Source organism: Microbacterium sp. (genome assembly GCF_046295495.1).
In the GTDB taxonomy this organism is placed as follows: Bacteria; Actinomycetota; Actinomycetes; order Actinomycetales; family Microbacteriaceae; genus Microbacterium.
On the sequence record NZ_JBKBNC010000022.1, the window covers coordinates 306 to 44,727 of the forward strand.

Here is a 44,422-nt window from a genome sequence, read left to right on the forward strand (position 1 = left end):
GGGGGGGGGGGGGGCGGGGGGGGTTCGGGGGGGGGGGGGGGGGGGGCGCGGCGGGGGGGGGGGGCGCGGGGCGGGGCGCCCCCCCCCCCCCCCCTTCCGCATGCCGTGCGGGTCAGCCGGCGACGCCGAGGCCGCGCAGCACGATGTCGCGCACGGCGGCGGCGGCGACCGTCTCGGCGCCGTCGGGGAGGAGCCCCGGGTCGGAGGTGAGGAGCATCGGCGCGTCGGTGCGCGAGGTGGGTAGACGCCCGTGCGTGCCGCGCACGCACGAGGGGTCCAGGGGCACCGTGCTCATGGCGTAGCGCAGACCGAGCTTCTTCTTCACCAGGTTCGCCCCCGCCTTGGCCTTGGCCAGGCGGTCGGCGGGGTCGAAGAAGAGCTCCGCCGGGTCGTATCCGGGCTTGCGGTGGATGTCGACGCCGCGGGCGTACTCGGGCGCTTTGTCGTCGTCGAGCCAGAAGTAGTACGTGAACCACGCGCCGGGCTCGGCCACGACGACCAGTTCTCCGGAGCGCTCGTGGTCGAGGCCGTAGCGTGCCTGCGCCTCGCGGTCGAGCACCTCGTCGACGCCGTCGAGGCTCCGGAGCAGGGCGGTCACGCGCGGGAGGTCCGCGGCATCCGGGACGTAGACGTGGGCGACCTGGTGGTCCGCCACCGCGAAGGCGCGCGAGGTCCACGGATCGAGCTGCTCGCGGTCGTCCTGGACGTAGACCTCGAGCAGACCCTCGCGACGCAGGGCCCGGTTGACGTCGACGGGACGGGAGGCCTGCTCGATCCCGTACTCCGACACGGCGACGACGGTGTAGCCGCGGTCGGAGGCGTCGTCGAGGAGGGGGCCGATGGTGTCGTCGAGCTCGCGGGCCGCGCGGTCGGCCTCGGGGCCGTTCGGGCCGAAGCGCTGCAGGTCGTAGTCGAGGTGCGGGAGGTAGGCCATCGCGAGATCGGGAGCGGCGCCCCACCGTCCGGTGATCAGGCCGCGGGTGGCCTCGGCCAGCCACGCGCTGCTGCGGATGGTGGCGGTCGGTCCCCAGTACTGGAAGAGCGGGAAGGCGCCCAACGCCCCGACGAGGTGATCGTGGAGGGCGGCCGGACGCACGTAGGCGTCGGGGCTCTTCCGGCCGTCGGCGTGGTAGATCGGCCGGGGCGTCACCGTGACGTCGGTGGTGGCGCCCATCGCGAACCACCAGCCCAGGTTCGCCGTGGTGAGCTCGGGCCGCGTCCGGCGGGCGGTTTCCCAGACCTTCTCGCCCGCGACGAGACGATTGTGCTGGCGCCACAGGAGCGGGTCGCCGAGACCGCGGAAGTACCAGCCGTTGCCGACGATGCCGTGCGCGCGCGGCGCGAGACCGGTGAGCATCGTGGACTGCACGCTGCAGGTCACGGCGGGCAGGATCGTGTCGAGTCCGACCGTGGCCCCGCGGCGGCCGAGGGCGCTGAGGCGCGGCATCGCGGCGAGCGCGCGCGGGGTGAGCCCGACCAGGTCGAGCAGCAGCACCTTGCTCATGCGCGCCCTCCCCCGACGAGGACGGATGCCGGCACCCCGGCCATCGCGGTGGGCTCACCAGCGCGCCCCAGGGCGTGCGGCATCCGCTCGCGCACCCAGCGCAATTCGGCGGCGACCCCGTCGACGAGCGTCTCGGGCTGCAGCGAGGAGGGCAGCACCGACCAGGTGTAGGTCTCGACGTCGAGGTGGGCGCGGTCGCCGTGGGGAGCCGCCAGCACGGCGTCGACGGCCGCCTCGAGCACCTCGGTCGTGGCGCGCAGCGGGGGCGCGGGCCGCGCGTGCAGCGGGATGTGCACGTGCACACGCCACGCCTGATCGCTCGGCCACGCGGGCCGCGCGTCGAGCACGTCGGGGAGGTCGTCGGCCGCGTGCGTTCCGTCGGCCGAGCGCACCTGGTGCACGTACCTCTCCTCGGCGAACGGGCGGAGGGCGTCCGCGGCGCGCGGGTCGGAGGGATCGGGCACCTCGAGGGCGACGGAGGCCTGCACCTTCACCACCCGCACCCCCGCGGCGGTGGCTGCGGCGACGACCTCGCCCGGGTCGGCGAACGAGACGGCGAGGTGGCACGTGTCCAGGCACAGGCCCAGGCGGCCGTGGGCGATGAGGGCGGGGCGCGCGCCGAGCCAGGAGACCACGTCGGCGACGTCGTCGAGGATGCACCCCGGCTCGGGCTCGATGCCCACGCGCACCGTTCGGCCGGTCTCGCGCTCGATCGCGGCGAGGCCGTCGATGAGGCGCGCGAGCGCGTGCTCCGCGGCGGCGTCGGCAGCGGCATCCCACCCCTCCCGCCAGCCGAGGGGGAGCGTGGAGATGCTCCCCTCGGCGCCGTCGGGGAGCAGGGCCGCCAGCACCCGCGCGCAGGCGAGGGTGTACGCGAGGCGTTCGGGCGTGGTCCAGTCGGGCCGGTAGACGGCGAGCTTGACCACCCTGTCGTGGAACCCGCGGTACGGGAACGCGTTGACGGTGCGCAGCTCGAGGCCGTTGCGCTCCAACGCCTCGGCGAGCTGTTCCCGCGCCCCGGCGTCGGTGTCGAGCAGAGCCGCGGTATCGGCGGGCAGCCACAGGCCCACGCCCAGGCGGTCGAGTCCGGCCGACCGGCGGATGGGTCCCGCGCTCTGGTCGAGCTGGCGCACGATGCCCGCGAGGTCTTCGGCGGGGTGGACGTTGGTGCAGTACGACAGCTCCATCGTCACGCGCCCTGTCGCGAGGCGATGCCGCGCAGCACCGAGTTCCCCTCGAAGAGGTCGGGGCCCTGGCTCGCCGGGGCGAAGCCCTCGATCGGATCGGTCACGACGCGCCCGCTCTGCGCGTAGAAATCGCGGGGGTTGCGCCACAGGATCCGGTCGACGTCGTCGTCGGAGAAGCCGGCGGCGAGCATCGCCAGGCCCGTCTTGGCCGTCTTGAGCGGATCGGAACGGCCCCAGTCGGCGGCCGAGTTCACGATCACGCGGTCCAGTCCGATGCGCTGAATGATCGCGACCACGCGCGACTCGTCCATCTTCGTGTCGGGGTAGATCGAGAAGCCCATCCACGCTCCGCTGTCGGCGACCGCGTCCACGCACGTCTCGTTCAGGTGATCGACGAGCACGCGCTCCATCGCGATACCGGACTCGGCCACGACGTCGAGCGTGCGACGCGTGCCCACGGCCTTGTCGCGGTGCGGCGTGTGCACCAGCACGGGCAGGTCGAACTCGATGCCGAGCGCGAGGTGCTGGCGCAGCACCTCGTCTTCCTCGGGGGTCATCGAGTCGTACCCCGTCTCCCCCACGGCCACCACGCCGTCCTTGGCGAGATAGTGCGGCAGCTCGGACATCACCTCCCGGCAGCGCGGGTCGTTCGCCTCCTTGGGGTTGAGCGCGATCGTGCAGTGGTGGCGGATGCCGAACTGCGCGGCACGGAACCTCTCCCACCCGATCAGCGCGTCGAAGTAGTCCAGGAACGACCCGACGCTCGTGCGCGGCTGGCCCAGCCAGAACGCGGGCTCGACGAGGGCGCGCACCCCGGCGTCGTACATCGCCTCGTAGTCGTCGGTCGTGCGCGCCGACATGTGGATGTGGGGATCGAAGATGCGCATGTCAGGCCCTTTCGGCGACGGGGGTTCGGGTTCTCGACCCGCGGGACACCAGGAGGGCGAGATCGTCGGGGACGACGCGGCCGGCCGCGCTGCGCTCCTCGGCGAAACGCGCCCCCATCGCGGAGAGCTCGTCGTCGGCGCGCTCGTCGAGCCCCGCCACGACGGACAGCGGGATGCCGAGGAACACGCACTTCAGCACACCGTGCCGCCACGCGTGGGGGTCGAGGTGGGCGGCGGCGAAGGTTCCGAGCGCGGCGGCGACGAGACGGGTGTCGTTGGCGCGCAGGGCGTCGCGGACGATCTCGAGACCGGCCTCCCGCCACGCCGATGACGGGTCGGTGAGCACGTCGAGTCCGCGCAGCACGCCCCGGCGCTCGGCGTCGTCGCCGCGGCGGTACAGCGCCGTCACCACGGCCGGGTCGGCTCCGCCGGCCGCCACCGCGGCGACGATCTCGGCCCGCGCAGCGTCGTCGGCGGTGAGCGCGTACGGGGCGTCGCTCAGCGGCTCGCGGCCCACCTCGCGGCCGGCCGCGGCGAACAGGCGCGCCGCACGACCGGCATCCGCGCGCACGTCGTCGACCGCGCGGGCGGTCCACGGGTGGTCGGGAGCAGACCGCCGGTTCCCGGACGGTTCCGCGGGCGGCGCACCGTGGGCGGGGGCGCCGAGGCCGGGGGCGGAGGTGCGCGCGGCCGCGGTGAGCGCCGCCAGGCTCGAGCGGGCCAGGGCGGGTGCCGCGTGCGCGTGACGGGGCAGCTCCACGGCGACGACACCGCGGTAGTCGATCTCGCGCAGGGTGGCGAGGGCGGCATCCAGGTCGAGCTCCCCCTCGCCGAAGGGGAGATGTTCGTGGGCGTGGGAGCGCATGTCGTCGGCTTGCACGTTGCGCAGGAGACCGCCCGCCGCGCGCAGCGCCCCGACGACGCCGTCGGGCTCGACGACGACGCAGTGGCCGAGGTCGACGGTGAGACCGAGCGCGGCGGGGTGTCCGATGCGGGCGCGGACGGCGAGGGCGTCGGCGACCGTCTCGACGAGCATGCCGGGCTCGGGCTCGAGCGCGAGGTCGACGCCCGCTTCCCGGGCCACGGCGGTGAGCTCGAGCAGGCGCTCGTCGAGCAGGACGCGCGCGGCGTCGACCGCGACGTCGTCGGGCACGACCCCGCTCCACAGCGACACGCAGTCGGCGCCGAGGATCGCCGCGATCTCGATCGCCCGCCGCAGGAACAGCAGGCGGGGCCCGGCCTCGCGGTCCACGAGCGTCGGGCGGTGCTTGCGTACGGGGTCGAGGAGGTAGCGCGCCCCCGTCTCGACCACGACCCGCATCCCGCGCCGTCGCAGGTCGGCGGCGAGCTCCTCGGTCCGGGCGCGCCAGTCGGGGGCGAACGGGTCGAGGTGGGGGTGGCCGAGCGTGAGGGCGACGGCCGTGTACCCCTCGCCCTGCAGCACGTCGAGCGCCGCCGGCAGCGGGTGGTCGGTGAAGCCGTTGGTGCCGTAGCCCCAGCTCCAGTTCACGTCGTTCATGTGATGTCTCCTCCCGAGCGACGACGGGCGAGGAGCCGCCCGACGGTCTCGATGGCGAGCAGGGCGGCCGTGGCGACCAGCGCCCCCGCGCGGCCCGCGAGGGCCTGTTGCAGCGGGACGACGGCGCGGATGCCGGCGCGCGTGGCGTCGCGCGCCTGCGCCGCCGACGGGTCTCGCGCGAGGGCGAGCTGGCCGGGCAGGACCGCGGAGAGGTAACGCGCGCCCCCGAGGAGCGCCGCGACGCGAACGCCCCCACCGAGCAGACCGGATGCCGCGACCGCGACGCTCGTGACCGCGGCGGCGCGGCCGGTGGCGCGCGTCGATCCGACCACCTCGCCCCGCGAGACGGCGGTGACGGCCACGGTGTGGGCGGCCACCGCGCCGGCCGGGACGAGTGCGCGCCGCCAGCCCGGCCCGGCGGCTCCGAGCATCACGTCGAGTCCGCGGCACACGGCCATCACGGCGGGGCCCGCGGGGGTCGGCTTGAACCGGAGGTCGTAGGCCCAGAGCGAACCCGCGAGGGCGAGCGAGACCGCGCCGGACGCCCGGCCGCCGGCGAACGCGGCGCCGACGCCGAGGGCGGTGAGGGCGGCTCCCACCGCGAGGGCGCGCGATCGCGGGATCCGCCCCGAGGGGATGGGCCGCTCGGGGCGTTCGAGCGCGTCGAGATCGGCATCCGCCCAGTCGTTCAGGGCCATCCCCGCGCTGTACAGGCACACCGACGACGCCGCGAGCGCCGCCTTCCGTGCCGCGCCCGTCCCTCCCGGTCCCGAGACGCTCAGCGCGCCCACGAGGGCGTCGCCGAGCACGGTGAGCGAGGCGGGGGCGCGGACGAGGTCGAGGTAGTCCGCGACCCGTGTCACGGCGCGGCGACCCGCGCCGCGGCGACGGCGGCCGCGGTCTCGTGCACCCAGGCCACGAATCGCGACGTCTGCTCGCCGAAGCCGTGCACGTCGCTGCCCCAGGGGTCCTTGAAGAAGCAGCCGAGGGCGGGCACGACACCGGCGTGGCCCGCCCGGGTGGCCAGCGAGAGCGCCCGCACCAGGTCGATGACCAGGGGCGCGGCCAGGGCCGAGTCGTAGGCGCTCCACGTGGTCTGCAGCGTCACGCGGCTGCCCAGGAAGCCGGTGGCGCTGACGTGGTCCCACGCGGTCTTGACGTCGCCGAGGTCGGGCACGTTGTCGATGTGCAGCGGGGTGACGACGTCGTCTCCGACGAGTGCGTGCAGGCCGCGGTTCTTCGACACGAGCTTCGAGCGCACGGCCTCGGGGTCGGCGAGGGTGGCGCCGTCGCCGCCGCCCAGGAGGTTGGTCCCGGCCCACGACTGCACGCGGAACCCGCGAGCGGCGAACATCGGTGCCAGCACCGTGCGCAGCAGCGTCTCGCCGGTCTTGCCGTCCTGCCCGGCGTAGGCGATGCCCGCCCGCTCGGCGCGTTCACGGAGCACGGGGAGGTTGAGCGACGCCGAGGGGGTGAAGGCCGCGTAGGCGGCGCCGGCGGCGATCGCGGCGAGCGCCGCACGGGAGCTCGGGGGGAGCACCCGGACGCCGGGGGTGGTCAGGGCCGTCTGCAGGAGGGACTCGTTCTCGAACCCGGGGTGGTACGGCGGCAGGGGCTCGGTCGACGAGACGTCCACGACGACGACCTCGCGCAGGCCGTGGCGCTCGCGGAAGTCGACGATGTCGGCCGTGAGCAGGTCGATCTCCTCCTGCTGCGTGGTGGTCATGGTCGGGACGACGCGGAGGTTCTCCTCGGTCGCGCGCAGGCGCTCGCGCACGGCGTCGACGAGGGCGGCGGGGAACATCCCGCCGGCCGCGAGCTGCTGTGCGCGCTCCTCGAGCGGGACGGTGGAGATGTCGTGACCGCCGACGACGATGTCGGCGACGGCCGGGAACTCCGCGACGCGCACGGCGTCGGTCTCGGTCGTGAGCCCGACCGGGGCGGCTGCGCCGAGGGCCAGGGCGTGGATGCCGAGCGTCGCGGTCGTCGCGAGAGATCCGCGGGCGCCGATGAACCAGGCGCCGACGCCTGCCGTGGTCGAGGGGTCCGAAGTGTTCACGTGGGGATCCGTTCTTCATTGAGGGACGTGAAGCGCCGGGCGCGACGGCACGGCTCCCGGGTGCGGAGCCGAACGAGGGGTCGCTCCGTGGGGGATGTCGGGCGACCCGGGTGGTGAGGGGGACTCGTCGTCGAGGTGTCCTGGCCCTCCCGACAGTATCGGCGCTTTTGCAGAAAGGCAACCAAAAGGTGAGTGGCTTCCGCGCATTACGCGCGCGAGCTCCGGCACGGCCGGGGAACGGGACCGACCACGCACCCGAGCGCGGTCCGCCCGCGCCACGGGCGATGACCGCGGGTGCGGTTCAGGACCGGGCCGGCACCCTCGCGTCGAGCCAGGCGAGCAGATCGGCGCGCACCACCGCCTGGTCGCGCTCCGCGAAGATCTCGTGCCGCGCCCCCGGGTACACCAGCGTCGTGACGTCGGTCAGCCCCGACCGCGCGCGATAGGCGTCGGCCAGCAGGTGCACGCTCCGCGGGCCGCCGACGGTGTCGTCGCGACCGACCATGAGCAGCATCGGCACGTCGCGGCCGAGGTTCCGGCGCGGGCGGCCGAAGAGCTTCGCCGCCTCGATCGGGCCGAAGAGCTTCACCAGCGGCGCCGAGGTCGTCAGGGGATCGGCGACGAAGTCGCGTCCGATCTGCTCGTCGCTGGAGAGCCACTCCATCCCCGACCCCTTCAGGTGCTTCCACGGACCGTTCAAGTCGCCCGCGTTCAGCGCCCCCGGCCAGCGCAGCGCGGAGCCGCTCAGAACGACGGCGTCGTAGGCGTCCGGATGCCGGTCCACCAGCATCTGCGCGAGGAACGAGCCCCACGAGTGCCCGAGGAGCACCAGCGGCAGGTCGGGGTGGGCCTCGCGGATGCGCTGCGTGAGGGTCCACACGGCATCGCGGGCCGCCCCGAGGCCACCGGGACCGAGCCGACCCAGCTTGCGGTGGTCGCCGCCCCACTGGCGCAGGCCCGTGCGCCCGTGTCCCCGGTGGTCGTCGGCGTAGACGGTGTAGCCCGCGGCGACGAGGGCCTCTATCAGCGCCCCGTACCGTCCGGCGTGCTCGCCGACCCCGTGCAGCAGCTGCACCACGGCGCGCGGGTCGACCGCCTCGTGCACGTCGTAGACGATCGGGATGCCGTTGGCGTCGGCGAACTCGGGCATGGGGCGAGTGTAAGGCGGAGAGCGCCGCGGGCCGAGGTCGCCGGTCGGCACGGCGGGTGTCCGCGGCGCGACCGGCGAAGGCCGCGAAGCGCGGTCGCAATTCCTTTAGCAAGGCTAATGAGCTAGCCTGGGGCTCACGAACATGAACGATCGCGTCGACGAATCCCCCCTTCCCGACCAGAGTCATGAGCACAGCGCAGCGGCCTCCGAGCTGCGCATGGCCACGTTCCGCCTGGCCCGCCGCCTCCGCGCGCAGCGGGCCGTCGACACCATGAGCGACGGGCAGTTCGCCGTGCTCGCCGCCCTCACGGTGCACGGCGCGCACACGCTCGGCCAGCTGGCCGACCGCGAGCGCGTGACGGCACCGTCGATGAACCGCACGGTGTCGCTGCTCGAAGACGCGGGGTACGTCACTCGCATCCCGGATCAGGTCGATCGTCGCCGCGTGACGATCGACCTGACCGCCTTCGGACGCACGATCGTCGACGAGACGGTCCGCCGGCGCGACGCGTTCGTCGAGGAAGCCCTCGCCGAGCTCACCCCGGAGGAGCGCGAGACCCTGGCCCGCGCGGCCGTGATCATGAGGAAGGTGGCCGACCGATGAGCATGTCGATGTTCCGGTCGCTGTCGATCTTCAACTACCGCGTGTGGTTCGTCGGCGCCCTCGTGTCGAACATCGGCGCCTGGATGCAGGCGACCGCCCAGAACTGGGTGGTGCTGACGCAGCTCACCGACAACGACGCCGCCGCCATGGGCGTCACGATGGCGCTGCAGTTCGCTCCGCCGTTGCTCCTGGTGAGCGTGACCGGATGGGTCGCCGACCGTTTCGATCGGCGCAGGCTCATCATGTGCACGCAGTCGGCCCTGCTCGTGCTGGCCGTGGCCCTCGGCATCCTGCTTCTCAGCGGCGCCATGACGCTCCCGCTGATGTTCGGGTTCGCCCTCGCGCTCGGCGTCGTCACGGCGTTCGACAACCCCGCCCGCCAGGCATTCGTCTCCGACGTCGTCTCGCACGAGAACGCCTCGAACGCCGTCGCCCTGAACGCCGCCTCCTTCAACACCGCCCGACTGATCGGCCCGGCCGTCGCGGGCGTCATGATCGTCGCCATCGGCACCGGGTGGGTGTTCCTCGTCAACGCCTTCACATTCCTGGCGATGATCGCGGCGCTGCTCATCATGCGTCCGCACGAACTCGCCGCCCGCCACCGCCGGGGGGGGGGGGCCCGCCTCGCCGACGGGTTCCGCTACGTGGCCCACCGCCCGGATCTGGTCGTGATCTTCGTCATGGTGTTCCTGCTGGGCGCCTTCGGCATGAACTTCCCGATCTTCGCCTCCACGATGGCGCTGGAGTTCGGACGCGGGGCCGACGGTTTCGGTCTGCTCAGCTCGTTCGTGGCCGTCGGCTCGCTCGCCGGCGCCCTGCTGGCCGCGCGCCGCGAGCGGGCGCGGATGCGCGTGGTCGTCCTGGGCGCGGGCGGCTTCGCCGTGGCATCCACCCTCTCGGTGTTCGCCCCGAGCTACGGCGCGTACGCCGCGACGCTCGTGCTCACGGGGTTCTGCGTCGTCACCACGCTGACCACCGCGAACGGCTACGTGCAGACGACCACCGACCCCGCTCTGCGCGGCCGCGTGCTGGCGCTGTACATGGCGATCCTCCTCGGCGGCACTCCCGTGGGCGCCCCGATCGTGGGCGCCGTGGCCTCCGAGTTCGGCCCGCGCATGGCCATCGCCCTCGCCGCGGCGGTCGCCCTGATCGCCTGCGGCATCGGCGTGTCGTGGACCCTCGCCTCCGGCCGCGTGCACCGCCACGAGACCCGGCGGTTCCGCCTCACTGTCGATGAGACCCGCCCGATCACCACGATCGCGCCCGAGCCCGAGGACTTCAGCGACGAGATCGCCGGCACCACCCCGATCCCCCTCCCGCCGGGCGAGCGCGCGACACCGCGTGCCACGCCCCGTCCACGCCACGGCGCCTGACGCGGGCGACCGCGACGTCCGCACCGGCGCGCGCTCGCGGTGACGCGCCTTCGCGAGGGCGACGCCGAGCACGCGCCGGGTGCGCGCGACCGATCCGCCGGTGAGGCCGGGCCGCCCCGTCAGGCCCGCGCGTCGACCCCCGCGTCGGCGACCGGAACGAGGCGCGTCAGCTGCGTCACGTGCCGCGGCTCGAGTTCGTCGAGCGACGAGACACCCAGCAGGGTCATGGTGCGCTCGATCTCGCTACGCAGGATCGAGATGGTGCGGTCGACACCCTCGCGCCCGCCGGCCATCAGGCCGTAGAGGTACGCGCGGCCGATCAGGGTGAACTTCGCACCGAGGGCGATGGATGCCACGATGTCGGCGCCGTTCATGATGCCGGTGTCGACCATGACCGTGGCGTCCTCGCCGACCTCGCGCACGACCTTGGGCAGCAGGTGGAACGGGATCGGGGCGCGGTCGAGCTGGCGGCCGCCGTGGTTGGAGAGCACGATGCCGTCGACGCCGAGGTCGACCAGGCGGGCGGCGTCGGCGACGTTCTGCACGCCCTTGACGACGAGCTTGCCCGGCCACATGCCGCGGATGATGTCGAGGTCGTCGTAGCTGATCGTGGGGTCCATCGCCGCGTTCAGCAGCTCTCCCACGGTGCCGCCGGTGGCGCTCAGCGAGGCGAACTCCAGCTTCGGGGTGGTGAGGAAGTCGATCCACCACCAGGGGCGCGGGATCGCGTCGACGACCGTGCCGAGCGTCAGCTGCGGCGGGATCGAGAAGCCGTTGCGCTTGTCGCGCAGGCGGGCGCCCGCGATGGGGGTGTCGACGGTGAACATCAGGGTGTCGAATCCCGCGGCCGCCGCGCGTTCGACCAGCCCGAACGAGATCTCGCGCTGGTTCATCACGTACAGCTGGAACCAGTTGCGCCCCACCGGGTTCGCGGCCTTGACGCCCTCGATCGAGGTCGTGCCCAGCGTCGACAGGGTGAACGGGATGCCGGCGGCCGCCGCCGCGGACGCGCCCGCGGTCTCACCCTCCGTCTGCATCAGGCGTGTGAAGCCCGTGGGTGCGATGCCGAAGGGCAGGGCCGAAGGGCCGCCGAGGATCTCGCACGAGGTGTCGACGGTCGCCGCGGGTCGCAGGATGTCGGGGTGGAACTCGATGTCTTCGAACGCGCGACGCGCGCGGTCGAGCGACAGCTCGCCCTCGGCCGCGCCGTCGGTGTAATCGAACGCCGCCTTCGGGGTGCGGCGCTTCGCGATCGTGCGCAGATCGGCAATCGTCAGCGCGGAATCGAGGCGGCGCTTGCGCGCGTCGAACTCGGGCTTCTTGAACTGCATGAGCTCGAGGAGCTCACCGACCTTCGGCAGCTGACGCTGAACCATGGAGTCCCCGCTTTCATGTGGTCGGACCACATCCTACGCCCGACCGGCGGGGTCGGGGAGGGGCTCACGGTTCTCGACGGGGCCGCCGACGCACGGCGGCCCCGGTCGACCCTGTCGCCGGCGTCAGTGCGCCGGCATCCCCTCGACGCCCTCGACCTGCTTCGGCGTCCGCACGAAGGCCGCGAGCACGATCACCGCGAGCGACAGGCACGCCGCGACGAAGAAGGCGGAGTGGATGCCGGTGGCCGTGGCATCCACGACTCCCACGCCCTGCGCCGCCGATCCCGCCGCGCCGACCGTCATGAGCGTGATGAACACCGCCGTGCCCGCGGCTCCCGCGAGCTGCTGCACGGTCGACACGATCGCCGAGCCGTGCGGGTACAGCTCCCGCGGCAGCGAGCCGAGCGCGGAGGTCATGAGCGGGGTGAACATGAACGCCAGGCCCAGGCTCAGGACGCAGTGCAAGGCGATGACGAAGCCGATGGGCGTCGCGACCGAAAGCGTCGAGAAGCCCCACAGCGCGATGCTCGCGACGATCGCGCCGGGCAGCACCAGCGGGCGCGCGCCGAAGCGGTCGAAGAGGTTGCCCACGATGGGAGCCATGAGCCCCATCACCAGGCCACCGGGAAGCAGCATCAGGCCGGTGGGGAGGGTTCCCAGACCCAGCACGTTCTGCAGGTAGAGCGGGAGCAGGATGAGCACGCCGAAGAGCGTCGTCATCGCCACGACCACGAGGATGACCGCGATCGTGAAAGTGGAGTGACGGAAGACGGCGAGGTTCATCAGCACGCGGTCGGTGGCGCCCAGACGCAGCTGGCGCGCGACGAACGCGGCGAGCGCCACGGCGCCGACCACGAGCGGGATCCACACCGGCACGATCGCGTGACCGCCGGCGGCCTCGCCGATGCTGGAGAGCCCGAAGATGATGCCGCCGAAGGCGAGTGCCGACAGCACCACCGAGAGCACGTCGAGCGTGACGCGACGGGTGGCGGTGAGGTTCTGCACCCAGCGCGCGCCGAGGGCGATCGCGACCAGGGCGATCGGCACCATCACGATGAACATGGCCCGCCAGGGGAAGACCGAGAGGATGAGTCCCGACACCGTGGGGCCCACGGCGGGGGCCACCGAGATGACGATCGAGATGAGCCCCATCATGCGGCCGCGGCGGTTCGCGGGCACCACGTTCAAGACGGTGGTGAACAGCAGCGGGATCATGATGGCCGTGCCGGAGGCCTGCACGATGCGCCCGACCAGCAGCACGCCGAAGCCGGGGGCGACCGCGGCGATCACGGTGCCGAGCGTGAACAGCCCCATGGCGGTGAAGAAGAGGGTGCGCAGCGGGAAGCGCTGGATGAGGAAGCCGGTGGCGGGGATGACAACGGCCATCGTGAGCAGGAACGCCGTGGTGAGCCACTGGGCGGTGGCGGCCGTGATGTCGAGCTCGCGCATGAGCTCGGGCAGGGCCACGCCCATGATCGTCTCGTTGAGGATGACGACGAAGGCGGCGACCACGAGCAGGGCGATGACGGCGCCGGGGCGCACCGCGGGCTTCACGGCGTCGCCGGGCGCGGCGGTGGGGACGGTTCCGGTGGAGACCATGGACGACCAATCTGAACGGTGGGTGAGCACAAGATGACAAGCTGGCAGTTACTGCCAAGAAGACATGGACTACTCTAACGGATATGAGCACCCCGGCCGCCCCCGTCGAGGGCCTGCGCGACCGCCGACGCCGTGAGACCTCGATCGAGATCTGCGCCGCCGCCCTCGACCTGTTCGAGAAGAGCGGCGTCGCGGGAACCACCGTCGACGAGATCGCCGCGCGCGCGGGCGTCTCGCCGCGCACGTTCTTCCGCCTGGCCGGCACCAAGGAAGACGCTGTCTTCATCGACGACGAGCGCTTCATCGAGGCCCTCCAGGGCGTGGGGGCCCCGGGAGACGACATCCCCACCCTCATGGCAGCCCTGCGCGCCGTCTTCGCCCGCGAGCTGCAGAATCTGGATGCCGACCCTCGCGCGCGCGAGCGCTACCTGCGCGTGCGCCGGCTCATCGCCCACGAGCCGGGGCTGCTCGGCGCCGCCATCCGACGCGAGGTCACGTCATCCGATCGCTTCATCCCCGAGATCGCCGAGCGCATCGGACGCACCGACCTCGAGGTGCGCACCGCCGCCGGCGTGGCCGGGCTCGAGATGCGCACGACCCTCGACGAATGGGCACGTCGCGTCGACCGCGGCCAGACGAGCAGCCTCGTCGACCTCCATCGCGAGGTGCAGGCGCGGCTGACCGAGGCCGTCGGTTCCACGCCCGCGTGAGCGCGCTCGCCCGCAGGGATCAGGGGGAGGACGCGCTCACGTCTCGCGCGTGATCGTCACCTTGACCTTGAGGTTGCTCTTGCCCGGTCCGGCGTAGACGCCCCGCAGCGGCGGAACGTCGTTGTAGTCGCGGCCACGGCCGACGAGCACGTGGCGATCCCCGATCTCGATGTTGTTCGTGGGGTCGAAGCCCTGCCAGTCGCCGGCGAACCACTCCACCCAGGCGTGCGACTCCCCCGTCACCGCCTCGCCGACCTCCGCGGAGGGCTTGGGGTGCAGGTACCCGGAGACGTACCGGGCCGGGATGCCGACCTCGCGCAGCGCCCCGATCGCGACGTGCGCGATGTCCTGGCAGACGCCCTTGCGCGCCTCCCACGCATCGATGGCCGTCGAGGTCACCCCGGTGACGCCCTGCATGTACTCGATCGCGTCGCCGATCGCCTCCGCGATGGCGTGCGCGGCGGGACCGGGGCGATCGTGCTGCGCGGCGATCGAGCGTGCCAGCTCGGCCACCTCGGCGTGCGGCGCGGTGCGCCGGGTCTGCGTCAGCTGCTCGACCGTCGAGATCGAGCGCTCGGCCTCGGCGGCGAGCTGCTCCCAGGTGATGTCGGCGTGCTCGATGGGGCGCGGGCGCACCTCGATGAGGGAGCGCGCCGTGATCGTGAGGGAGGTGTGCGGCGACAGCACGTCGAACGCGGCGACGCGCGTGCCGAAGTAGTCGACGTACTGGTTCACCGACGTCGACGGCTCGATGTCGAGCGACGAGCTCAGCACGAACTGGCTGTCGGTCGAGTGCGGCAGCATGCGCGCCTCGTTGTACGAGGCGACGACGTCGCCCGGGTACACGAAACCCGTCTGGTGCTCGATGCGTAAGCGCTTCACCGCAGACCCCCCGACGTCAGCGCGATCGCCGCGGTCATGGCATCCGTCATGAGATCTCTCCGATCCACGCCGGCTCCGCCTGCGTCGGGAAGAACCGCGAGCGGATCGCCTCCGACGCCTCGCGGGTGACCGTCTGCACGCGCTGCATGTGCTCCGGCAGCTCCGAGAGGATCTCGCTGACCGGCCGGTACTCGAGGTCGTTGCGGATCTGTCCGAGTGCCCGGAGCACCGTGTTGGAGTGCCCGACGCGGTCGGCGCGCGGATCGATCGCGCTCATGCAGTCTTCGGCGCGCTGGATCGAGTAGATGATCGAGCGCGGGAACAGTCGGTCGAGCAGGAGGAACTCCGCGGCGTTACGGGCGCTCGGCATCCCGCGGTAGGTGCGCAGGTAGGCCTCGTACGCGCCGCACGAGCGGAGGATCGTCGTCCACGACGGGCCCGACACCTCGGTCAGCGACCGGGTGGCCAGCAGGCGCGCGGTCATGTCGGTGCGCTCGATGCTGCGCCCGAGCGTGAAGAACTGCCAGGCCTCGTCGCGGTTCGTGGAGGAGTCGACGATGCCGATGGCGAGAGCCGCGCGCTCGCGCACCCACTGGAAGAACTCGTGCACCTTGTCGGTCTGCAGACGCCGCGGCATCCGCGAGTTCGTGGTGTTGAGGATCTCCCACAGCTCGGTCGAGACGATCTCGCGCGCGCGGCGGGCGTTCTCACGGGCCGCGGTGATCGAGTACGCGATGCTCGACGGGTTCATGCGGTCGACGGCGAGACGGGCGAGCACGTCGTCGCGGCGCACCGTGTCGACGTCTTGCGGCCAGGCCGAGCCCATCACGCTGAGCAGCGACCGGCAGGCGGTGTCCTCGTCGATCCAGGGGTCTTCCAGCAACAGCTGCAGGTGCACGTCGAGGATGCGCGCCGTGCCGTCGCTGCGCTCGATGTACCGCCCGATCCAGAACAGGCTTTCCGCGATGCGGCTCAGCATCCGGTCTCCTCCCCCGTGCGCTCGGACGCCTGCTGCTGCTGCTCCGCCTGCGGGCCGTGCTGCACCCCGGCATCCTGCTGCTGCTGCTCCTGCTGGTCGCGGCCCGTGCGCTGGTCGCGGGGCGCGGTGGCCGGGGCGGGCTGGCCGTCGTAGATGATCGGGATGGCCTCGGTCACGGCGGCCTGGTCGGCGACGAGGCCCGAGACGCCGTTGCCCTGGCCGTACTCGACGTGCGAGGGGGCGGAGCCGCCGACGATCCAGGTGTCCTTCGACCCGCCGCCCTGGCTCGAGTTCACCACGAGCTGCCCCTCGGGCAGGGCGACGCGGGTGAGTCCGCCGGGGAGCACCCAGATGTCGTCGCCGTCGTTGACCGCGAAGGGGCGCAGGTCGGCGTGGCGCGGGCGCATCCCGTCTTCGACGAGGGTCGGGATGGTCGAGAGCATCACCACCGGCTGCGCGATCCAGCCGCGCGGGTCGGCGAGCAGGCGCTTGCGCAGGGTGTCGAGCTCGGCGGGAGAGGCGTCGGGACCCACGACGAGCCCCTTGCCGCCCGAGCCGTCGACCGGCTTCACGACGAGCTCGGGGAGGCGGTCGAGCACCTCCTCGAGCGCGCCCGGGTCTTCCAGCCGCCAGGTGTCGACGTTCTTCAGGATCGGCTCCTCGGCGAGGTAGTACCGGATCAGGTCGGGCACGTAGGTGTAGAGCAGCTTGTCGTCGGCGACGCCGTTGCCGACGGCGTTGGCGATCGTGACGTTGCCCAGGCGCGCCGCCAGCATGAGGCCCGGGGCGCCGAGCATCGAGTCGGCGCGGAACTGCAGCGGGTCGAGGAAGTCGTCGTCGACGCGGCGGTAGATCACGTCGACGCGCTGCGGCCCGCGGGTGGTGCGCATGAACACCTTGCCGCCCACGCACAGCAGGTCGCGTCCCTCGACGAGCTCGACGCCCATGAGGCGCGCGAGCAGCGTGTGTTCGAAGTACGCCGAGTTGTACACACCCGGGGTGAGCACGACGATGTTGGGGTCGTCGATCCCGGGCGGAGCCGAGGCGCGCAGGGCCGCGAGCAGCTTGTTCGGGTAGTCGCCGACGGGGCGCACGCGCATCGACACGAACAGCTCGGGCAGCGTCTGCGCCATGACGCGACGGTTCGAGATGACGTACGAGACGCCCGAGGGCACGCGCACGTTGTCTTCGAGCACGCGCATCTCGCCGTGCTCGTCGCGGATGAGGTCGATGCCCGACACCTGGATGCGCACGCCGTTGGCGCTGCGGATGCCGGCGGCCTGGCGGTAGAAGTACTGCGACGACGAGATGAGCCCCGCGGGCAGGATGCCGTCGCGCACGCAGTGCTGATTGCCGTACGCGTCGTCGAGGAAGGCCTCGAGCGCACGCACGCGCTGCTTCACGCCGGCTTCGATGCGCGACCACTCGTCGTACGCGATGACCCGGGGCACGGCATCGAGGGGGAACGGCCGTTCCTCGCCCGCGAAGTCGAACGTGACGCCCTGGGCCAGATACGAGCTCGCGAGCGACTCGGTGCGCCCGCGCAGTTCCTCCTGGGTCATCTGCGCGAGCGTCTGGTACAGCTCCCGGTACGCCTCGCGCGAGGGGGCGGAGTCTCCGGGCGCGGCCGGAACACCGAACATCTCGTCGTACGCCGGGATGCCGGATGCGGTCTTGCGCGGCGCCAGCGTGGAGCCGTAACCGTCGAACAGGTCACCCATGCCAAGACTCTACTCAGCGCCGTGTTGCGGGTACGTTTCCCCCACGGCCGACACAGGGGATGGATAGAGTGACGCCAACGTCCGCCGCAACGACCAGGGGTGCCTCCATGCGCGTGCTCGTCACCAGTTCCCGCAACACGTTCGCTCTCGACCTCATCCGCAAACTCGGCAGCGTCGGGCACACCGTGTTCGCCAGCGACACCTACGACGGCGCGGTCGGCAACCACTCGCGCTTCCTGGCCGGCCACTTCGCCACGCCCTCGCCGCGGTTCGAGACCGACGCCTTCATCGCCGCGGTGAGCGCCTACGTCGCCGAGCACGACATCGAGGTGATCATCCCCACCTTCGAGGAGGTCTTCTACCTCGCCGCGCGCGTCGCCGACCTGCCCGCGGGCGTGCGCCTGTTCGCCGGGAGCTTCGCCGACCTCGCCCGCCTGCACGACAAGGCGAGCTTCCAGCGCCTGGCCCAGGATGCCGGGGTGCCCATCCCCGAGACGGTGGTCGTGACCTCGCCCGAAGAGCTGCGCACGGCGATCGACGGCTTCCCGCGGTACTTCGCCCGCGCGGCGTTCTCGCGCGGAGGGGTGGGCCTGTTGACCAACACCGGTCCGCTCGCGGGCAAGATCCCGGTCGAGGAGTGCGTTCCCACGCCCGAGCAGCCGTGGCTCGTGCAGCCCTTCGTCGACGGGCCCATGGTCTGCACGTACAGCGTCGTCGTCGACGGCACGGTGCAGGCGCACACCACCTACAAGGCCGCCGAGCAGTGGGCGCACTCGACCGCGATCGCCTTCGTCGCCGTCGACAGCACCGACACGCTGCGGTACACGCAACAGCTCGTCGACGCCCTCGACCCGGGCTTCACCGGTCAGATCTCCTTCGACTTCGTCGACCACGGCAGCGAGGCCGCGCCCGACTACAAGATCATCGAGTGCAACCCGCGCCCCACCAACGGGGTCATCCTGCTCGACGCCGACGACGTGTCGAGCGCGATCCAGGGGCAGCTCGCCGAGCCCGTCGTCGCCGTGCCGGGAACGGAGCGTCAGATCACCCTCGCCGTGCTCGCCGACGCGTTCGCCGAGCCGCTGAAGCACCTGCCCAAGACGCTGCACGACCTCGTGCACGTGCGCGACGTGGGTGCGGGCTGGTGGGACGGTGCGGCGATGCTGTGGAGCCCGGCGACCATCGTGCACGGCGCCAAGATCTCGCACGGCGATCGCAAGGAGATCCTCGCCGCCCTCGGCGACGACATCGTCTGGAACGGGGAGCCGATCGAGGGCATGCCCGCGGCCGACGCCGAGGCCCTCGAGGCCGTGCACGCCGGTCGCGTCTGACCGGCATCCGCCCCGCCCCCCTGTCGTCACTCCCCCCGTCGAGTGTCCAGAACACGCCGTGGCGCGGTCAGCCGCACCGGCATGTCCTGGACACTCGACGAGCCAGAAGGACGCCGGGGAGGGGTCAGGCGCCGGGGCGCAGGACGACCTTGATGCAGCCGTCTTCCTTCTTCTGGAACGTCTCGTACAGGCCGGGAGCGTCTTCGAGCGGAGCGTGGTGGGTCACGAGATCCATCACGCCGAGCGGGTCGGCGGCGTCTTCCACGAGGGGCAGGAGGTCGTCGATCCAGCGCTTGACGTTGCACTGACCCATGCGGAAGTTGATCTGCTTGTCGAACATCGTCTTCATCGGCAGCACGTCGGCCTCACCGGCGTACACGCCGCTGAGCGAGACGGTGCCGCCGCGGCGCACGAGGTCGATCGAGGCGTAGACCGCGGCCAGCCGGTCCAGGCCGGCCTTGTCCATGAGCTTCTGCGCGAGCGCGTCGGGGAGGAGCCCCACCGCGTTCTGCGCCAGCTTGATGCCGCCGTTGCCGTGGGCCTCCATGCCGACGGCGTCCACGACACCGTCGACCCCGCGACCCTCGGTGAGGTCGACGAGCTCGTCGACCACCGTGTCGGTGAGGTCGTAGGTGAGCACGCCGTGGCGCTCCGCCATCGCGCGGCGGTCGGCCTCGGGCTCGATCGCGAGCACGCGGTAGCCCAGGTGCACGCCGATGCGGGCGGCGAACTGACCGACCGGGCCGAGGCCCATCACGGCGAGCGTGCCGCCCTCGGGCACGTCGGCGTACTTCACGCCCTGCCAGGCGGTGGGCACGATGTCGCTGAGGAAGAGGTAGCGGTCGTCGGGCAGGTCGTCGCCGACGCGGATGTGGTTGTAGTCGGCCAGCGGCACGCGCAGGTACTCGGCCTGCCCGCCGGGGACCTGGCCGTAGAGCTTGGTGTATCCGAACAGCGCGGCGCCACTGCCGTACTCGCGCACCTGCGTGGTCTCGCACTGCGACTGCAGACCGCGGCGGCACATGAAGCAGTGACCGCACGAGATGTTGAACGGAACGACGATGCGGTCGCCGACGGCGAGGTTCGTCACGGCCGATCCCACCTCGACGACGACGCCCATCGGCTCGTGTCCGAGCACGTCACCCTTGTCGATGAAGGGCCCGAAGAGTTCGTAGAGGTGCAGGTCGGAGCCGCAGATGGCGGTGGAGGTGATCTTCACGATCGCGTCGGTGGGCTCGAGGATCTCCGGGTCCGGGACGTTCTCGACGCTCACGTTGCGCTTGCCCTGCCAGGTCAGTGCTTTCATCGTCTTGCCTCTCGTCGGTGCCGGGGGACGACCAGTCTGCGCCGCCGCCCCCTCGATCGCGGAGGCGGTTGACGAATGGAGGCCGAGACCCATGGGCCGTGTCACGCCCCGGGTGCGGCGAGCGGCGGCGCGTCGATCGGCGGCGCGTCGATCCACGCGTGCACGCGCCGCAGGAACGCGGCGTAGCCGGCGGGGGTGCGGCCGGTGAAGCGTCCCGAGGTCTCGACCTCGTGCACGTCGCTGGCCTGCTCCCGCGCCCCGACGGCGCGGACCGCGCCGACGAGCGCGACGTCCTCGTGCTCGTCGAGGTCGGGGATGCCGCCGGCGGCGGCGTAGGTGCTCGCGCGCACCCCCAGGTTGGCACCGTGCACGTTGCCGGGCGGCCGACCCCGGTGGTGCGTGGCCCGCCAGTAGGCGGCGTGGCGGGCACTGAGGTCGGCGAAGTCGGGGCGGACCGTGCCCAGCACGAGGTCGACACCGGCATCCATCAGGTCGAGCTGATGCGTGAGCCAGTCGGGAGGGACCACCGTGTCGGCGTCGGTCATCGCGACCCAGGTGTCGGCCGGCGGCACGTCGAGGGTCGACAGCGCCCGTTCGACGCCGACCCGGCGGGCCGTGCCGACGCTGCGGGCATCGATCTCGACCGCGTCGACCGGCCAGCGGCGCACCTGCACCGCGGTGCTGTCGCGGCACGCGTCGAGCGCCACGACCACGGCCACGGCCAGGTCGGGTTCCCGCTCGCGCGCTCGCGCCGCCGCCCGCGCGACCGACGCCAGACAGCGCCCGATCAGCGCCTCCTCGTCGTGCGCCGGGATCGCGACGGCGACGCCCCTCACGGCACCAGTCCGGCGTCGGCCGCGACGGAGCGCGCCCCGGGGGGGCCGTACACCTCGAGCACGAAGTCCTCCTCCTCGTGCCGGACGAGACGCACGAGGTCGGGACGGGCGGAGAGCGCGTCGCCGACGCTGTCGCCGCTGCGCGGATATTCGGCGACCGGATGCCGCCAGTGGCACGCCACCAGGTGCCCATCGGTGCTCAGCGACGAGACGGCGGCCGTGAGTCCGCGGTCGAGATCGCCGTCCCCCCAGTAGTAGGCCACCTCCGACAGCACCACGAGGTCGAACGTCCCCTCCGGCCAGTCCTCGGGCAGCATCGCCCGGCGGAACTCGACGTCCGCACGACCGCTCAACCGCCGACGCGCACGCTCGAGCGCGGCCGGGGCGAGGTCGACGGCGAGCACCCGGTCGCAGCGCTCGGCGAGCCGCGCGGTGAGCGCCCCCGTGGAGCAGCCGGCCTCGAACGCGGCGCGATAGCGACGCCGGGGCAGCGCCGCCAGCAGCACCGAGCGCTTGCGCTCCTCGTACCAGCGCGAGTCGAACCCCCACGGGTCGTCGTGCCGGGCGTACATGTCGTCGAAGTAGTCCTGACCGACGGTGCCCGCACGGGCCGGCGTCGCCACCTCCCCCGCCGGTGGGGTCTCGGCATCCGGGGCGAAGAACACCTCGGCGTCGCGCTCGAAGTGCGCCCGCATGCGCGCGTGCACCATCGCCTCGTCGCCCGGCGCACGCGACAGCGGCTCGAGCTGGCTGGCGTGCGCGTCGAGCGCCCGGGTCTTGGCCGCGCGCGCCGCGGCGTCCAGGCTCAGGCGCTCGGCGCGCGCCCACGGCACGTCGTCGCCTCCGCCCCAGTGCCACAGCCAGATCGGGAACGCCCGCGAGCGGATGCCGCGCTGCGCGCAGACCTCCTCGGCGATCTCGCCGACCACGCGGTGATCGCGGTGCCCGTCGCCGCGCCAGGGCGAGAGCACGAGCACCCGCGCCACGGGGGCGCGGTCGAGCGTCTCGTGCAGCACCGAGGCGATGGCATCCCGGTACCCGTCGGTGCCGCCGTCGGGGAGGCCGAGGAACACCGGCGCGGAGGTGAGACCCACCCGGTCGACCGCCTCGAGCAGCTCCCGTCGACGCAGCAGTCCGAGGACGGCGGGCGTGTGGGTCGGGGATGCGGGGTGCGAGCCTTCGCCGTCGGTCACGACCAGCAGGTCGACGGGGATGCCGCGCGCCGAGGCGGTCGCGATGAGACCCGCCGCGCCGAGGCTCTCGTCGTCGGGGTGGGCGGCGATCACCACGATGCGGTCGACGTCGAGATCGAGGTCGGGCACCGGGCGGTCCAGGGCGGCCGCCCACACGCTCTCGTCGGTCCCGGGGTCGCGGTGGTCGAAGCTCACCATCCGTCGGCTCCCGTGGCCAGATCGCCGCCGATCCGCGCGAGATCGCGATCGCCGTGATGCTGCCGCACGTACACCTGCAGGTCGGCCACACGCCGCGCGTGGGCTTCGTCGGCGACGAGAGGAAGCGGCCCCAGCGCCCGGGCGGACTCGGTCAGCGTCGTCTCGACCGCGTCGGCCACGACGGCACGCGCGCGGGCGGCCCGCAGCCCCTCGGAGGCCGATCCCCCGGCCTCGAACGCCGTCGCCGTCTCGAGGAGGACCGCACGGGCCGCCCACAGGGCCGTGTCGACCCGCCCCAGGTGGACCCGGGCGAGCTGGTCGGCGCGGGCGGTCCCGGCGGCCGTCCGCAGAGCCTCGCGCAGCGGCAGGGCCCCGCCCCACCAGCATGCGGCGACCCCCACGCCGCCGTGCGCGAACCCCGGTCGGCGCAGGTACCAGCCGGGTTCGCCGACGGGCACGGCTGCGGCGCCTTCCACGTCGATCGGCGCGCTCACGACCCGCTCCAGCCCGCGCGCGTGCCAGGGACCGGTCCGCGCGGTCACCGCGGGGTCCCGCAGGTCGAGGGCGAACAGTTGCCGACGCTCCTCGTCGACCCATGCCGTGACGAGCGCGTGGGTGAGGTGCGACGCGAGGGAGCACCAGGGCTTCGTCCCGTGCAGGGTCCAGGTCCCGGCATCCTCGCGCGCCTCGAGCCGCATGCCGGGGCCCTCCGCGGCGAAGACGCCCCAGGCGCCCGCCGGGTCCACCGGCACGTCGATGCCCGCGGCGGCCGCTTCGTCGAGGATGCCGAGGGCGTCCAGGTGCGGCTCCAGCACACGGGCCGCGGCCACATCGCGCGACGCCACCGCGGCGAGCAGCTCCCAGGTGGCCGAGAGCGAGGACGGGCGCCGACGCCCCGCGTCGACGGCCCAGTCCAGGGTCGCCGCGATGTCGACGCCGAGCCCGTCGACGGCATCCGCCTGCTCGAGCACGGCGCGAACGGCCGCGAACGAGGCAGCGGTGTCGGGGATCAGCAGGGGGGAGGGGGGATGGTGGCCGTCGGTCACACACCCAGCGTGCGCCGTGGCGAGCCTCTCGCCTAGTCCTTGACACCGGCGCGTCCCGCGGGCAGCCCCGGCCACGGGCGCCGGTTCGCCTCAGCGGGGCGGCAAGCGTCGATGCAGCAGCGCGTCGACGCGGGCGAGGCGCAGCAGCACCGCGGGGAAGGCGGCCGACACCCCCTTCCGCGGGAGGCGGTCGATCCGTTCGGCGAGCTCGACCGCCCGGTGCCGCCGACCGCGCGCGAGGAGACGCGTCGCGTTCAGGAGCGCCATCGGGTGGGTGTCGAGGGCGCTGTGACCGTTGCGCAGCCGCAGCAGCACGGCATCCGGAGCCGTCGCGACCACCCGCTCGGCGATCGTCGGCGGGGTGCGCAGGTCGCGGTCGCCCGACAGCACGAGCATCGGCCAGGTGAACGCGCCCACCGCCTCGACCAGGTCGTAGGGCTCTCCCGCGAAGGCGGGATACCGCGGCGCGAGCGCGGCGTAGGTGAGGGCGGGGTCGAGCGGACCGCCGTCGGGCTCGGCCCCGTACCGCAGCTCGCGGAAGGCGATCGTGCCGACGAGGTCGAATTCGTAGACGCGCGGGATGCGCGCGATCGAGGCGTCTCGCGAGGCGTACGCGGCCAGGGCGCGCCACGCGAGACCGGGGCGGTGGCGCACGAGCGGGCGAACGAGGTCGTCGCCCGCGAGTTCGTACGCCGCGCGCACGATGTCGAGCACGGCGCGTTCGTCGACGCCGTCGGCCACGAGACGCCGCACGCCGCGGGAGACGTCGTCGCCGGCATCCCAGAAGAGTCCGCGCACGCGCTCGCGCTCGACGTCGATGTCGTCGGCGCACTGCAGCGCCGAATCCAGCAGCATCGCGGCGACCCGGTCCGGATGCCGCGCCCCGAACGCCATCGCGAGATAGCTGCCGTACGACGACCCGACCACGACGGCCCGATCGATGCCCTCGGCGTCGAGCACCGCGGCGAGGTCGTCGAGGACGGCGGCGATCCGCATCGCCTCCGGGGGGAGCGGCCGGGAATCGACGCCGGACCGGGAGCGGCCCACGCCGCGGTGCTCGACCATCACCAGGTCGAGCCCGCCCCGCGCGGCCCACCGCCGGAACCCCCGATACGGCAGCAGCGAGGCGAGCCCCGGACCGCCCGGGATGACGAGCACGGGGGTGGAGCCGCGCGGGCCCGAGCGCACGTACGACAGGTCGAACGCCGGAGCCCCGTCGGACGCGGGACGCCGAACCGACCGCACGCTCTCTCCCATGCCTCGCACGCTACCGCCCGCGGGCGGGCCCGGGGGTCACACCGGGGCGATCGAGCCCACGACCGCGAGCAGGCGCAGCTTCTCGGCGCTCTCGCTGCCGGGGACCGCGGTGTAGACCATCAGCGTGTGGGCCGTCTCGGGGTCGACGAGGGTCTGGCAGTGCAGGTCGAGCACGCCGACCGCGGGATGCACGAAGCGCTTGGTCTCGGCGGGGCGCAGGCCGATCTCGTGCAGCGCCCACAACCGCCGGAACTCCTCGCTGCGCGCCCGGAGGTCGGCGGCGAGCGCGGCGGCCCGGGACCCCGGTCCGCGACGGCCGACGATCTCGCGCAGGCCGGCGGCGAAGACCCGACTGAGGAACTCGTGGTCCTCGGCGGCGTACAGCCGCCGCGCCGCCGGATCGGTGAACCAGCGATAGCCGAGGCTGCGGGCGGAGCCGGTCCGCGCCGAGGCGTCGCCGGTGAGCGCGGCCCCCGGTCGCGTCTGGCGGAGCGTCTCGCCGAGCTCGGTCACGATCTCGGCCGGGGTGTCGTCGAGCCTGTCGAGGATGCGCATGAGGCCGGGGCTGACGTGGTCTCCCGCGCCCGCTCGCGATGTCGGCTCGTGGCCGGCGAGGTGGAAGAGGTGGTCGCGTTCGGCGCGGCTGAGGTGAAGGCCCTGCGCGATCGCGGCGAGCATCTGCGGCGACGGCTGCGGCCCCCGTTCCCGCTCGAGGCGGGAGTAGTAGTCGGCCGACATGTGGCTGAGCGCGGCCGCCTCCTCGCGGCGCAGTCCCGGGGTGCGGCGCCGTGGGCCGCGCGGCAGACCCACGTCTTCGGGCTGCAGTGCGTCACGACGGGAGCGCAGGAAGTCCGCGAGGGCCGGTCGATCGATCATGTCTCCTGTCTACGGCACGCACCGCGCGCGAGCCAGGACCCCGCGATCCCCCTCTGCGCTCGCGCGGAGCCTCGGATCGTCGGGCCCTGGTTCCCGCGGCTCCCCCGCACGACGCTGGGTGCACACCGAACCCGGAGGAACCATGACCGACATCGACATCCCTCTCCCTTCCCTGCACGGCCGACGTGCGGTGCTCACCGGCGGCAGCGACGGGATGGGGCTGATCATCGCCGAGCGGCTGGCCGCGGCCGGTGCCGAGCTCGTGCTGCCGGTGCGCAACCGCGACAAGGGCGAACGGGCCGTGCGGTTCATCCGCAGCCGCGTCGCCGACGCCCGCGTCGAGCTGGCCGATCTCGACCTGTCGTCGCTGGCGAGCGTGGCCGCCCTGGGCGAGACGCTGCGCGCCGGCGGGCGACCCGTGCACCTGCTGGTCAACAACGCCGGGGTCATGACGCCGCCCGCGCGGACGATCACCGCCGACGGCTTCGAGCTGCAGTTCGGCACGAACCACCTGGGGCACGTCGCGCTCGTCGCGCACCTGCTGCCGCTGCTGCGCGCGGGCCGGGCCCGGGTGGTCTCGCAGCTCAGCATCGCCGCGCGCAGCGGATCGATCGCGTGGGACGACATCACCGCCGAGCGCCGCTACGACGGACAGCGCATGTACACGGCCTCGAAGATCGCGCTGGGGCTCTTCGCGCTCGAACTCGACCGCCGGAGCCGCGCCGAGGGGTGGGGGCTCTCCAGCGTCGTCTCGCACCCCGGCGTCGCCCCGACCAGTCTGCTGGCGGCGCGCCCCGAGATCGGGCGCTCCTCCGACACCCCGGCGGTGCGGCTCATCCGCCGCCTGGCGGCCCGCGGCATCCTGGTCGGCACCGTGCGATCGGCCGCGCAGCCCGCGCTGCTCGCCGCCACGACCCCGGAGCCGCGCTCCGACGCGCTGTACGGCCCGCGCGGGCCGCTGCACCTGGGCGGCGCCCCCGCCGCGCATGCGCTGTACCGTCCGCTGCGCGACGTCGCCCAGGCCCGTCGCGTGTGGGACACCTCGCTCGACCTGGCCGGCGTCACCGCGCGGGTGGGCTGACCACGACGGGGGCGGACTCATCCGCCCCCGTTCGCCGTCACGCGCCGAGCACGTGCCGGATCTGCTCCACGGCCCAGTCGAGCTCGGTCGCGCGGATCGTCAGCGGCGGGGCGATGCGGATGGTCTGACCGTGCGTGTCCTTGACGAGCACGCCGCGCGCGAGCAGCTTCTCGGCGATCTCGCGACCGGTGCCCGCGGCCGGGTCGATGTCGACGCCCGCCCACAGCCCCGCGATGCGAACGGCGGTCACGCCACGGCCCACGAGCGCCTGCAGTCTCTGCTCGAGGTGCGCGCCGAGCGCCGTGGCGCGCGTCTGGAACTCCCCGGATGCCAGCATCTCGACCACCCGCAGGCCCACGGCCGCGGCGAGCGGGTTGCCGCCGAAGGTCGAGCCGTGCTCGCCCGCGCGGATCACGCCGAGCACGTCGGCGTCGGCGACGACCGCCGACAGCGGGAGGATGCCGCCGCCCAGGGCCTTGCCGAGCAGGTAGAGGTCGGGGACGACACCCTCGCGGTCGCACGCGAACGTCTCGCCCACTCGGCCGAGGCCGGACTGGATCTCGTCGGCGATGAACAGCACGTTGCGAGACGTGCAGATCTCGCGCACGCGACGCAGGAAACCCTCCGGCGGGATGACGACGCCGGCCTCGCCCTGGATGGGCTCGATGAGCACCGCGGCGGTGTTCTCGTCGATCGCCGCGGCGATGGCATCCGCGTCGCCGAAGGGCACGTGCACGAAGCCGGGGGCGTAGGGCCCGAAGTCGTCGTGCGCGGTGGGGTCGTCGCTGAAGCCGACGATCGTGGTGGTGCGGCCGTGGAAGTTGCCGTTCGCGACGATGATGGTCGCGGCGTCGGGGGCGATGCCCTTCGTGCGGTACCCCCAGGCGCGCGCCACCTTGATGCCGGTCTCGACGGCCTCGGCTCCGGTGTTCATCGGCAGCACGAGGTCTTTGCCGCACAGCTGCGCGAGCGCGGTGGCGAAAGGTCCCAGGCGGTCGTTGTGGTACGCCCGGCTCGTGAGCGTCAGGCGCTCGAGCTGCTCGCGCGCGGCCGCGAGGATCGCGGGGTGGCCGTGCCCGAAGTTGAGCGCCGAGTAGGCCGACAGCAGGTCGAGGTAGCGCTTGCCCTCGACGTCGGTGACCCACACGCCCTCGGCGCGCGAGACCACGACGGGCAGCGGGTGGTAGTTGTGGGCGAGGTGGGCGCCCTCCTCGGCGATCAGACGGGCGCCGAGGTCGTCGACGGTCGTGCTCATCGCGAGCCGCCTCGCAGCTCCAGCGTGCAGCACTTGATGCCGCCCCCGCCGAGGAGGAGCTCGGAGAGGTCGACCATCACCGGGGTGTAGCCGCGCTCGCGCAGCTGCGCCTCGAAGCCGACCGCGCGCGGGGAGATGATGACGTTCTTGCCGTCGCTGGCGGAGTTCAGCCCGAACACGGCGCCGTCGCTGTCGGAGACGCGGATCGCGTCGGGGTAGCGCTCGCGCAGGATCGCCTGGCTGCGCTCGTCGAACGCGGTCGGCAGGTACGCGATGTTGGCCTTCTCGACGCCCCCCGGACCCTCGACCGGGTCGAGCACCGCGATGGCGGTGTCGAGGTGGTAGAACCGCGGGTCGGTGAGCGTCAGCGACACGACCTCGCGCGAGAACACCTCGCCGACCTCGCGGTGGCTGTCACCGGTGGAGCGGAAGCCGGTGCCGGCGAGGATCGTGTTCCCCACGAGCAGGAAGTCGCCCTCTCCCTCGTTGACCTCGACGGGCTCGGCGACCTCGAAGCCGTTCGCGGCGAACCAGTCGATGAAGGCGGGCGCCTCGGCCGCTCGCTCGCGGAAGCGGAACTTCGGCCCGTAGGCCACACCGTCGATCACGAAGCCGCCGTTGGCGGTGTAGACCATGTCGGGCAGACCCTCGAGCGGATCGATGAGCTCGATCTCGTGGCCGAGCGACACGTAGGTGTCGTACAGCGCCTGCCACTGCTTCACGGCGAGGGCCGTGTCGGTGGGGCGCGAGGGCTCCATCCACGGGTTGATGCTGTAGCTCACCGTGAAGTGATCGGGCCGGCACATGAGGTACCGGCGGTGCTGCTGCACGCGCTCGGTCGTCTCGACCGGGGCGGGGGTGGCGATGGGGGTAGCGGACATCTCTGCTCCTCGGAGAAAAGGTGCGGCGGACGCTGTCCTGGGGCGCGGTGGCCCTTCGACCCGGTGGCGCCGCGGCGCCGTGCGGGGAAAGGTCGGTCCGAGCACGCCGCTGACATTGTCGCACGCGCGCGCGAGGGGGCGCGAGCGGCGCGGGCGCTGCCTCCGCGATCCGCGCGGTCAGCGCCACCCCGCCCGGCAGGGACGCACGGCAGCCGGATCGCCGAGCCCGCGCGCCCCGCGAGCGCCGGCCTCACCGCGTCCGCAGCGCCAGCGCCGCCCACGCGATGGGCGGGAGGGTCACACGGAGGATGCCGCCCTCGAGCCGCGACTCCACCGCGCGGGGCTGCACGCGCTCGGGGTCGTCGAGCGTGTTGCGGGCGTACGGGTCGTCGTCGTGCAGCAGGTGGGTCTCGACGATCTCGGCCGCGCCCAGGCCGCTGACGTCGATCGTGACCTCGATCGCCTCCTCGCGCCCGCGGTGCACCAGGAAGATCGCGGTCGCACCGGTGTCCGCGTCGTGGGTGGCCACGGCATCCACCGCCGCGACCGTGCCGTGCTTCGCCGTGTCGATCGACGGCGCCTCCACGTGCAGGCGCACGGCGTCGCCCTGGGCCAGGCGCGAGGTGATCGCGAACGGGAAGAACGTCGTCTGACGCCAGGTGGGCCCGCCGGGCTCGGTCATGATCGGGGCGATCACGTTGACCAGCTGGGCGAGCGAGGCGGATGCCACCCGGTCGGCGTGCGAGAGCAGCGAGATCAACAGGCTGCCGAACACCACGGCGTCCAGGGCCGAGTAGACGTCTTCCAACAGGCGCGGGGCCACGGGCCAGTCGTCGATGGCGGTCGGTTTGACCGAGTCGACGCGGTCGATGTACCAGACGTTCCACTCGTCGAACGAGATGTCGATGCGCTTGTCGCTGCCCTTCACGGCGCCCACGTGGTCGGCCGTGGCGGCGACGGCCTCGATGAAGCGGTCCATGTCGACGGCGGAGGCCAGGAACGAGTCGACGTCGCCGTCGTGCTCCTGGTAGTACGCGTGACACGAGATCATGTCGACGTCGTCGTAGGTGTGCTCGAGCACCACGCGTTCCCACTCGCCGAAGGTCGGCATCTGCGCGCCCGACGAGCCGCACACGACCAGCTCGATCGAGGGGTCCATCTGCCGCATGCCCTTGGCCGTCTGCGCGGCGAGCTTGCCGTAGTCGTCGGCGGAACGGTGGCCGAGCTGCCACGGGCCGTCCATCTCGTTGCCGAGGCACCACACGCGCACGTCGAACGGAGCGGTGCGACCGTTGTCGATGCGCTGCTGCGAGAGGGCGCTCCCCCCGGGGATGTTGCTGTACTCGAGAAGGTCGATGGCCTCGAGGGTGCCGCGGGTCCCGAGGTTCACGGCGAGCATGAGGTCGCTTCCGGCCTTGGTGAGCCAGTCGCTGAACTCGTGCAGCCCGATCTCGTTCGTCTCGGTGGAGTGCCAGGCCAGATCGAGACGGCGGGGGCGCCGCTCCCGCGGACCCACGCTGTCCTCCCACCGGAAGCCGGAGACGAAGTTGCCGCCGGGGTAGCGGATGAGCGAGACGCCGAGCTCGCGCACGAGCTCGAGCACATCGCGTCGGAAGCCCTGCTCGTCGGCCGCGGGGTGGCCGGGTTCGTAGATGCCGTCGTACACATGGCGGCCGAGGTGCTCGACGAAACCGCCGAACAGGCGGCGGCGCACGGCCCCGATCGGGAAGCGGGGGTCGACGGTGATTCGGGCAGCGGTCATCGGTGCTCCTCGGGATTTTCGACGACGCTACCGCGAGCGGCGGCGACCGCTGAACGTTTTCGAAACCCCCACCCGGATGCCGTGACCGGCCCCGCCGCGTGCCCCGGGGTCGCGCGGTCAGTGCGCCGTCCGCACCCCGAGCAGGTCCTGCACCAGCACCGCGGCCGCCCGCGCGCCCTGTCCGGCCGCGACGATCAGCTGCTGAGGACCCGGGGCGGCGGCATCCCCCGCCGCGTACAGCCCCCGCACCGACGTGCGGCCGGAGCGGTCGGTGACGAGGTGCCCGTCGGCATCGACGTCGGGGGCGAGCGGGGCGAGGAAATCGTGGGCGGCGTGCCACGTGGGCCGCACGAACCCGCCGTCGACGGCCAGGCTGTCCCCGTCGACGAAGCGCACACCGGCGAGCTGCCCGCGTTCGCCCTCGAGAGCGGCGATCGCGCGGCGCTCGACGGCGACCCCGGATGCCACCAACTCGGCCTCGTCGACCGGGTCGATGACGGAGGCGCCGTTGGTGCACACCGTGAGCGTCGACGTCCAGCGGGTCAACAGGCGCGCACGGTCGGCGAGATCGGACGTCTCGCCGATGAGGGCGACGGGCGTGTCCTGCAGTTCCCAGCCGTCGCACGCGACGCAGCTGAAGACCGACATGCCGTAGAACGAGCGCAGATTCGCCACGTCGGGAAGCGTCTCGCGCAGCCCGGTCGCCACCACCACCGTGCGCGCGGACAGAACCGGGGATGCCGCGGCGGCGCGGCCCGTGAGGGTGGCGACGAACCCGTCGGCATCCGTCTCGATCCGTGCCACGGCGGACCGGTCGAGGACGCGGACCGCGTCGTAGGCGTGCAGCTCCTCGCGGGCGAGCCTGCGCAGCTCGATGGGCGAGATGCCGTCGCGGGTGAGGAAGCCGTGGGAGCGCAGGGTCGCGGCGTTGCGGGGCCGACCGGTGTCGACCACGACGACCGAGGCGCGGGCGCGGGCGAGGTTCAGGGCGGCCGAGAGCCCCGCCGGCCCGCCGCCGACCACCAGCACGTCGGCCGAAGCGACCTCGGCGGCGGTCCCGTCGGCGGCCCCGTCGGCGAGAGCCCGCGCCGCCGAGCCGGCGTCGACGCGCCCCGCGCCGCGTCCCCCGACGCCCGCGTCAGTCATGCGCCTGCGGCGGCAGGACCGCGATGACGGGGTGGTCCTTGGCGATCACGCCGACCTTGGCGGCTCCGCCGGGCGAGCCGATGTCGTCGAAGAACTCGACGTTGGCCCTGTAGTAGTCGGACCACTCTTCGGGGAGGTCGTCTTCGTAGTAGATCGCCTCGACGGGGCAGACCGGCTCGCACGCACCGCAGTCGACGCACTCGTCGGGGTGGATGTAGAGCGAGCGTTCCCCCTCGTAGATGCAGTCGACCGGACACTCGTCGATGCAGGCGCGGTCTTTGACGTCGACGCAGGGCAGGGCGATCACGTAGGTCATGGGACGAGCACTCCCGACCGCGAAATACCCACCTGCTCCTCGCGCGACACGACCTTGACCCGCTCCCGCGTGTGCGCGTGCGCCGCGCCGAGCGCGCGCTCGTGCGCGTCGAGGGCGCGCCAGCCCTCCCACGTCGTGAACTCCACGCCCCGCGCGGCGAGGGCGTCCAGGACGTCACCGTCGATCGTGGGTGCCGACAGGGCGCCGGCCTCGACGTCGGACACGAGGTGCGCGATGGTCTCCATGGCATCCGACTTCGTGTGCCCGATGAGGCCGACGGGCCCGCGTTTGATCCAGCCCGTGGCGTACAGCCCCGGCACCGTCTCGGAGCCCTCGACGACACGGCCCTCGACGTTGGGCACCACGCCGCGCACGGCGTCGAACGGCGCGCCGAGAACGGGGCTCGAGAAGTAGCCGACCGCGCGGTACACCTGCTGCACCGCGATCTCGCGGAGCTCGCCCGTGCCGCGGACGGTGCCGTCGCCGACGGGCGCGGTGCGCTCGAAGCGCAGACCCTCGACGCGGTCCTCCCCCCGTACGGCGAGGGGGGAATGGTAGAAGTGCAGGTGCAGGCGGCGGCTCGCGCCCGTCTGCTCGCGCGTGCGCCAGCTGTTCAGCACCCGCAGCATGACCTTGAGCTGGTTCGTGGGGGCCTGGGCGGGGTCGGCATCCGCGAAGTCCTCGTCGTGCACGACGATGTCGACGTCGGGCACCTCGCCGAGTTCGCGCAGCTCGATGGGCGTGAACTTGATGTCGGCGGGACCGCGCCGACCGAACACGTGCACGTCGGTGACGGCGGAGGCCTCCAGCCCGTGCAGCACGTTGTCGGCGATCTCGGTCGAGCGCAGGTCGGCGGCGTGCTTGGCGAGCACGCGGGCCACGTCGAGGGCGACGTTGCCGTTGCCGATCACGGCGACCTCGCGCTCATCCAGCGGCCAGTCGCGGGGCACGTCGGGGTGGCCGTCGTACCAGGCGACGAAGTCGGCCGCGCCGTACGAGCCGGGCAGGTCGATGCCGGGGATGTCCAGGGGCGCGTCGCGCAGGGCACCGGTGGCGAGGATCACGGCGTCGTAGCGCGCGTGCAACTCGTCGACGGCGATGTCACGCCCCACCTCGACGTTGCCGATGAAGCGGGTGGAGCCCGCGTCGAGCATCCCGTGCAGCGAGTCGACGATGCCCTTGATGCGCGGGTGGTCGGGCGCGACGCCGTAGCGGATCAAGCCGTAGGGCGCGGGGAGCGCGTCGAACAGGTCGATGGCGACCGTGCCGCCGGCGTCGGTCACCGCGCGCGTGAGGATGTCGCCCGCGTAGATGCCGGCGGGGCCGGCGCCGACGATCGCGACGCGGAGCGAGGTGAGAGAAGACGAGGTCACTGCGAGGGGGCCTTTCCGACGATGGTGAGGGGGTCGAACGTGAGATCGAGGGACGCCAGGGCGGCGGGGGCGTAGGGACTCAGCCGCACCACGTCGCCCACCACCACGACCGCGGGAGAGCGCACCCCGCGCTCGGCGGCCTGGGCGGCGATGGTGGCGAGGGTGCCGACGGTCACGCGCTGGCGCGCGCCGAAGCCGTCCTCCACGATCGCGACGGGGCAGTCGGCGCCGCGCGCGCCGCGAGCCAGCGTCAACGCCGAGTTCGCCAGGGTGCCCACGCCCATCAGCAGCACGACGGTGTGATCGCGCCCGCCGCTGAGCGACGCGATCTGGTCGTGGGCTGTCGCGACGGTGAAGCTCGTCGCCACCCCGCGGTGGGTGAGCGGGATGCCGGCGAGCGCGGGCACCGATACGGCACTGGTGACGCCGGGGACCACGCGGACGTCGATGCCGGCCTCCCGGCAGGCGAACAGTTCCTCGCCGCCGCGACCGAACACGTAGGGGTCTCCGCCCTTCAGGCGCACCACGGTGCGACCGGCGAGCGCCTCGCGCACGAGCAGGGCGTTGATGGCATCCTGCGGGACGGCGTGATGGCCGGGGAGCTTGCCGACGTCGATGACCTCGGCCTCCAGGCGCACGCCCTCGGCGGCCAGGCCGTCGAGCACGCCTCGCGCGCCGAGACGGTCGGCGACGATCACGTCGGCGGACTCGAGGGCGCGCAGCCCCCGGAGCGTCAGCAGGCCCGCATCGCCGGGTCCGGCGCCCACCAGCCAGACGACTCCGGATGCCACGGGCCCGGCCGGGCCCACGGCCTCGCCCGGGGTGGCATCCGCCCGCCTCACCGGCCCGCTCACCGCGCCCCGCCCGACAGCAGCAGGCCGCGACCGCGCAGCATGCGCCGTTCGATGGGGCCGAAGAAGGCGAGCTCGATCAGGATGCCGATTCCGAGGATGACGACGATCGTGGCGAGCACCCCCGCGAGGTCGGCGAGATCGCGCGTCTGCTGCAGCATCGTGCCGAGGCCGAAGCCGATCGTGCCGCCCGAGGTGATGATCTCGGCCGCCATGAGCGAGCGCCACGAGAACGCCCACCCCTGCTTGAGGCCGGCGAAGTAACCCGGGAGGGCGGCGGGCAGGATCACCGAGGTCGCCAGCTGCCAGCGCGATGCGCCCAGCACCGTCCCCACACGGCGCAGCTGCGGCGGCACCTGGTCGACGCCCGAGATGAGACCGTTGACGATCGAGGGGATCGCGCCCATCAGGATCACGAAGTACGCCGTGGCATCCGTGAGTCCGAACCAGATGATCGCCGCCGGCACCCACGCCACCGACGGCAGCACCTGCAGGCCCGAGATGATCGGGCCGACCGCGCGACGGATCGGGCGCACCTCGGCCAGCAGCAGACCGATCGGGGTGCCGATCACGATGGCGATGAGAAAGCCCAGGATGCCGCGCTCCAGGCTCGTCAGCACCGCTTCCTGCAGGCGGCCGGTCTCCCACGCGAAGGCCAGCGAGCCGAACACGTCGGCGGGGCTGGGCGCCTTGTCGGGGCGCGGGTCGGCGACGACGATGTACAGCTGCCAGGCGGCGACCAGGAGGACGACGAAGATGACCGGCGGCAGCACGCTCGTCCAGAACGTGCGCCAGCGACCGGCTCCGGCATCGGTGGCGGTCTGGAGGTTGTCCAGTCCCGCCTCCAGGCTCCGCAGGTCGTCGGCGGGGGCCGTGGTGTCAGCGCGCATTGCGGCGGATCTCCTTGCGCAGTTCGTGGGTGATCTCCCCCGACAGGGCGGCCACCTCGGCCGAGTCGATGCGGCGGCCCTCGGTGCGATCGATGCGCCACTCGGTGACGACGCGACCCGGACGGCTGCCGAGCAGGATCACGCGCTGACCGAGACGGGCGGCCTCGCGCACGTTGTGGGTGACGAACACGATCGTGCGACCGGTCGTGCGCCACACTCGCTCGAGCTCCTCGTGGAGGAGGTCGCGGGTGATCGCGTCGAGGGCGGCGAAGGGCTCGTCCATCAGCAGCACCGGCCGGTCCTGCGCCAGGGCGCGGGCCAGGGCCACGCGCTGACGCATGCCGCCCGAGAGCTCGTGCGGGCGCTTGTCGGCGGCATCCGCGAGATGGACGGTGTCGAGCAGGGCGAGGGCCTCGTCGCGCCGACGGGCGCGCGCCACGCCGCGCAGGCGCAGCGCGAGCTCGACGTTGCGACGCGCGCTCAACCAGGGCATGAGCGCCGATTCCTGGAACATGACCGCCGAGCCCGCGGCGGGCGTCTCGATGCGACCCGCGGTGGGGCGGTCGAGGCCGGCGATGAGGTTCAGCAGCGTCGACTTGCCGCACCCCGAGGCGCCCAGGAGGCACACGAACTCGCCCGGGGCGATGTCGAGGGTGATGTGGTCGAGCACGACCGGGCCCGCACCGAAGCGTTTCGAGACGCCGTCGATGCGCACCGCCGGGGCGGTGGTGAGGGCGGGTGCCGCCGTGTCGATGCGGGCCGTGGTCATGTCACTCCTCGCCGAGGCCGGCGGCCGAGATCGCCGACTCACCGCTTCGCGTCAGCTGCGCGTTGAGCAGGCGCAGGTCGAACAGGCCCTCGATCGAGCCCGGCTTCTGCGTACCGGCGTCGATGCCGTTCTCGACCAGCGTCGAGAAGGTGTCGGCGTGCGGGTCGACCGCGTACGTCACGTGCTCCAGCGCCCGGGCGATGACGGCGTCGGCGAGCGGCTTGCCCGTGTCGGCGGCGATCTGCGCGTTGATGACGGATGCCGCGGTGCCGGCGTTGTCGGCGATCCACGTGACCGACGCCTCGTGGCCGGCGAGCAGCTTCGACACCGTCTCGGGATGCTGGTCGAGGAACTCCTTGCGCACGAGCAGCACGGTGGTGGGGAACTGCCCGTCGGGCCACTCGTCCGCTTCGTCGACGAGGACTTTCGCCCCCGCGTCGATCACCAGCCGCGACACCCACGGCTCGGGCAGCCACGCGCCGTCGAGCTGGCCGTCCCTGAAGAGCTGGAAGGTCTGAGCGTTCTCGGTCGGGGTGATCGTGACGTCGCCGCCGCCCGAGGTGTCGGTTTCGAAGCCCTGCTCCTTCAGCCAGCCGCGCAGCGCCACGTCCTGCGTGTTGCCGAGCTGCGGGGTGGCGAGGGTCTTGCCTTTCAGGTCCGCGGGGCTGTCGATGCCGTCGCGCACGACCAGTGCGGCACCACCGGTGGCGGCGCCGGCGACGATGCGCGCCGATTCGCCGCGTGACTGGATGAACGTGTTGATCGACGGGTTCGGTCCGATGTAGGTCGCGTCGATCGCGCCGGCCGAGAGGGCCTCGATGGCGGCGGGTCCGGCGTTGAACACCTCGGTCGACAGCGTCGTGTCTCCGAGTGCATCCTGCAGCAGGCCCTCCTGCAGACCGACGAGCGCGGGAGCATGGGTGACGTTGGCGAAGTAGCCGAGGCGGAGCTCGGCGGCGGGGCCCTGGTCGGCGCTCTCGGCGGAGGCGGCGCCCGAGGCGCAGCCCGTCATCATGGCCGCAATCAGTCCCAGGGTTGTGATCGCGGTCGCGGTGCGCAGTGTCTTCACGGTTCGCCTCCTTCGTGGGCGTCGGGTCTCGTGCGCCGGTCGGCGCACGCGGGGTGTGCGCCTCAGCGCACGATGCCGGCGGCGAGAGTCGCGCCGTCGGACGGATGGATGACGAGGAACGAGCCCTCGTGTCGGCTGTCGCGGTAGGGCTCCAGCGGCAGCTCGGCGGCCAGGCGCAGGCGCGCGCGGCCGATGTCGTTCGTCTCGAGCCGGTCGGCCTCGACGTGGGTGAGCGCGTCGAGGTCGTACCGGGAGTCGATGGACGCCACGATCGCCTGCACCGCCGCCGTGCCGTGCTTGACGAGCACCCGCGCGCCGGTGGTCAAGGGCCGCGCGTCGAGCTGGAAGAGCTCGACCTCGGCCTCGCGGCGAGGCGCGGGCAGGGTCCCCGCCGTGGCGATCACGGCGCCGCGGGCGGCATCCACGTCGTCGGCGAGTTCGAGCGAGACGGACTGCGGGGCCACGGCGCTCTCGGCCGGAACACCCGCGACACGGATGCCCTGCACCAGCGTGCGCACGCCCGAGCCCGACACCTCGACCTCGTCGCCGACGCGCACGGTACCGCGCGAGATCCGACCGGCGACCGCGCGGTAGTCGCGGAGCGCGGTCGCGGCCTCGGGGTCGGCGGCGAGCTCCGGCGCCAGCCCGCCCTGCGGGCGGATGACCGACTGCACGGGCAGACGCAGCGGTTCGGCCTCGCGGGAGGTCTCGTCGGCCGAGGGCAGGGTCTCGAGCAGCTCGAGCAGCGCGGGGCCGTCGTACCAGGGGGTGCGGGTGGAGCGGTCGACGATGTTGTCGCCCTCGAGCGCCGACACCGGGATGACGTGCAGGTCGTCGATCTCGAGTTCGCTGGCGACGGCCTTTGCCTGCGTCGCGACGCTGTCGAACACCTCCGCCGAGAAGTCGACGAGGTCGATCTTGTTCACCGCGATGATGACGTGCGGCACGCGCAGAAGGGCGACGACCGCCAGGTGGCGGCGCGTCTGCTCGACGACCCCGGCACGCGCGTCGACGAGCACGACGACGGCGTCGGCCGTGGTGGAGCCGGTGACCATGTTGCGCGTGTACTGCACGTGGCCGGGGCAGTCGGCGAGGATGAACGAGCGCGTGCCGGTGGCGAAGTAGCGGTAGGCGACGTCGATGGTGATGCCCTGCTCGCGCTCGGCGCGCAGGCCGTCGGTCAGCAGCGCGAAGTCGAACGCGCCGTGCGCGAAGCCGCGGTCGGCCGAGGTGCGCGCGACCTGCTCGAGCTGGTCGGCGAGGATCGCCTTGGCGTCGTGCAGCAGGCGTCCCACGAGCGTGGACTTGCCGTCGTCGACGGAACCCGCCGTGGCGAAGCGGAAGAGCGTGGGCTCGGTCGTCTCGACCGGCGTCTCGAGGGTGTCGAGCGACATCAGAAATATCCGTCCTTCTTGCGGTCCTCCATGGCCGCCTCGCTGAGGCGGTCGTCGGCGCGGGTGGCCCCGCGTTCGGTGATGGTGGTGCGCGCGACCTCGGCGACGATGGCCGTCAGGTCGGCGGCATCCGATTCGACCGCGCCGGTGCAGCTCATGTCTCCCACGGTGCGGTAGCGGACCGTGCGCACCTCGACGCTCTCGCCCTCGCGGGGAGGGGAGAACGGACCGACCGGATGCCACATGTCGCCGCGGCGGTACACCTCGCGCTCGTGCGCGAAGTACAGCGGCGGAAGGGCGATGGCCTCGCGCTCGATGTAGCGCCAGATGTCGAGCTCGGTCCAGTTCGAGATGGGGAACGCGCGCACGTGCTGGCCGGGGGTGTGCCGGCCGTTGTAGAGACTCCACAGCTCCGGTCGCTGGTTGCGCGGGTCCCACTGACCGAACTCGTCGCGCAGCGAGATGATGCGCTCCTTGGCGCGCGCCTTGTCCTCGTCGCGGCGCGCACCGCCGAAGACGGCGTCGTGGCGTCCGGCGGCGATGGCATCCAGGAGCGGGAGGGTCTGCAGAGGGTTGCGGGTGCCGTCGGCGCGCTCCTGCAGGCGTCCGTCGTCGATGTAGTCCTGCACGCGCGCGACCTCGAGGCGCAGGCCCAGGCGCGTGACCGTCTCGTCGCGGAAGCGGAGCACCTCGGGGAAGTTGTGCCCGGTGTCCACGTGCAGCACGGGGAAGGGCACGCGGCCCGGCGCAAAAGCCTTCGTCGCCAGGTGCAGCACCACGACGGAGTCCTTGCCGCCGGAGAACAGCAGCACGGGTCGCTCGAACTCGGCGACGACCTCCCGGATGACGTGGATCGCCTCGGCCTCGAGCAGGTCGAGGGTGGACAGGGCAGTGGATGCCGTGGATACAGCGCTCATGTGTGCAACCCGCATTCCGTCTTCGACAGGCCCGCCCAGCGGCCGGACCGGGGATCTTCGCCGGGGGCGACCGGCTGGGTGCACGGCTCGCACCCGATGGAGGGGTAGCCGTGGGTGAGGAGGAGGTTGACCGGTACCTTCTGGTCGTTCGCGTAGCCGAGGAGGTCGTCGAAGCTCCACGCCGCGACCGGGTTCACCTTGACCAGGCCGTTTCGCTCGTCCCAGGTGACCAGCGGGGTGCGCGCACGCGTGGGGGCCTCGTCGCGGCGGACGCCGGTGAACCACACCTCGTAGCCGCCCAGCGCCCCCTGCAGGGGGTCGACCTTGCGGCGCGCACAGCACAGCGCGGGATCGCGCTCGTACAGGCGCGCGCCGAAGGCGGCATCCTGTTCTGCGACGGTCTGCTCGGGCAGCACGTCGACGACGCGCACATCGAGGGCGCGGTCGACCTCGTCGCGCGTGAAGCGGGTCTCGGCGAAGTGGTAGCCGGTGTCGAGGAAGAGCACGTCGACGTTCGGCAGGTGCGCGGCGACCAGGTGCGGTAGCGCCGCATCGGCCATCGAACACGCCACCGCGGCGGCTTCGGGAGCGAAGTGGCGGGCGACCCAGGAGACGACCTCGGCGGGGCTCGCCTCGTCGGCGGCGAGGCTGCGCAGCTCGACGTCGCCGGCTTCCGCCAGGGCCCTCAGGTCGTCGGCGCTGCGGCGCGCGGAGACGCGGGGGGCGAGGGACACGCTCACTGCAGGGCCTCCTCGTCGGCGCGGTGCGCCCACTGGGCGAAGGTCTCGTCGGCGGCCTCGTCACGCTCGTCGAGGAAGCGGCGGACCACGCGGTCGACGTAGTCGGCGATGCCGTCTGCGGCGACCTTCAGGCCGCGGACGGTGCGTCCGAGGCCCGCTTCGTCGCGATCCTGGGAGGCGAGCCCGCCGCCGAGGTGCACCTGATAGCCGGGCACCTGCTCGCCGTCGATGGTGACGAGCTGACCCTTCAGGCCGATGTCGGCGGTCTGGATGCGGGCGCACGAGTTGGGACACCCGTTGACGTGCAGCGAGATCGGGTGCGGCAGGTCGAAGCCCGCGAGGCGCTCTTCGAGATCGCGCACGGCGGCGGTGGCGTTGACCTTGGTCTCCACGATCGCGAGCTTGCAGAACTCGATGCCGGTGCACGCGATCGTGCCGCGGCGGATGAGGCTCGGCCGTGCCTGCAGGCCCAGGTCGTCGAGACCCGCGACGAGGGATTCGACCCGGTCCTCGGGGATGTCGAGGATGACGACCTTCTGGTGGGGGGTCGTGCGCAGCCGCGTCGAGCCGTGCTCCTCGATGAGGTCGGCGAGGCGGGCGAGCGTCGTGCCCGAGACCCGCCCGACGATGGGGGTCGCGCCGACGTAGAAGCGCCCGTCCTTCTGGCGGTGGATGCCGACGTGGTCACCCGGGCCGGCGGGCTGGGGAGCCGCGGGGCCGTCGGGAAGGGCGTAGCCGAGGTACTCGTCCTGCAGCACCTGGCGGAACTTCGCGGGCCCCCACTCGGCGAGCAGGAATTTCAGGCGCGCTTTGTTGCGCAGCCGTCGGTAGCCGTAGTCGCGGAAGATCTGCGCGACGCCGTGCCAGGTTTCGGCCACTCGCTCCGGTGCGACGAACGCGCCGAGACGTTCGCCGAGACGCGGGGAGGTCGACAGCCCCCCGCCGACCCAGAGGTCGTAACCGATGCCGAGCTCGGGGTGGTCGACGGCGACGAAGGCGACGTCGTTGATCTCGTGCACGACGTCGTGGTGGGGGTGACCGGTGATGGCCGACTTGAACTTGCGGGGCAGGTTCGACAGCGTCGGGTCGCCGATGAAGCGGCTGGTGATCTCGTCGATCTGCGGGGTGGGGTCGATCAGCTCGTCGGCGGAGATGCCCGCCACGGGCGAGCCGAGCACCACGCGCGGCACATCGCCGCACGCCTCGGTCGTGCCGAGTCCGACGGCCTCGAGCCGTCGCCAGATCTCGGGCATCGACTCGACCTCGACCCAGTGCAGCTGCACGTTCTGGCGGTCGGTGAGGTCGGCGGTGTCGCGGCCGAACTCCCGCGAGATGCCGGCGATCACGCGCAGCTGCTCGGTGGTGAGCTGCCCGCCGTCGATGCGCACGCGCAGCATGAAGTACGCGTCCTCGAGCTCCTCCGGGGTCAGCGTGGCGGTGCGGCCCCCGTCGATGCCGGGCTTGCGCTGCGTGTAGAGACCCCACACCCGGAACCGGCCGTGCAGGTCGGTCGGATCGATGGAGGAGAAGCCGCCCGCGGCGTAGACGTTCTCGATGCGCTCGCGCACCGCGAGACCGTCGTCGACCTGCTTCCACTCCTCATTGCCGTTGAGGGGTGTGGTGCCGTCGATCTTCCACTGCCCATTGGGTTTGGTGGACGGCCGCGGCGGCCGGGTGGCGGCGCGCGGGGGAGTCTGGCTGGTTGTCACGATGCGGCTGTTCCTTCGCTGCGCCGGCGCTGCATGCCGGCGACACTTCCGGAGACGCTAGGGCCGGGCTGCGGATGCGGGCCAACGAGTGCGTCTTCGGGCGTCGCGAAGCGACACGCCGCGTCACGCAACGGCGGCGACGTTGCGCGAGAAACCGGAACCCGGTAACCAGCAGCCCGCGCCCGTGGCCGAACGCTCGCCGAGGCCGGGCCGCACGACGCAAACCCCGGCGCCCCGTCCGACCCGGACCGCACGATCCGTGCCGTGCGCGTGAGCGCGCGTCAGATGACCGAGGCGCTCCAGGGGTCGGGCCGCCCGAAGCGGAACGCGGAGATCGACACCGCCTGCTCGCGCAGGAACGGCAGCAGCTCGATGCGGCCCGCCGTGGTGACCTCGTCGGCGTAGACCGCGAGTGCGGCGTCGGCGCCGGTCGTCTCGGCCACGGCGGCCCGGATCGCAGCCACCGACGCGGCCGGACCGACCAGGCGCACGCGCGCCGGGCGGGGCAGGGCGCCGATCCGCTCCGCGTCGTCGCCATCGACGGCATCCGGGACGCCACCCGCCAGGCGCTGCAGCCACTCCGCATCGCTCTCCACCGAGACGGCGACGCCGCTCTCGCCGAGCAGGTGCCGCACAGCGGCGGGAAGTCCGACGGGCGTGCTGAGGCTGAAGGTCGACCCCGACCGCACGGCGGCGACGAGCACCCTCAGCACCGCTTGCCACGACGCGTCCGCGGTGGCGCGCACGGAGACGTCGGCCGGTCGGTAGCGGCGCAGGTTGCGCTCCACGCCGAGGCGCGAGACATCGCGGACGCGGCCGTACTCGCGATCCCACGCGACGGCGTCCGAGAGGGCCCCGCGGCGCAGCCAGTCGAACGCCTCGTACGACAGCGTGGGCTGCGCCGCCTCGATGAGGGCGGTGATGCGGCTGTCGAGACCGCGCAGGTGCAGCGTCGACGACGCCGCCCCGCCCGACGACGGCCGCCACGAGCCGAGGGCCACCAGGCGGTTGGGTCCGCCCGACAGCGCCGTGGCGCCGACCGCGGCCTCGCCCCAGCCGCCGACGGGCTCGCGCTGCACCACCGCGCCCGAGGCCGGACGATTCACGCGCAGCACCGCCGCTTCGACGGTGTCGAGCCACAGGTCGAGGTCGGCGGCGTCGCGGGTGTGCAAGCCCGCGACGAACCCGGAGCCGATCGCGTTCTGCAGCTCGACCGCCCGCGTCAGGCTGGGCGCGTGCAGGATGCCGAGCACCGGGGCCGCGACAGCGGCGCGGGTGAGGTGCGAGCCGGCGGTGACCCCCGTGCGTACGCCGGGCGACCAGAACCGGCCGGCCGTGTCGGGTCCGAGGTCGAGCTCACGGGGCTCCACGAGCCAGCGCTCACCGTCGGCCAGCACGGTCAGCGCGCGCCGCACCTCGCCGGTGGGCTCCTCGAGGAGCGGACCGATGTCGCTCAGCGGGTCGTCGGCGGGGCCGACGCGCAGCGAGGTGACGGCATCCTTCAGCTGATCGGTGAAGCGCGCCGAGCGGGCGACCGCCCCCACGAGGATCACCAGCGACACGGCCGTGGCGGCCTGTCCCGCGCGGCCGAAAGCGCCGGCCACGATGTCGGCGACGGCCTCGTCGAGGTCGGCCGAGGGGGCGACGATCACGGCGTTGCGCCCCGCGGTGAGCGCCTGCAGGGGCAGCGTCGGGCGCCACGCCAGGAAGCGCTCGGCCGTCTCGCGCGCGCCGGCCAGCAGCACGCGGTCGACGCCGGGGTGCACGAGGAGCGCCCGCCCCGATGCCTCCTCGTTGAGGTCGACGTAGGCGAGCACGTCGCGCGGCACGCCCGCCGCCCACAACGCCTCGGCGACGACGGCTCCCGCTCGCCGCGCGCGCGGGGAGGGCGTGAGCAGCACGCCGGAGCCGGCGGCCAGGGCGGCGAGGGTCTCAGCGGCGCACAGTCCCACCGGGGAGTTGCCGCGCGGCGCGACGACCGTGACCCGGTCGGGCAGGAAGACCGCCCCGGGCACGCGGTCGAGCTCTTTCGCGGTCGAGGCGTAGTACGCCGCGGCGTCGACCGCCTGACTCACCTCGACGTCGGCCTCGGCCAGCAGCGCCCCGCCCTCCGACGCCAGCACCTCGATCAGCTCGGCGCGACGCTGCTCCAGCGTGCGCGCGGCCGCCTGCAGCACCACGGCCCGGTCGGCGGCGGCGAGAGCACCCCAGGGCTCGGCACCGGCGCGGACGCGCTCGAGCACCGCGTTCAGGCCCGCCTCGTCGTCGACCCGGCCCGCGGCGGCGGTCGCATCGCCCGCGGTGGAGCCGGGGACGCGCTCGAGGATCGACAGCGCCCAGGCGCGGTCGGCCGTGACGGTGGGGTCGGTGTCGGGCACGTTGCGGAAGCCGGGGGCACCGCCCGCGAGCTCCGCGCTCTCGCGGGCGGAGAACACTGCGGTGTCGACGAACGCCTGCCCGCCGAACAGCATCTGCTGCACGTCGGGACCGAGGGCGGAGGTGTCTCCGGATGCCGCGGCCTCGCGCGCGATGCCCAGCACCGCCTGCGTGAGTCCCGCCTCCTCGGCGTCGGCGTCGGCCGGGTCGCGCAGGATCGCCGGCGTCGCCTCGAGGTCGCGCTGCGGGGCGCGCGTCGGCGGCGGCGGCGCGTCGGCGGCCGCGAGAGCCCGGCGAGCG

38 protein-coding genes are annotated in these 44,422 nt (G+C 73.0%); 5 read left to right on the forward strand and 33 right to left on the reverse strand.

What is annotated here, in order from left to right; genetic code table 11:
- Positions 1–112: 112 nt before the first annotated feature.
- From ACK4LS_RS09660 to ACK4LS_RS09690, 7 genes are all read right to left on the reverse strand, one after another.
- Positions 113–1,504, reverse strand: a complete 1,392-nt coding sequence (locus tag ACK4LS_RS09660; protein ID WP_409716532.1) for an alkaline phosphatase family protein — start codon at positions 1,502–1,504, stop codon at positions 113–115.
- Complete coding sequence (gene eboE / locus ACK4LS_RS09665; RefSeq protein WP_409716600.1) at positions 1,501–2,691, reverse strand: metabolite traffic protein EboE; 1,191 nt, start codon at positions 2,689–2,691, stop codon at positions 1,501–1,503. The genes ACK4LS_RS09660 and eboE overlap by 4 nt, the downstream gene beginning before the upstream one ends.
- Before the next feature lie 2 nt (positions 2,692–2,693).
- Positions 2,694–3,578 (reverse strand): TatD family hydrolase, encoded by an 885-nt coding sequence (locus tag ACK4LS_RS09670; RefSeq protein WP_409716534.1) that lies wholly within the window; start codon positions 3,576–3,578, stop codon positions 2,694–2,696.
- 1 nt (position 3,579) lies between these two features.
- The gene (locus ACK4LS_RS09675) at positions 3,580–5,097 is read right to left on the reverse strand and encodes an EboA domain-containing protein (protein WP_409716536.1); all 1,518 of its coding nucleotides are present in this window, start codon (positions 5,095–5,097) and stop codon (positions 3,580–3,582) included.
- Complete coding sequence (locus ACK4LS_RS09680) at positions 5,094–5,960, reverse strand: SCO3242 family prenyltransferase (protein ID WP_409716538.1); 867 nt, start codon at positions 5,958–5,960, stop codon at positions 5,094–5,096. Before ACK4LS_RS09680 ends, ACK4LS_RS09675 begins: the two co-directional genes overlap by 4 nt.
- Complete coding sequence (locus ACK4LS_RS09685) at positions 5,957–7,156, reverse strand: inositol-3-phosphate synthase (protein WP_409716540.1); 1,200 nt, start codon at positions 7,154–7,156, stop codon at positions 5,957–5,959. Before ACK4LS_RS09685 ends, ACK4LS_RS09680 begins: the two co-directional genes overlap by 4 nt.
- A 301-nt stretch (positions 7,157–7,457) precedes the next feature.
- A complete protein-coding gene (locus ACK4LS_RS09690; RefSeq protein ID WP_409716542.1) occupies positions 7,458–8,306 on the reverse strand; it encodes an alpha/beta fold hydrolase in 849 nt (282 codons plus the stop codon).
- 142 nt (positions 8,307–8,448) lie between these two features.
- Between ACK4LS_RS09690 and ACK4LS_RS09695 the strand changes: the two genes are divergently transcribed.
- Positions 8,449–8,910 (forward strand): MarR family winged helix-turn-helix transcriptional regulator, encoded by a 462-nt coding sequence (locus ACK4LS_RS09695; RefSeq protein ID WP_409716544.1) that lies wholly within the window; start codon positions 8,449–8,451, stop codon positions 8,908–8,910.
- Entirely contained in the window at positions 8,907–10,283 is a 1,377-nt protein-coding gene (locus ACK4LS_RS09700) for an MFS transporter (RefSeq protein ID WP_409716546.1), read from the forward strand. The genes ACK4LS_RS09695 and ACK4LS_RS09700 overlap by 4 nt, the downstream gene beginning before the upstream one ends.
- A 119-nt stretch (positions 10,284–10,402) precedes the next feature.
- Here the strand turns inward: ACK4LS_RS09700 and ACK4LS_RS09705 are convergent, their stop codons facing one another.
- Together ACK4LS_RS09705 and ACK4LS_RS09710 are read right to left on the reverse strand one after the other, a co-directional pair.
- Positions 10,403–11,659, reverse strand: a complete 1,257-nt coding sequence (locus ACK4LS_RS09705; RefSeq protein ID WP_409716548.1) for an alpha-hydroxy-acid oxidizing protein — start codon at positions 11,657–11,659, stop codon at positions 10,403–10,405.
- 123 nt (positions 11,660–11,782) lie between these two features.
- The gene (locus ACK4LS_RS09710; RefSeq protein WP_409716550.1) at positions 11,783–13,258 is read right to left on the reverse strand and encodes an MDR family MFS transporter; all 1,476 of its coding nucleotides are present in this window, start codon (positions 13,256–13,258) and stop codon (positions 11,783–11,785) included.
- 83 nt (positions 13,259–13,341) lie between these two features.
- Here ACK4LS_RS09710 and ACK4LS_RS09715 point away from each other — a divergent pair, with 83 nt between their 5' ends.
- Positions 13,342–13,968 carry a TetR/AcrR family transcriptional regulator gene (locus tag ACK4LS_RS09715; RefSeq protein WP_409716552.1) on the forward strand — a complete coding sequence of 209 codons (627 nt, stop codon included), beginning with the start codon at positions 13,342–13,344 and terminating at the stop codon, positions 13,966–13,968.
- A 36-nt stretch (positions 13,969–14,004) separates the two neighbouring features.
- Here the strand turns inward: ACK4LS_RS09715 and ACK4LS_RS09720 are convergent, their stop codons facing one another.
- Genes ACK4LS_RS09720 through ACK4LS_RS09730 form a run of 3 tightly spaced genes read right to left on the reverse strand, consistent with a single transcriptional unit; the run spans position 14,005 to position 17,550 of the window.
- Positions 14,005–14,850, reverse strand: coding sequence for a transglutaminase N-terminal domain-containing protein (locus ACK4LS_RS09720; RefSeq protein WP_409716554.1), 846 nt, complete (start codon positions 14,848–14,850; stop codon positions 14,005–14,007).
- Between the two features lie 46 nt (positions 14,851–14,896).
- Positions 14,897–15,829, reverse strand: coding sequence for an alpha-E domain-containing protein (locus ACK4LS_RS09725; RefSeq protein ID WP_409716555.1), 933 nt, complete (start codon positions 15,827–15,829; stop codon positions 14,897–14,899).
- Positions 15,823–17,550, reverse strand: coding sequence for a circularly permuted type 2 ATP-grasp protein (locus ACK4LS_RS09730; protein WP_409716557.1), 1,728 nt, complete (start codon positions 17,548–17,550; stop codon positions 15,823–15,825). Before ACK4LS_RS09730 ends, ACK4LS_RS09725 begins: the two co-directional genes overlap by 7 nt.
- Before the next feature lie 107 nt (positions 17,551–17,657).
- Here ACK4LS_RS09730 and ACK4LS_RS09735 point away from each other — a divergent pair, with 107 nt between their 5' ends.
- Positions 17,658–18,881: a carbamoyl-phosphate synthase large subunit gene (locus ACK4LS_RS09735; protein ID WP_409716559.1), complete on the forward strand. Its 1,224-nt coding sequence runs from the start codon at positions 17,658–17,660 to the stop codon at positions 18,879–18,881.
- A 124-nt stretch (positions 18,882–19,005) separates the two neighbouring features.
- On the opposite strand, the gene ACK4LS_RS09740 is transcribed toward ACK4LS_RS09735, so the two are convergent.
- The 6 genes from ACK4LS_RS09740 to ACK4LS_RS09765 form a co-directional block, all read right to left on the reverse strand.
- Positions 19,006–20,187, reverse strand: coding sequence for a zinc-dependent alcohol dehydrogenase (locus ACK4LS_RS09740; protein ID WP_409716561.1), 1,182 nt, complete (start codon positions 20,185–20,187; stop codon positions 19,006–19,008).
- A 101-nt stretch (positions 20,188–20,288) separates the two neighbouring features.
- The gene (locus ACK4LS_RS09745; RefSeq protein WP_409716563.1) at positions 20,289–21,023 is read right to left on the reverse strand and encodes a glycosyltransferase; all 735 of its coding nucleotides are present in this window, start codon (positions 21,021–21,023) and stop codon (positions 20,289–20,291) included.
- Positions 21,020–22,414: a PIG-L family deacetylase gene (locus ACK4LS_RS09750; protein WP_409716565.1), complete on the reverse strand. Its 1,395-nt coding sequence runs from the start codon at positions 22,412–22,414 to the stop codon at positions 21,020–21,022. The genes ACK4LS_RS09745 and ACK4LS_RS09750 overlap by 4 nt, the downstream gene beginning before the upstream one ends.
- Positions 22,408–23,460, reverse strand: coding sequence for an acyl-CoA dehydrogenase (locus tag ACK4LS_RS09755; protein ID WP_409716567.1), 1,053 nt, complete (start codon positions 23,458–23,460; stop codon positions 22,408–22,410). The genes ACK4LS_RS09750 and ACK4LS_RS09755 overlap by 7 nt, the downstream gene beginning before the upstream one ends.
- 90 nt (positions 23,461–23,550) lie before the next feature.
- Positions 23,551–24,717 (reverse strand): alpha/beta fold hydrolase, encoded by a 1,167-nt coding sequence (locus ACK4LS_RS09760; RefSeq protein WP_409716568.1) that lies wholly within the window; start codon positions 24,715–24,717, stop codon positions 23,551–23,553.
- A 36-nt stretch (positions 24,718–24,753) separates the two neighbouring features.
- Positions 24,754–25,593, reverse strand: a complete 840-nt coding sequence (locus ACK4LS_RS09765) for a helix-turn-helix transcriptional regulator (RefSeq protein ID WP_409716570.1) — start codon at positions 25,591–25,593, stop codon at positions 24,754–24,756.
- A 142-nt stretch (positions 25,594–25,735) separates the two neighbouring features.
- On the opposite strand from ACK4LS_RS09765, the gene ACK4LS_RS09770 reads away from it, so the two are divergent.
- Entirely contained in the window at positions 25,736–26,674 is a 939-nt protein-coding gene (locus ACK4LS_RS09770) for an SDR family oxidoreductase (RefSeq protein ID WP_409716572.1), read from the forward strand.
- A gap of 37 nt (positions 26,675–26,711) precedes the next feature.
- On the opposite strand, the gene rocD is transcribed toward ACK4LS_RS09770, so the two are convergent.
- From rocD to ACK4LS_RS09845, 15 genes are all read right to left on the reverse strand, one after another.
- Positions 26,712–27,929, reverse strand: a complete 1,218-nt coding sequence (gene rocD / locus ACK4LS_RS09775; RefSeq protein WP_409716574.1) for an ornithine--oxo-acid transaminase — start codon at positions 27,927–27,929, stop codon at positions 26,712–26,714.
- Entirely contained in the window at positions 27,926–28,810 is an 885-nt protein-coding gene (gene ddaH, locus ACK4LS_RS09780) for a dimethylargininase (RefSeq protein WP_409716576.1), read from the reverse strand. The genes rocD and ddaH overlap by 4 nt, the downstream gene beginning before the upstream one ends.
- A gap of 250 nt (positions 28,811–29,060) precedes the next feature.
- On the reverse strand, positions 29,061–30,572 hold the full coding sequence (locus ACK4LS_RS09785) for an alpha-N-arabinofuranosidase (RefSeq protein ID WP_409716578.1): 1,512 nt from the start codon (positions 30,570–30,572) through the stop codon (positions 29,061–29,063).
- A 117-nt stretch (positions 30,573–30,689) separates the two neighbouring features.
- Entirely contained in the window at positions 30,690–31,718 is a 1,029-nt protein-coding gene (locus tag ACK4LS_RS09790) for an NAD(P)/FAD-dependent oxidoreductase (RefSeq protein WP_409716580.1), read from the reverse strand.
- Positions 31,711–32,034 carry a ferredoxin gene (gene fdxA, locus ACK4LS_RS09795; protein WP_409716582.1) on the reverse strand — a complete coding sequence of 108 codons (324 nt, stop codon included), beginning with the start codon at positions 32,032–32,034 and terminating at the stop codon, positions 31,711–31,713. Before fdxA ends, ACK4LS_RS09790 begins: the two co-directional genes overlap by 8 nt.
- The gene (locus ACK4LS_RS09800; protein WP_409716584.1) at positions 32,031–33,407 is read right to left on the reverse strand and encodes an FAD-dependent oxidoreductase; all 1,377 of its coding nucleotides are present in this window, start codon (positions 33,405–33,407) and stop codon (positions 32,031–32,033) included. Before ACK4LS_RS09800 ends, fdxA begins: the two co-directional genes overlap by 4 nt.
- Positions 33,404–34,261 (reverse strand): uroporphyrinogen-III C-methyltransferase, encoded by an 858-nt coding sequence (gene cobA, locus ACK4LS_RS09805; RefSeq protein WP_409716586.1) that lies wholly within the window; start codon positions 34,259–34,261, stop codon positions 33,404–33,406. The genes ACK4LS_RS09800 and cobA overlap by 4 nt, the downstream gene beginning before the upstream one ends.
- The gene (locus ACK4LS_RS09810) at positions 34,258–35,148 is read right to left on the reverse strand and encodes an ABC transporter permease (RefSeq protein ID WP_409716588.1); all 891 of its coding nucleotides are present in this window, start codon (positions 35,146–35,148) and stop codon (positions 34,258–34,260) included. The genes cobA and ACK4LS_RS09810 overlap by 4 nt, the downstream gene beginning before the upstream one ends.
- Positions 35,138–35,917: an ABC transporter ATP-binding protein gene (locus ACK4LS_RS09815; RefSeq protein ID WP_409716590.1), complete on the reverse strand. Its 780-nt coding sequence runs from the start codon at positions 35,915–35,917 to the stop codon at positions 35,138–35,140. Before ACK4LS_RS09815 ends, ACK4LS_RS09810 begins: the two co-directional genes overlap by 11 nt.
- A gap of 1 nt (position 35,918) precedes the next feature.
- A complete protein-coding gene (locus tag ACK4LS_RS09820; RefSeq protein ID WP_409716592.1) occupies positions 35,919–36,986 on the reverse strand; it encodes an ABC transporter substrate-binding protein in 1,068 nt (355 codons plus the stop codon).
- A 62-nt stretch (positions 36,987–37,048) separates the two neighbouring features.
- Positions 37,049–38,380: a sulfate adenylyltransferase subunit 1 gene (locus ACK4LS_RS09825; protein WP_409716594.1), complete on the reverse strand. Its 1,332-nt coding sequence runs from the start codon at positions 38,378–38,380 to the stop codon at positions 37,049–37,051.
- Positions 38,380–39,297: a sulfate adenylyltransferase subunit CysD gene (gene cysD / locus ACK4LS_RS09830; protein WP_409716596.1), complete on the reverse strand. Its 918-nt coding sequence runs from the start codon at positions 39,295–39,297 to the stop codon at positions 38,380–38,382. Before cysD ends, ACK4LS_RS09825 begins: the two co-directional genes overlap by 1 nt.
- On the reverse strand, positions 39,294–40,031 hold the full coding sequence (locus ACK4LS_RS09835) for a phosphoadenylyl-sulfate reductase (protein ID WP_409716602.1): 738 nt from the start codon (positions 40,029–40,031) through the stop codon (positions 39,294–39,296). Before ACK4LS_RS09835 ends, cysD begins: the two co-directional genes overlap by 4 nt.
- A gap of 2 nt (positions 40,032–40,033) precedes the next feature.
- Positions 40,034–41,749 carry a nitrite/sulfite reductase gene (locus tag ACK4LS_RS09840; RefSeq protein WP_409716604.1) on the reverse strand — a complete coding sequence of 572 codons (1,716 nt, stop codon included), beginning with the start codon at positions 41,747–41,749 and terminating at the stop codon, positions 40,034–40,036.
- A gap of 278 nt (positions 41,750–42,027) precedes the next feature.
- On the reverse strand, positions 42,028–44,422 hold a 2,395-nt coding region (locus tag ACK4LS_RS09845; RefSeq protein ID WP_409716598.1), incomplete at its 5' end, for an aldehyde dehydrogenase family protein.

Coding starts and splice junctions, on each gene's coding strand:
- ACK4LS_RS09660 (WP_409716532.1), bottom strand. CDS start 1,504: ATGAGCAAGGTGCTGCTGCTCGACCTGGTCGGGCTCACCCCGCGCGCG.
- eboE (WP_409716600.1), bottom strand. CDS start 2,691: ATGGAGCTGTCGTACTGCACCAACGTCCACCCCGCCGAAGACCTCGCG.
- ACK4LS_RS09670 (WP_409716534.1), bottom strand. CDS start 3,578: ATGCGCATCTTCGATCCCCACATCCACATGTCGGCGCGCACGACCGAC.
- ACK4LS_RS09675 (WP_409716536.1), bottom strand. CDS start 5,097: ATGAACGACGTGAACTGGAGCTGGGGCTACGGCACCAACGGCTTCACC.
- ACK4LS_RS09690 (WP_409716542.1), bottom strand. CDS start 8,306: ATGCCCGAGTTCGCCGACGCCAACGGCATCCCGATCGTCTACGACGTG.
- ACK4LS_RS09695 (WP_409716544.1), top strand. CDS start 8,449: ATGAACGATCGCGTCGACGAATCCCCCCTTCCCGACCAGAGTCATGAG.
- ACK4LS_RS09700 (WP_409716546.1), top strand. CDS start 8,907: ATGAGCATGTCGATGTTCCGGTCGCTGTCGATCTTCAACTACCGCGTG.
- ACK4LS_RS09705 (WP_409716548.1), bottom strand. CDS start 11,659: ATGGTTCAGCGTCAGCTGCCGAAGGTCGGTGAGCTCCTCGAGCTCATG.
- ACK4LS_RS09710 (WP_409716550.1), bottom strand. CDS start 13,258: ATGGTCTCCACCGGAACCGTCCCCACCGCCGCGCCCGGCGACGCCGTG.
- ACK4LS_RS09715 (WP_409716552.1), top strand. CDS start 13,342: ATGAGCACCCCGGCCGCCCCCGTCGAGGGCCTGCGCGACCGCCGACGC.
- ACK4LS_RS09725 (WP_409716555.1), bottom strand. CDS start 15,829: ATGCTGAGCCGCATCGCGGAAAGCCTGTTCTGGATCGGGCGGTACATC.
- ACK4LS_RS09730 (WP_409716557.1), bottom strand. CDS start 17,550: ATGGGTGACCTGTTCGACGGTTACGGCTCCACGCTGGCGCCGCGCAAG.
- ACK4LS_RS09735 (WP_409716559.1), top strand. CDS start 17,658: ATGCGCGTGCTCGTCACCAGTTCCCGCAACACGTTCGCTCTCGACCTC.
- ACK4LS_RS09740 (WP_409716561.1), bottom strand. CDS start 20,187: ATGAAAGCACTGACCTGGCAGGGCAAGCGCAACGTGAGCGTCGAGAAC.
- ACK4LS_RS09750 (WP_409716565.1), bottom strand. CDS start 22,414: ATGGTGAGCTTCGACCACCGCGACCCCGGGACCGACGAGAGCGTGTGG.
- ACK4LS_RS09760 (WP_409716568.1), bottom strand. CDS start 24,717: ATGGGAGAGAGCGTGCGGTCGGTTCGGCGTCCCGCGTCCGACGGGGCT.
- ACK4LS_RS09765 (WP_409716570.1), bottom strand. CDS start 25,593: ATGATCGATCGACCGGCCCTCGCGGACTTCCTGCGCTCCCGTCGTGAC.
- ACK4LS_RS09770 (WP_409716572.1), top strand. CDS start 25,736: ATGACCGACATCGACATCCCTCTCCCTTCCCTGCACGGCCGACGTGCG.
- rocD (WP_409716574.1), bottom strand. CDS start 27,929: ATGAGCACGACCGTCGACGACCTCGGCGCCCGTCTGATCGCCGAGGAG.
- ddaH (WP_409716576.1), bottom strand. CDS start 28,810: ATGTCCGCTACCCCCATCGCCACCCCCGCCCCGGTCGAGACGACCGAG.
- ACK4LS_RS09785 (WP_409716578.1), bottom strand. CDS start 30,572: ATGACCGCTGCCCGAATCACCGTCGACCCCCGCTTCCCGATCGGGGCC.
- ACK4LS_RS09790 (WP_409716580.1), bottom strand. CDS start 31,718: ATGACTGACGCGGGCGTCGGGGGACGCGGCGCGGGGCGCGTCGACGCC.
- fdxA (WP_409716582.1), bottom strand. CDS start 32,034: ATGACCTACGTGATCGCCCTGCCCTGCGTCGACGTCAAAGACCGCGCC.
- ACK4LS_RS09810 (WP_409716588.1), bottom strand. CDS start 35,148: ATGCGCGCTGACACCACGGCCCCCGCCGACGACCTGCGGAGCCTGGAG.
- ACK4LS_RS09815 (WP_409716590.1), bottom strand. CDS start 35,917: ATGACCACGGCCCGCATCGACACGGCGGCACCCGCCCTCACCACCGCC.
- ACK4LS_RS09825 (WP_409716594.1), bottom strand. CDS start 38,380: ATGTCGCTCGACACCCTCGAGACGCCGGTCGAGACGACCGAGCCCACG.
- cysD (WP_409716596.1), bottom strand. CDS start 39,297: ATGAGCGCTGTATCCACGGCATCCACTGCCCTGTCCACCCTCGACCTG.